The organism is Telluria sp. ZB4P34, assembly GCF_059686055.1.
On the sequence record NZ_JCASIF010000022.1, the window covers coordinates 1 to 56222 of the forward strand.

Sequence of the window (56222 nt, forward strand, 5' to 3'; positions counted from 1 at the left end):
TTCTGCGCTCGGCTACAAATCGCCGCGCATGTTTAGGAAAGAGCGACGCCGTCAGGCTCTGGAAACTGACGCTAAATAGGCATCGGGCTGTGTCTGGGAAAAGCGGGGCAAGATCAGTCACCCTTGCCCTGACGCTTGGTTGAGAAGCGGATGTACGAATATCCTCGGGGCAGCGCGACGATGACATCGGCGGGAGTCATCTCATTAGTGAATACATAGGTGTGGGCTTGCATGGCTTCGTTTCCTTAAGAGAGTAAGTAAGACGAAGCAGTGTTGCGACCAGATTTATCGCTTTTTGCGCCCGGGGCACACTTTTTCGTCATCTCTTAAGGTACTTACCGCCAAGCCGGCGGGCGTGCGCTGCGTGCAACTGGGCGAGGATAACCGCTGCCTGATCTTCGGCCGGCCCGAGCGGCCTGCTTTCTGTGGCGGCTTGCAGCCGTCGCTCGAGATGTGCGGTTCGGACCGCGAACAGGCGATCCGCTGGCTGGATGAACTGGAACGGGCCACGGCGCCGTAGGGGTGGTTCAGTCCAGTGGACTGGACCACGCTCTGCCGACCGCGCGTTCAGCCATCGTTTGCCGGACCGCGCCGCCTCTGTTCATGGACGATTTGAACGCGCGGTCGGCGAGCCGACCACCCTACGAACTCGCACCGGTCAGGTTTATTCCTTGCCCTTGGACTCATCGGGCATCACCAGCCCGAGACGCTTTTTCTTCTTCTTGATGATGGTCGCCTGCTCGACGGCCGGCTTGCTGGCCGGCGGCGGCGCCACGGGCAGCGGAAAGCCGAGGAAGGCCATCACGAAGAAGACCGGCAGCAGGATGTAGAACAGCGGCCGTCGCCAGTTCAGTTTCTCTTTGAGCATGGCCGGCACATGGCGCCGTACTTACTAAAAAGAAAGACCGAACCCTTACCCGCGCAGGGTAATCTGGATGGGCAGGCCTGGCCCGCTCAGGGCACGACGGTGTTGCCGCGCGCCGCCTGTACACGCTGGAACAGCCCGCCCAGCGTAAGCCCCTCGTGCCAGATCTCGTCGAGCATCAGGCCGTAGCGGTCGCGCAGCGCCTTCGCCAGCGTCTCGATTTCCTCGGCGTCCGGCAGCGAGCGGGTCGGATTGACCGCGCGATAGATGCCGAGTACTTCGTCGTCCGGACGGAAATGCAGCCGCTCGCTCTCGCGGAAGGAAAAGGAGGACACGAACACGGACAGGAAATCGCGGATGTCCTTGCGCGAGGCGGTGGGGAAGGTGCTGCGCCAGACCCGGCCCTGGCTGGGGCGGTAACGCAAGGCATTGGGCGCTTGCCAACCATGGAATGCCGCCCAGGCGAGCGCAGCAAGGATGAGAACAACAAAAATACTCATGCGATTGAGTGGAGAATACTCATGCGCTCGAGTGTAGCACGCGTTCGCGAGGGCGGCGCACGACAGAATTTCGCTGCCATGCGGACGAGCTGACCCTGGGGCAACGCGGGCGCGGTACAATCTTGTACCGGACGCAGCGGGCGATGCCGCCCGTTGCAAGCATGCTAAGCTTCGCTCCCGCCCTACCTTCCACCAAGCATCCTGCACGCACACGCCCGCAGCCGATTTTTACTTAACGCATACATGGACACACTTCTCGCGATCAAGGCAATTATCATGGGCCTGGTCGAAGGCTTCACTGAATTCCTTCCGATTTCCTCCACCGGCCATCTGATCCTCATGGGCAGCCTGCTCGACTTCACCGGGCCGAAGTCGGTCGTCTTCAAGATCGTGATCCAGGCCGGCGCCATGCTGGCGGTGGTCTGGGAGTACCGCGAGCGCATCGCCCGCGTGCTCAAGGGGCTGGGGTCCGACCCGGTGCAGCAGCGCTTCGCGCGCAACGTGGTCATCGCCTTCGTGCCGGCCGCGGTCGCCGGTGTGCTGTTCAGTTCGGCGATCACGGAGTTGCTGTTCCATCCGGTGCCGGTGGCGGTCGCCCTGGTCCTCGGCGGCATGCTGATCCTGTACGTAGAGCGCCGCAACCGCCTGCGCCCGGCGACGGCGCGCGTGGAGACGGTCGACGACATGAGCGCGCTCGATGCGCTGAAGGTCGGCCTGGCCCAGTCCTTCGCCCTGATCCCCGGCACCAGCCGGTCCGGCTCGACCATCATCGGCGGCATGCTGTTCGGCCTGTCGCGCAAGGCGGCCACCGAGTTCTCGTTCTTCCTGGCCATGCCGACCATGCTGGGAGCCACGGTGTACTCCGTGGTCAAGCAACGCGAACTGCTGTCGGCGGCCGACCTGCCCCTGTTCGGCCTGGGTTTCTTCGCCGCGTTCATCTCGGCCTTCCTGTGCGTGCGCTGGCTGCTGCGCTACATCAGTTCGCACGACTTCACGATCTTCGCCTGGTACCGTATCGTATTCGGTATCCTGGTCCTCGTGACCGCCCATTTCGGCCTGGTGACCTGGTCCGAATAAAGTAGAGCAAGCAAGAGCATGACTTCCGAGCCTCACGCATCCGAACTGCAGGCGCGCGCGCTGCACGTCCTCGAGACGGTGTTCGGCTATCCCGCCTTCCGCGGGCAGCAGGCCGAGATCGTCGAGCACGTGGCCGGCGGCGGCGACGCGCTCGTCCTGATGCCCACCGGCGGCGGCAAGTCGCTGTGCTACCAGATCCCGGCGCTGCTGCGCGACGGGGTCGGCGTGGTCGTCTCGCCGCTCATCGCGCTGATGCAGGACCAGGTCGATGCGCTCGAAGAAGTCGGCGTCCGCGCCGGCTTCCTCAATTCCACCCAAACCTTCGAGGAAACCTTGCGCATCGAGCGCCTGGTGCGCAGCGGCGAGATCGACCTCGTCTACGTAGCGCCCGAGCGCCTGCTGACGCAGCGCTGCCTGGAACTCTTCGACGCCTCGCCGATCTCGCTGTTCGCCATCGACGAGGCGCACTGCGTCTCGCAGTGGGGCCACGACTTCCGGCCGGAATACATCCGCCTGTCGGTCCTGCACGAGCGTTACCCTGGCATCCCACGCATCGCCCTCACCGCGACCGCCGACCAGCAGACCCGTGAAGAAATCGCGCACCGCCTGCAGCTGGACGACGCACGCAAGTTCGTCTCGTCCTTCGACCGCCCGAACATCCGCTATTCCATTGTCGAGAAGACCACTGGCCGCAAGCAACTGCTAGATTTCATCAGCAGCGAGCACCCGCAGGATTCCGGCATCGTCTATTGCCTGTCGCGCAAGAAGGTCGAAGAGACTGCCGACTTCCTGAACGAACACGGCATCCGCGCCCTGCCCTACCACGCCGGGATGGAGTACAGCGTGCGTGCGGCCAACCAGTCGCGTTTCCTACGTGAAGACAACATGACGATGGTGGCGACCATCGCCTTCGGCATGGGCATCGACAAGCCGGACGTGCGCTACGTCTGCCACCTCGACCTGCCCAAGAGCCTCGAGGGCTACTACCAGGAGACCGGCCGCGCCGGCCGCGACGGCGCGCCCGCCAGCGCCTGGATGGCCTACGGCCTGCAGGACGTGGTGCTGCAGCGCCGCATGATCGACGAATCCGAGGCCGACGAGACCTTCAAGCGCGTGCTGTCGATGAAGCTCGACGCCATGCTCGGCCTGTGCGAAACGCTGTCGTGCCGGCGCATGCGCCTGCTCGACTATTTCGGTGAACGCTCCGGCCCCTGCGGCAACTGCGACACCTGCCTGATCCCGCCGGTGCAGGTCGACGGCACGGTGCCCATGCAAAAGCTGCTGTCGGCCATCTATCGGGTCGATCAACGATTTGCGGCCGGCCACGTGATCGACGTGCTGCGCGGCGCCCAGACGGAACGCATCAGCCAGTGGCACCACGACAAGCTCACCGTCTACGGCGTCGGCGCCGACCGCTCCGAACAGGAGTGGCGCGCCATCGTGCGCCAGGCGATCGCGCTGGGCTTCGTCACGGTGGACCACGACGCCTACAGTTCCCTGAAACTGACCGACGCCGCGCGCCCGGTGCTCAAGGGCGAGCAGAAGGTGCAGCTGCGCCAGTACCAGAAACCGGTCAAGGCCAAGCGGCCGTCGTCGTCCCGGGGCGGCCAGGGCGGCAGCTACGAGGAACTGGAACTGTCGCGCTCCGAGCAGGCCATCTTCGACCGGCTGCGCTCCTGGCGCATGGGCACGGCGCGCGAGCACGGGGTGCCGGCCTACGTGGTGTTCCAGGACGCCACCCTGCGCGAGATCGCCAAGGTCAAGCCGTCTTCGCTCGACGCGCTGCGCGGCGTGTCCGGGGTCGGCGAGAAGAAGCTGGTGTCCTATGGCGATGAAATTGTCGCGATCATCAACGAGATGATGTAGTGTCATGGGTTGAGAACGTCTTTCCGTTCAACCCCACGACACGCATATGGCCATCCCTACTCCCACCAGCACTACCGCGTCGCCGTCCAAGGACGGGGCCGACGCCATCGTTCCCGAGAACGCAGCCAGCCTGCAAACCTTCGTGTTCGCCCTGTTCTTCGTCTTTGGCGGCATCACCAGCCTGAACGACGTCATCATCCCCAAGCTGAAGGACCTGTTCACCCTCAGCTACGCCCAGGCGATGCTGGTGCAGTCGGCCTTCTTCGCCGCCTACTTCTTCGTCTCGATCCCGGCGGCCGCCATCGTGCAGCGCCTCGGCTACATGCGCTCCGCCGTGGTCGGCCTGGCCACGATGGCGATCGGCTGCCTGCTGTTCATCCCGGCCTCGTACTCGGGCATGTTCGCCACTTTCCTGCTGGCGCTGTTCGTGCTGGCCTCGGGCATCACCATCGTGCAGGTGGTGGCCAATCCCCTGATCTCGATGCTGGGCAAGCCGCAGACGGCATCCAGCCGGCTGACCTTCGCCCAGGCCTTCAACTCGCTCGGCACCACGGTCTTCCCCTACGTGGGCGCGATCCTGATCCTGGGCTCGCTGGCCACCGTCGACGCCTCCACGCTCAGCGGCGCGGCGCTGGACGCCTTCCGCCAGGAAGAAACCCGGGTCGTGGTGAACACCTACATCGGCCTGGCGATCGCGCTGGCGCTGCTGGGCGGCGCTGTGTGGATCAACCGCCGCAAGCTGGTGGAGACACCGGCGCCATCGGAAAACATCCTGCACGCCCTCGACCTGCTCAAGCGCCCCCGCTTCGCGCTCGGCGCGCTGTGCATCTTCCTGTACGTCGGCGCGGAAGTGGCGATCGGCTCGATCATCGTGAACTACCTGATGGAGTCCAGCGTCATGGGCATGCTGGAGGAAGACGCGGGCAAGCACGTGGCCCTGTACTGGGGCGGCGCCATGGTGGGCCGCTTCATCGGCGCGGCCCTGCTGCGCATGTTCTCGCCCGGGAAGGTGCTGGCCTGCGCGGCAACGGTGACGATCGGGCTGCTGCTGCTGTCCGCCAATACCACCGGCGCCCTGTCCGGCTGGTCGCTGCTGGCTGTCGGCCTGTTCAACTCGATCATGTTCCCGACCATCTTCACGCTGGCCTGCGAAGGCCTGGGCAAGCGGACCGCGGAAGGCTCGGGGGTGATCTGCGTGGCGATCGTGGGCGGCGCGATCGTGCCGCTGCTGATGGGCGTCGCGGCGGATGCGGTGGGGCTGAAAATGTCGCTGATCGTGCCGTCCCTGTGCTATGCCGTGATCGTGTACTTCGGGCTATACGCGCGGCGCTCGCTCGCCGCGGCTTGATGCTTTTCGTAGGGTGGGCAGGTTTCCTGCCCACGCGCTCAACTACCGCCGGCACCTTCGCAGCCAAGTCTCTGGCAGCGATCACCGCGTGGGCGGAGAACCCGCCCACCCTACTGTGAACCTTACTTCTTGGTGAAGACGAGGTCCCACACCCCATGGCCCAGCTTGAGGCCGCGGTTCTCGAACTTGGTCAGCGGCCGGTACGCCGGCTGCGGCGCATAGCCTTCCGCCGTGTTCTCGAGCAGGGGCTCGTTGCCCAATACTTCCAGCATCTGCACTGCGTAGTCTTCCCAGTCGGTGGCGCAATGGAGGTAGCCCCCCGGCGCCAGCTTGTCGCACAAGTGCCTGACGAAAGGACCTTGGATGAGGCGGCGCTTGTTATGGCGCGCCTTGTGCCATGGATCCGGGAAGAACACGTGCACCCCGGCCAGGGAGCCATCGGCAATCATGTGGTTCAGTACCTCGACCACGTCGTGCTGGATCAGGCGCAGGTTCTCGATGCCCTGCTCGCCGATCTGCTTGAGCAGGCTGCCGACACCCGGCGTGTGCACCTCGACGCCGATGAAGTCCTTCTCGGGCATCAGGCGCGCGATGTGCGCGGTGGTGGCGCCCATGCCGAAACCGATCTCCAGGATCACCGGCGCCTTGCGCCCGAACGCGCCTTCCAGGTCGAGCATCTCCTTTTTGTATTCGATCAGGTAGGTGGGGCCGAGCTCCTCCAGCGCGCGCGCCTGCGCGGTCGAGAGCCGGCCGGCCCGCGTGACGAAGCTGCGGATGCGGTGTTCGGTCGGATCGTAAAGCATGGAGCGCGCCGGGCCGTTGGTGGGCTTTTCAGAAGACATGGGAAGGAGTGACGAGACGGGGTTGAAGACGGATTGGGGAAAAATCGGCTGTCATTATAGCTCACGCCACCCCGCAGCCATTGCCGGGCGGCGCCACGCAGCTCGTCATGCGGGCGTGCGGGGCTGCCGTGCGCAATCCTGCATAATCGGGCTTTACCCTTGCCGCGCCGCCGGAGCCCTGCCATGCATTCGACGAAACATCCGATCGCCACCGACGACAACGTCGCCACCCTGCACCTGACCTCGCACCACTACGGCAGGCCCGGCTCCGGCAAGAAAGTCTATATCCAGGCCTCGCTCCACGCCGACGAAGTGCCGGCCATGCTGGCCGCGCACCTGCTGCGCCAGCACCTGGAGCGCCTGGACGAAGAGGGGCGCATCAAGGGCGAGATCATCCTGGTGCCGGCAGCCAACCCGCTCGGGCTGTCGCAGGTGATCCACGGTGCTCCCTTCGGGCGTTACGACCTGTCGACCGGGACCAATTTCAATCGCGCCTACCGCCATGTGGCGGATGCGCTGAAAACGGCGCTCGAGGGCAGGCTCGGGCCGGACGCCGCCGCCAACGTGGTCCTCGTCCGCGAAGAGGCGCGCCGCTGCGTGGCCGCTTGGGAGCCGAAGGACAATGCGCAGACGCTCAAGAAAACCCTGCTGTCGATGGCGATCGACGCCGACATCGTGCTCGACCTGCACTGCGATAACGAAGCGGTGCTGCACATGTATGCGGGCACGCCGCTGGTCGAGCGGGTGATGCCGCTGGCCGCGCTGCTGGAGGCGCGCGTGCTGCTGGTGGCGAAGGAGTCGGGCGGCGAAGCCTTCGACGAGGCCTGCAGCCGCCTGTGGTGGGACCTCGCCGGGCACTTCCCGGACGCCGCCATCCCGCCCGCATGCGCCGCGGTCACCGTGGAGCTGCGCGGCGAGAACGACGTGCGCTACGATTATGCCGGCCAGGATGCGGCGGCGGTCCTGCAATACCTGGCCATCGAAGGCGTGCTCGACATGCCGGTGCCGCCCCTGCCCGACGCCCTGTGCGGCGCCACGCCGCTCGACGCGGTGGAGTCGCTGCACGCCCCGCATGCGGGCGTGCTGGTGTTCCACAAGAAGCTGGGCGAGCGGGTCGAAGCGGGCGAGCCGGTAGCGGACATCGTCAACCCGGTCAGCGGGAAGGTGACCACCCTGGCGGCGGAACGTGCGGGACTGCTGTTCGCGAGCACGGCGCATCGGCACCTGCTGCGGGGGATGCATGTGTGTAAGGTCGCGGGGACGGAATCGTTTCGGTCGGGCGATCTGCTCAGTGCCTGAACGGCCTTGATTCCCTGCAGCGGCATCCAGCTGATCGCTTCGGGTTGAAGATGCGCAATTTGCATTCGCGGTACTCGGTGAACAATCGACGTGTTCACAAGAGGCCAAACAATGGGAATCGACATAGTTCGCAGTTCATTTGCGCACCAACGCTCGCGCGCAAAGCCAAGGAAAATGCGCTCGTTGAGTCCGCCAAGCACTGGAAGCCGCCGGCGCCAAGACAACAGGGTCTCCTGTCTACGCCAAGGATTGGGGGACAACCTTGATCAAAATAGGTTTTCGACCTCTCTCTATTGAAAACCTGGAGCAATTTCAATTTCAAAAAGGGGACATTGTTGTCCTCCAACCGCATCAAGCTGGGAATCCGGCAGGGCACATTGCCGGTTTCGATGGCAAAAACTGGATCTCCGATTTTATTCAGCGGGATATCTGGTCCGGACCGGGGTATAGAAAGGAGAAACCAAGCTATGTCGTCTATCGTCCGTAATCGGTTGCTTGCATTTGCATTGTTTGCGGCGAGCTCTGCGGCATGCTTGGCAGCACCGCGTGCAAACGAAAATGCCGCCCCCACAGTCGTAGCAAAGCTATATAAAGATTTTGCGTGGCAGGCCCTCGGATCGATGCAAAATCTCTTTGGCAAGCCTATCCAACATCAGAGCAAATCGGTTCTTCAGCAGTATTTTGATCCCGACCTTGCCGCCTTGCTCGTCCAGGAACGTCAATGCGTCACTCGCAGGCGCGAAGTCTGCAACATGGATTTTGACCCCTTGTTCGCATCTCAGGACGCTGCGGTAACCGACTTCGCGATCCAGCGCGCGCAGATCGGCAAGGTGATAGTGACGTTCACCTACCCGTCGAGCGGGGAAAAGGTGCAGCTGGATTTCCTGGTCAAGCAAGTGGGAAAGCACTGGCGAATCAGTGATGTCGTTTACCCGGGGCTGCAGAACGCGTCACTTAAGAGACTCCTCGCTACGAAATTGCCGGATTGATGGCCCGAATGGCAGCCTATCGACGCGCTGCCTTCGTTTTCCCCATTGCCGAACTGCCGATTGCGACAAGCGCGCATACAGGTAGCAGCCACGCGTGAGATACCTTTAGCTCGCCCAGCGTTGCACTGCTCGCCGCACACCACAGCAGCGGAATCACCCACAGCGGCCATGGCGCGCGCCAGAACAACAGAGCGCCTAGCGTGAGCAAGGCGGTCGGATCGGGCGCGAAGGCGAACAGCTCCGCCTGCCCCCAGCCGCGTCCATCCAGGGGCGCCAGCAGCGGGTAGCCGGCCAGCGCGAGCAGCACGACAGGCAGCGCCATCCCCACTGCAGGCGTGAGGAGCGCCGGTTTCGGCGGCGCCTTCCACGCCATCCAGGCAAGCAGGCCGGCCTCCAGGCAGAAGCCCGCCGCGAAATATGGCGCGCCGGTGTTGATGTCGGCGTAGCGCTGCAAGTGATAGGCCCAGGCTACCCACAGCCAGGCCATGCCGAGCAGCCCGAACGCGATCCGTGCGCTGGCCAGCCGCGAGTAGAGGATGCCGCCCACGATGGCCGCACCTGCGCCGAGCGCGAGCAGCTGCAGCGGCCACCACTCGCGGTGCATGAGCTCGAACTGGCGGTAATAGGTCCGTGCCGAGAACATCAGGAAATCGGACAGCGAATAGCTCCACCACTCGCTCATGCCAGCCTTTCGACATCCTGGATGATGCGGCGGCGCAGCGCCTCGTCCGGCAGCGGCCCGGCCGCGGCCAGCATGTTCTCGCGCACGTGGGCGACGCGCGAGGTAGCCGGGATTGCGCAGGTGACGGCCGGGTGCGCGACGATGAACTTGAGCAGCGCCTGCGCCCAGCTGGTGCAGCCGATCTCCGCGGCCCAGCCGGGCAGGCGCTTGCCTGCCAGGGCCTGGGTAAGGTCGCCCTGCCGGAACGGCCGGTTGACGATCACGCCGATGCGCCGTTCGCGCGCCAGCGGCAGGATGCGCTGTTCGACTTCACGGTCGAGCACGTTGTACGAAACCTGCACGAAGTCGACCGGCTGGCTCGCCATGATTTTTTCGATCTCGCCATGGCGACGCCCTTCCGACGTCGTGATGCCGACGTAGCGCAGCCGCCCTTCCCGCTTCATGCGCAGCAGCATGGGCAGGTGGGCTTCCCAGGCGAGCAGGTTATGCACCTGCAGCAGGTCGAAGCGCGGCACCTGCCACAGGCGGCGCGAGGCCTCGGCCTGGATCGGTCCCTGCGCCGCCTCGCCGATCCACACCTTGTCGGCGGAGAACAGCCGGGCGGGCTTGAGCCTGGCCACGGCCTCGCCGATCACGGACTGCGCGGAGCCGTACATCGGTGAGGAATCGATGAGCCGGCCGCCGCTGGCGAAGAACTGGCGCATGACAGCAGCGCACTCGGCGCGCGCGTCGGGGTCGCGTCCGACATTGAAAGTGATCCAGCTGCCCAGGCCGATCAAGGGCAGTTGCTCGCCCGAGGATGGGATGGCCCTCATGAGAAGTGGCATTGCGGACGCAGGGCGTCCTTGGGCATAGGCCAGGACGGGAAGCGCCAGCAATGAAGCAAGCACCCGGCGGCGCGGTCTGGAAGCGGAATACATGCAGGCGCTCCTTGTCAAGAGGTCGGACAGAAGACGAGCATACCGCGCCAGCGTCTCATGCGGCGCATCGCCTGACACACGCACATATCGACCAGGCGGCGCTTGCCGACGCTGATGCTGTTCGACCGCTTCATTGATCCGTCCCAACTTGCCGTGAACCTATGTCTGCAACGATTTTCCTCTTTAAAACAGGAGGAAAAATGCTCAATCGACGACGGTGGAACTGCGGCGCATATAGTGTCCTAGGCACAGCTTACCTGCGCATGAAGTTCCGGACTGCACAGCGCGTGCTGCTCATGGCGACGGTGATTGCCACCGCAATACCAGCCGCTGCCCACACTTCCAGTATGCCGCCGCTGATGACCGGCGAGCGCTTGGTCAAACTCCTAGGGCACGTCGACCCCGCCACCGTCACCTGGGCTTCCGACAGCCCGTTTCGCTCTCGTGCGGTCGCCGCTGAATATCAGACATTGGCAAACGGACAGTTCGTCCACGGCTATATCCAGGCCGTACACGATGCCACTGAAGCCAGGCAATGGTGTCCGATGAATAGCGTTAAGCCTTTACCCCACGAACTGGAGAGCGATGCACGGCGTGCGCTACAACAGATGCCTGCTGCCCAGTTAAAGCAAAACGCGGCGGACTTGATTGTCGAGGTCTGGCGCGTAAAGTGGCCGTGTCCCACGGACCAGAGGAGAGCGCAATGAAAGTCCCATATAGCAGTCTCAGGATGCACTTTCCGGACACTGACAACGTCGGACGCGATGAGTTGTACCAGTGGATCGGGTATCCAGAAAATACAAGTAACCCAAATTTCTACAATACGTGTGCCATCCGGATGAGCCTTGCCCTGCTGGGGGCTGGTTTTCCGAACCCAGGGCACTGGCTGATCAAGGCCGGCAATACAAGGGACGTGCGATCGAAACGCGCCAACGCAGCTTGAGCAACTGGTTGATTCGACAGCTGGGCCAGCCCGAGAAGTTCAAGAGTGGCCCAGAGGCTGAGCGCGGGATCGGTGCGCGACGAGGAATCGTATCGTTCTTCAGCATTTATGGTGACAACAATCCACAGGGCCACATGCCATCGTGGCCAAGGATCGCTGGGGTATGTATCTCCGCTGTGGGAACGAGATTGATGGGATGGGTACCGGATGCTACTGGACCTCAAGAGAGGTCTGGTTCTGGCCGCTGAGATAGCCGAACCTTAGCCTGCTAGTGCGATTGGAGCGGGTGAAGGGAATCGAACCCTCGTCATAGGCTTGGGAAGCCTCAGCTCTACCATTGAGCTACACCCGCATCAGCCGCATTCTACGCGGGATCTGACGTGTTGACAAACTTCAAACACGGCAAGCGTGATGGAAAAAAGGTGGCCGCATCGGCTGAGGTGTGATGGCTTTCATAGCGCTAGTCATGGTAGTCCGGCCCGTCACATTGCGCCTCTTCACTTCGCTTCTTGCCATTTCTCCACTTCGGCACTGCTTAACCATTGTACCGAATCAAGATTCCACTCAGGAACCTATGGCATCTTCGCCCTGATGTCTATCGACGATATCGAGACGACACCTGACTAGGGACCGGTTGCGACTATCCCGATGTCAATGAAGGGCGGATTCCTTATGCCTAATGTCCTTGCAATGCAGAAACAGAGAGGAAATCAGATGAAGAAAGGTGCGGTGTATTCAAGGTTGCAGATAGGCCTGACCAGAGTCCTTGCCGCAAGCATCATGGGAGTGGGGTTTGCTGCGGACGTCACTGCGGCTGAGGAGTTAGCCAAGCCGATTTCTCTTCCAGACATCCAACACACCACGAGCTATTCCAAACGGGGTGTCAAGCTCGCCGTCCCTGGCAATTGGACGGTCACTCGCAACGAGACAGAGAGCAAGGTGGTCTTTGTTGAACTGCAGGCCAACAAGCCTGGTCTTGAAGGCATTGCCCTGAATACGCAGCTTCAGATTTATCCTCTTTCCATGGCCCCCTCGCTGCAGGACGCTGCTGAATTCCTGGCAAAGTTTGCGCGAGAAGGTTCGTTGTACTTGACGGAGACAAAATATCAACCACTTCCAATCTCCGGGGGAGAAGCGCTGAGTGCTAGGTACATCAACAACAACTTTAACGCAGGCTCGCCATATGCGAAACACTTCCACATTTACGCGAGGAAGGCCTGCGGAAAGGGTTTCGTGTGCATTGTCTACACCCAGACGCTGGAAGTTAACGAGCAAGCCGCACGACTGGGCCTCGATAAAGTTGTCTCGACCCTGAGTTATTCGCGGTAGTCACTCCGACTTTCCTGAATGAAGTGAGCGTGATGCGGAACGAGGAAGACACACGCCTCGGTGAACTGGTCGCCACCGGACGCACCTGTCCCCGAACCGGCTAATGGGAGTGCGCCGACAAGTGCAAGGCGGCCGCCGCCAGCGCTTCAAGATTGGTCAGCGTATGCCGCCCGCAGGGTGCTGCTCGGCGAGCGCAGCCTCTGGCAACGGCTGAGGGGTGAGTACCCGAGCCTCAAGATCGCGACCGTGTGGACGCTTGTCGAATACGACCCGCCACCGCAAAGCCCAGGGTCAGATCTCACTTCTTGTCCCCTTCGGTTTGTCTTCCTGGGGCTTTGTTGCGCAAATCAGGCCGGCCAGAACGCCAAGCCCTGGAAGGTGAACCGCTGTGGTGCAGATGCGCGTAACGATATCCTCCGGGCGACCAAAAGGGTAGGACGGGCAATATGGAAGAGATGGAGCGGTTACCACCAGCGCAGCCTTGTAGAAACCAAAATGCGCTGCTTCAAGCCGCTGGGCGAACGTGTCATGGCACGCGACTTTAACCGTCAGGTCGCCAAGCTACAAGTGCGGGCTGCCGTGCTGAACCGCTTTACTCGACTGGGTACGCCAGTCACGGTCCCAGTGTTATAAAAGCAGCTACAAATAGCGTCAGATCGGCCTTTGCTCGATTTGCTCAACAAAGCCGTATTCGAGTATCGCGACCTGACCGGACGCCTTGCCTTGCGTCAGCCGCGTACGGAATGGCCCGGCTTGCTATTCATGAAGACAACCATGGTCAATGCTTGCCATGGCTTCGGCGTGAGCGACCACCGCGAAGACGCCGATCGCCCCGCTTTCGCGCTGAGTCAATAGGCCCTTTCCCTATTCCGGCTGCTCGACCTTGTAGCCCTTCGCCGCCAGCATCGCCATCAGCCCCTTCGGATCGAGCAGGTCTTTCATCGCCAGAACGGCAAAGGTGGACGTATTCTTCGCCAGCGCGGCTTCTGCATTGGCGACCCACTTGGCGCGGTGGCGCTCCTCGGCTCCCTGGAAAGATGGATGGTCGCGCAGGACCGAGCTGTTGCGAATCACATTGCTGCAGGTTTCCTGCTCACTGAAATCCAGCTTGCGGATGACGTCGATATCGCCCTTGGCCCAGGCATTGGCGCGCACGCGCATCGCGTCGATGTCGGTTTCCAGGCGCTTCAGGGTGGAAGAGAAGCAGGCCACGTCGTCGAGCGGCGACTTCTTGAAATCCTTGATCAGCTGGCGCGGGTTATCCACCTTTACTTCACTGACCGTTCTGGTCACCTTGAGCTTCTTCTGGTCGACGATCTTCTCGACCTGCTTGCGTACATCGGTGCTGGTGGTCAGGCCGGCCTGCTTCATCGCAGCCTGGAACAGTTCGTTGGCCACGAAGATCGGCCGGTCGCGTTCCTTGTTCTTGGGTAGGTATTTTTCCTTGAGCGGCAGCCAGCGCGCGTACACCTCGGCGGGAAGCACGTCGCGCAGCGTGGCGTCGTCCGGGTTCTTGTTGACGCCGATGAGGCTGGGCAGCGCCAGCGCCATCTGGAAGTAGGACGCTTCCACTTTGGTGACCGGCGGCGCCAGGTACTCCTGCGAACGGCCGATGACGGCTTCGACCTCGTGCGAACGCCAGTCCATCTTGACCGGCAGCGGCGAGTAGGTGCCGAAGATCCACAGAACGTGCTCGTCCTTCGATACCTTCCACATGCCGGGGCCGGGTTTCTGGCCGACGACCAGGATCTGTTCCGGCGCCGCCGGCGGCGCCTCGGCCGTTTCCGAGGCCGGCGCCGCGTCGCTGGACTGGGCAAACGCTGTCGTGGTGAGGGCAAACTGGCAGAGCAAGGCCAGGCACAGGGCCGGGAGGATCGCGGGTTTCAGCATCGGACATCCTTGGTTGTTGGTTGTCCGTCAAGCTTAGCTCTGCAATATGAACGAAGACTTAAGGATGAGCAGTGAGCGCGATTTCATGCGCGCGGCATCGCGTATGCATGCGCTGCGCGGATTTCACTCCGGCTCAGGCAGGTCCGGCCGCTCGAGCAGTTCGTGCGCCAGTTTCAGGCCTTTCATCATGACCGACAAGGCTTCCTGCTTCGACGCTTCGTCGGGCACCCGCAGCACATAGGAGGGGTGGTAGATGGTGACCAGCCAGCAGCCGTCGATGCGGACCGGCTTGCCGAGGAAGTCCTTCAGCGCCACCGTCCCCTTGCGCATCACGGACTTCAGGGCCGTCGCGCCCATGGCCACGATCACCTTCGGCTGCACGGCCGCCAGCTCCTTCTCCAGCCAGTAGTGGCAGGCTTCGATCTCGCGCTGCACCGGCGTCTTGTGCAGGCGGCGATTGCCGCGCGGTTCCCACTTGAAGTGCTTGACCGCGTTCGTGAGGTAGATGGCCTTGCGGTCCACCCCGGCCTGGGCGAACACCTGGTCGAGCAGCTTGCCGGCCGGGCCGACGAAGGGCTGGCCGGCCAGGTCTTCCTGGTCGCCGGGCTGCTCGCCGACCACCATGATGGCGGCGTGCTTCGTCCCCTCTCCGGGCACGGCCTGGGTGGCGTACTGCCACAGCTCGCAGCGCCGGCATTCGTCCAGCTTCGAGGGCTGCTCGCGGTCCGGCTGGGCCGCCTCGGCGCTGATCGGGATCGTCGCGCCGCTCTTGCGCCCAACCGCCTGCACCTGCCCGATCTTGCGCGCGCCGAGTTCGGCCTGGCTCACCAGCGACGGGACGATCGCGCCTTCCGGCAGGTTCTTCCAGAAGCGCGACGGGATGTGGCTCTGCATCAGCTGGGCGTTGACGCGCGCCGGGTTGAAAATGCTGCGGTAGTAGGTGAGCCAGAGTGCTTCGCCGGCGTCATCCAGTTCGGCCGCGCTCGACATCAGGGGGCCGGCATTGTGCAGCATGTGGCCGTCCCATAGCACGCTGGCCTCGGGCGTCGCGATCATCCAGCTGACCTTGCCCATGCGGGCAACGAAGTGTTCGGCCACCTGGGGCAGCACGTCGTGGCGCGGCTCGAACCAGGCGACGAAGCGCGGGTCGCCTGCTTCAGGCGGACGCTCGCGGAAACGGATGTAGGCATGCATGTCGTGCTCCTCGCGGCGCACTGCCTTGACCATGCCGTGCAGGCGGCTGCCGTCCGGATCGGCGGGCGACTGCACGTCATGCTCGCCATGCGTCCAGCGCCACAGCACGCGGTAGAGAAAAGCCCAGCGGTCCGGGGCGCGGAAACAGGCCGCCTTCTGCAGCATGTCCATCAGCGCACGCGGGACGCGCAGGACGGGGCCTGGCGATGGCGCTTGTTGCGATGGGATGCCGCCATGAACGTCCTGCCCAGCCGCAGGGGGCGCACCCGAGAACAGGTTGCCACCTTCGAGTGTGACCAAGTTCGCCGTCTCGGGCGGCACCCCGGCCCGCAACAGTGCGCGCGCCGCCTCGCGCCATTCGGCGAAGCCGGTCACCTGCAGCGGCCGGCCGCCGGCGACGGCTGCTGCAGGTGAGGTACTCATGCCGCCTGCAATTCCGGCCACAGGTTCATCTGCTCGGGCGCGTCGGCCAGGTGGCGCCGCAGGATGTGGGAACTGGCCGCGCCTTGCACCGGCTTGTAGTCGGACGTGACGATGAAGGGCGCCAGCTTCTTCATGCTGCAGCGCAGGCGCGACAGGTCTTCCCAGCGGATGCGGCGGATGCGGCGTAGCTCCACGATGCGCCTGGCGTTGCGGAGGCCGATGCCCGGCACGCGCGCGATCATGGTTTCGTCGGCGCGGTTCAGGTCCATCGGAAAATGCTCGCGGTTGGACAGGGCCCAGCCCAGCTTGGGGTCGACGTCGAGCGCCAGGTTGCCGGACTGCGGCATCAGTTCCCCGGCAGTGAAGCCATAACCGCGCAGGAGGAAATCGGCCTGGTACAGGCGGTGCTCGCGCAGCAGCGGCGGGGGCGCCAGCGGCACGCTCTTCGGGCTCTGCGGGATCGGGCTGAAGGCCGAGTAGTACACGCGCTTGAGCTTGTAGCTGCCGTAGAGCGTCTCGGCGGTGTTGAGGATGGTGTGGTCGTCGCTGGCGTCAGCGCCGACGATCATCTGCGTGCTCTGGCCGGCCGGTGCGAAGCTGGGCGCCTTCGGTTCTTCGAGCTTTTCGTCGAGCTTGCGGCGAATGGAACCCATCGCCAGCTTGATGGTGTGGACGTTCTTTTCCGGCGCCAGGCGGGTCACGCTGTCGTGGGTGGGCAGCTCGATGTTCACCGACAGGCGATCGGCCCAGCGGCCCGCCTCCTCGATGAGGAGCGGGTCTGCGTCGGGAATGGTCTTGAGGTGGATGTAGCCGCGGAACTTGTGCACCTCGCGCAGCTGGCGCGCCACGGCCACGAGCTGCTCCATGGTGTAGTCGGCCGACTGGATGATGCCCGAGCTCAGGAACAGGCCGTCGATGTAGTTGCGGACGTAGAAATCATGGGTGAGCTTCACCACTTCCTCGACCGAGAAGCGGGCGCGCGGCACGTTCGAGCTGCGGCGGTTGATGCAGTACTGGCAGTCGTAGATGCAGAAGTTGGTGAGCAGGATCTTGAGCAGCGAGACGCAGCGGCCATCCGGGGTGTAGCTGTGGCAGATGCCCATGCCGGTGGTGGCGCCGAAGCCGTCCTTGTCCTCGGACGAACGCTTGGGCGCGCCACTGCTGGCGCAGGACGCATCGTATTTCGCGGCGTCGGCCAGGATTTCCAGTTTGTCGTTGAGTTCCATCGCACGCCTTGAACTGTATAGGCATACAGTATACTATCGCGCGCGTGGGTGCAGGCCGGAAGGGTCAAGCGTACGCGCCCGGGAGCGGTTCAAAGGTGGGACGACATGAAAAAAAGCCCGGTCAACGGACCGGGCTTTCCATTACCGCAACATCAGCGGGGGATCAACGCAAGGGCTTGCCGTCCGCATCCACCACGGTCACCTCGCCCCAACCGAGCGAGCGCACACCCGCCTCGATCTTGCGCAGGTCGCCGATCACCATCCACACCGCCTCGTCCGGCTTGATGAACTTGCTCGATGCGGCTGCCAGCTGCTCCGGAGTCAGGGCGCGCACGTTCGACGCGTACTTGCTCCAGTAATCGTCCGCCAGCCCCAGGTTCACGGTCTCCAGTCCGGCCGACTCCAGCGCCGCGAGGGTCGAGTAGCGGCCCGGCAGGCGCGCCGTCATACTGCGCATGATGCTCTCGTACTCCTTGCCGGCCAGCGGACGTTCGCCCGCCACGCCACGCAGCTCCTTCTGCACTTCGCGCATCGCCTCGATCGTCTTGTCGGTCTGTACCGGCGCGACGATGATGAAGGGTCGCTGGCCGCGCACTTCCGACAGGCGCGCGCTGGTGCCGTAGCTCCAGTGCTTGTCCAGGCGCAGGTTGCGGTTCAGGCGCGAAGTCGCCATGCCGCCGAAGTTGGTGATCACCGGCTCCATCGCCAGGTCTTCCGGCTGGCCGTAGGCCTGCGAGACGTGAGTCGCGACGATGGTCGACTGCGGCGCATCGGGCTTGTCGACCAGGATCACGCGCTTGCCGCGGGTGGCCGGCACGGTGGCCATCTGCTTGGCGGGAGCGGTGCCCTGCTGCCACTTGCCGAAGCTCGCTTCCAGCGCCGGCAGCAGCTTGTCCATGGTGGTGTCGCCGGCGACGACGATGGTGGCGCTGCCCGGCTTGAACCAGGTGCTGTGCCATGCCATCAGGTCGTCGCGGGTCAGGCCCTGCACGCTGCCTTCGAAGCCGGAGGCCGGCTTGCCATACGCGTGGTCGGCGCCGTACAGCACGGCCGGCACCAGGCGCAGGGCCAGGCTGTTCGGCTGGGCCTTTTCCTGGGCGATGCCGGCGATGCGGCGGCCCTTCGACAACGCGAACTGGTCTTGCGGGAAGCTCGGGTTCAGGGCGGCTTCGGCCATCAGGTTGAGCGACGGCGCCAGGTTGGCGCTGGTCGCCTGCAGGCGCACCAGTGACTGGTCCTGGCTCGTGCCGGTGTACAGGCGCGCACCCAGGTTTTCCAGGGCGTCGGACAGGGCGAAGGCGTCGCGCGTCCTGGTGCCCTTGTCCAGCAGGTCCAGCGCCAGCGAGGCGGCGCCGGCCTTGGCGGTGGTATCCGAGGCCGCGCCGGCGTCGACCGCCAGCGAGACATTGACGATCGGCGCCGTGTGGCGCTCGAGCAGCACGACCTTCAGGCCGTTCTTGAGCTGGGCGCGCTGCAGGGTCGGGAACTTGACGTCCGGCGCATCGCCGAGCGCGGGCAGCTTCTTGCGGTCGAGCGTCGACTTGGTGGCGGCCAGCTTGGCGGCCGGACGCACGGTCATCGTGTAGTGGTTGGCGCGCAGCCAGCGGTTGCTCGCCGCCTTGACGTCCGCCGGGGTGCTGGTGGCGAACAGCTCGAGGCGGTCGAGGTAGGCGTCCGGCTTGCCGCCGTAGGTCTCGCTCTCGGCCAGCACGTCGTTGCGGCCGCCCATCCCGCCCACGCGCTCCAGGCTGCGTGCGAAATCGGCCAGGTCGCGGGTCTTCACGCGCTTGAGCTCCGATTCAAGCGGACCTTTCTCGAGCAGCTCGGCCACCACGCGCTCCATCTCGCGTTCCACTTCCGCCGGATCGACGCCCGGCTTGACGGTGACGGACAGGTTGAAGGTGCCGCCCAGTTCCGCATCGTTCACGAAGGCCGAGACGCCGGTGGCCATGCCCTTGTCGTACACCAGGCGCTTGTCCAGGCGCGCGTTCTTCGAGCCGGCCAGCACGCCGGCCAGCAGGTTCAGGCGCTGGGTGTCGGCATCCTTCCACCCCGAGGTGTGCCAGCTGCGGTAGATGCGCACCTGCGGCACGTGGTCTTCCATCTCGTCGCGGATGTTGCGGTCCAGCTGGGGAATCCACTTCTCGGTGCGCGGCAGCGGCGGCCCCGGCGGGATCGCGCCGAAGTACTTGTTCACCAGCTCATAGGCGCGTTCCGGGGTGATGTCGCCGGCCAGCGAGATCACGGCATTGTTCGGGCCGTAGTAGGTGCGGTACCACTCCTTGATGTCGTCCAGCGAGGCGGCCTGCAGGTCTTCCATGCTGCCGATCGTCGACCATGAATACGGGTGCGAGTACGGGTACATCTTGCTCGACACTTCCATGCGCACGCGGCCGTACGGCTGGTTCTCGCCCTGGCGCTTCTCGTTCTGCACCACGCCGCGCTCGCGCTCCAGCATCTCTTTCGAGATGTAGTTGCCGAGGAAGCCCATGCGGTCCGATTCCAGGAACAGGGTGCGCTCGAGCGCCGATACCGGCACGTCTTCGAAGAAGTTGGTGCGGTCGACGTTGGTGGTGCCGTTGCGGTTGTTCGCGCCAAGGTCGTCCATCGCTTCGCGGAAGCCGTGCGGGTAGTTCTCGGAACCGTTGAAGAAGAAGTGCTCGAACAGGTGGGCGAAGCCGGTCTTGCCGCGCTTCTCGTTGCGCGAACCGACGTGGTACCACATGTTCACGCCGACCACCGGCACGCTGTGGTCGGTATGGACCAGCAGGGTCAGGCCGTTGGGCAGCACGAACTTCTTGTGGGCGATGGTGTAGGCCTTGCGGTCGAACTTGAACGGCGCGGCGGCGGATGCGGTGGTCGGTGCTGCGGCGTGGACCGGCAGCGCTGCTGCGGCTGCGAGACCGAGCAGGAGGGGCAGAGCGAGTTTTTTCATGGGCGTCTCGTGGACTGGTTGTTGTATGTATGCGTCCCGTCCGGTCATGCGCTGCTTGAACGCGTGGGCGGCACAGCCGCCCACCCTACAGGAATCGCCGAGCTAGCGCCAGAGGAAATGGATGCATACGTAGGGTGGGCGGGTCCCCCGCCCACGCGTTCAAACTACGTATGCACAGTGAACGGTTCAGGAAAAACCCTGCACCTGCGCCAGCAACTGCGGCTCCATGCGCGCCGCGATCTTCTTCAGGTAGCCTGCAGCCGCGTCCACACCTGCCCCGCCCGCCCGCTGCAGCCAAGCATACGCTTCCCCCAGATCGCGCTGCACCCCCTGCCCCGCCGAATACATCACGCCCAGGTTGAACTGCGCCCGCGCGTGGCCCTGGCGCGCCGCGCACAGGTACCAGAAATACGCTGCTTCATAGTCGCGCTCGACGCCCTTGCCGCAGTCGTGACGCAGGCCCAGCTCGAACTGGGCCAGCGCGTGGCCCTGGTCGGCGGCTTTATGAAACCAGTCGCTCGCCTCGCGCGGATCGGCATGCTCGGCGCGGTCGAGCAGCACGCCCACCATGTACTGCGCCGGCGCGTACTCCTGGGTAGCAGCGCGGCGGTACCACTCGAGCGCCTGCGCCTCGTCGCGCGCCACCCCGGTGCCGCCCTCATAGCGCAGGCCGAGGTCGAACTGGGCGCGCAGGTGGCCCTGCTCGGCCGCCTTGCGGTACCAGTGCACGGCCTGTTCGGGATCGCGCGCCAGGCCTCTGCCGGCATCGATCAGCTGGCCGAGGTGGTACTGGGCCGAGGGCATGCCCTGTTCGGCCGCCTGGCGGTACCAGTGCGCCGCCTGGGCGGGGTCCTGCGCCACGCCCTGCCCGTGCTCGTAGCGCACGCCGAGGTTGTCCTGGGCGCCGGCATGGCCCTGTTCGGCCGCGCGGCGGTACCAGTGCAGGGCCAGCGCTTCGTCGCGCGGCACGCCGTGGCCGCTGTCGTGGATCAGGGCCAGGTTGAACTGGGAACTGGCGTGGCCCTGTTCCGCGGCGCGGCCATACCACAGCACAGCAAGACCGCTGTCCTGCCCGACGTCCTGCCCTTTGTCGTAGCGCAGGCCGAGGTTGAACTGCGCCGGCGCATAGCCTTGCTCGGCCGCCTTCAGAAGCCAGTCGATGGCCTGGCTGCCGTTGCAGCGCAGCGCAAGGCTGAACTGCGAGCGCGCGTGGCCCTGGCTTGCTGCGCGGCGGTACCACTCGGTCGCCGCATCCTGGTCCTGGGGCACGCCCTTGCCGGTCTCGTACATCATGCCCAGGTTGTGCTGTGCGCCCGGCTCGCCCTGGCTTGCCGCCTGGCTGAACCAGTGCAGCGCACCCTGCACGTCATGCGGCACGCCCTGGCCCTTTGCATACAGCCAGCCCAGGTTGTACTGCGCCGGCGCGTAGCCCTGTTCGGCGGCGCGGCGGTACCAGTAGGCGGCCTGGCCGTAATCCTGGGCCACGCCTTGTCCCTTCTGGTACATCACGCCGAGGTTGTACTGGGCCAGCTCGAGGCCGGCGCTGGCCGCCATGCGGTACCAGGCCACGGCCAGCTCGTCGTTGCGGGGCACGCCCTGGCCGCTGGCATACATGAATCCCAGGCTGTGCTGGGCGGTGGGCACGCCGCGCTCGGCCATCCCTTTTACGCGCAGGAACTCCGCGCCGTAATGCGCTTCCGGAGCGCTGCCTGCGAGGCCGCCGTGTTGTGCAGCGATGTGTGCCGGATCGTCGAGCATGGTGGCGTGGGCCGGCTCAAGCCTGGATTGCGCGCAGGCCGAACAGCGTCGGCTGGGTGCGCAGCGACTTGATGAATTCGCCCAGCGGGATCGGGCGGTAGTACAGGTAGCCCTGCATGGTCATGCAACCGTTGGCGCGCAGGTAGCGCGCCTGCTCCTCGGTCTCCACGCCTTCCGCGATCAGGTTCAGGCCCAGGCCGCGCGCGATCGAGATGATCGCCAGGATCACCGGATAGTGGCCGCCCTCTTCGTGGATTTCCTTCACGAAGGACTGGTCGATCTTCACCGTGTGGATCGGGAACCGGTGCAGGTAGGACAGCGACGAGTAGCCGGTGCCGAAGTCGTCGATCGCGATCGACACGCCCAGCTGGCACAGCTTGTTCAGCTGCTCGATGGCGTACTGCGGATTGCGGATGCAGATGTTCTCGGTGATCTCGACCTCGATCTGGCTCGGGGCGATCCCGTAGCGCACCAGCGCGTTGCGCATCTTCTCGAAAAAGTCGCCGCGCTCGAGGTATTGCGGCGACAGGTTGAGCGACAGGCGCACGTGGTCGGTGCCGGTGGCGTTCCACTGCAGCATGTCGCGGCACAGCGCCCCGATCATCCAGTCCGAGATCGGCAGCATCAGGCCGCTCTCCTCCGCGAACGGCAGGAATTCGCCGGCCGACAGCAGGCCGCGGGTCGGGTGATTCCAGCGCATCAGCGCTTCGGCGCCGACGATGCGCCCGGTGAGCGCGTCGATCTGCGGCTGGTAGTACATCTCCAGTTCGTCCTGCTCGAGCGCGCGGCGCAGCGCCTGCTCGAGGGCGATCTTCTGGTGCGAGATGTCCAGCATCGAGGTGTGGTAGAAGCTGTGGCCGTTCTTGCCCTCGGCCTTCACCTGGTACATGGCGATGTCGGCATGGCGCAGCAGCTCGTCGATCGATTCGCCGTCCTTCGGGTAGATGGCGATGCCGATCGAGGCCGAGATGTGCACTTCGTGGCCGTCGAGGTCGAAGGGTTCCTGCAAGACCTCGAGGAACTTGTCGGCCACCATGCGCGCGTCGTCGCGGTCGCGCAGCTCCGGCAGCACGATGGTGAATTCGTCGCCGCCCTGGCGCGCCAGGGTGTCGCCCCTGCGCAGGCAGGTCTTCAGGCGGGTGGCGGCCTGCTGCAGCAGTTCGTCACCCTTCACGTGGCCCAGGGTGTCATTGACCAGCTTGAAGCGGTCGAGGTCGATGAACATCACCGCCAGCTCGGTCTTCTTGCGCTTGGCCTGGATCACGGCCAGCCCGAGGCGGTCCTTGAACAGGATGCGGTTCGGCAGGTCGGTGAGGATGTCGTGGTAGGCCTGGTAGGAGATGACCTCTTCCGCGCGCTTGCGGTCGGTGATGTCGCGCGCCACGCCGTAGGTGCCGAAGAATTCGAGCTTCTTCACTTCCTGATCGGGCACGTGCATGCCGATCGCGTTCAGCGAGATCGTCATCAAGGTGTTGTTGAAGGTGCGCTCGTTGCCATGGCCGCCGCTGCCGCCATTCCTGCACTTGAGCCGCAGTTCGACGTTGCGCGAGGCGCGTTCGTCGACGCGGCGCTCGTTGAAGACGTAGCGCGCACGCTCCAGGTCTTCTTCGTGCACCAGCACCGAATAGTGCTTGCCCAGCAGCTCGTCGCGCGCGTAGCCGAGCAGCTGGTAGGCGCGGTCGTTCACGAACGTGAAGCGGCCCTCGTGGTTCAGCGTGTAGATGATGTCCGGCGACGAGTCCACCAGGTAGCGGTACATCTTCTCCGAGTTTTCCAGCTGGTTGGCCATGCGCTGGTTCTCTAGCGCCAGGCGGCGGCCCTTCAGGGCGTTGGCGACGGTGGCCAGCAGTTCTTCCTTCGCATAAGGCTTGCGCAGGTAGTCGTAGGCGCCGCGCTTGAGCGCGCCGATCGCCGCGTCGATGCCCACTTCGCCGCTCATCACGATCACCTCGGCATTGATGCCCTTCTCGTTGATGAAGTCCATGATCTCGTGGCCGCCGATGTCGGGCAGGCGCAGGTCGAGCAGGACCAGGTCGAAGCGCAGGCGCGACAGGTGGGCCAGGGCCTCGCTTCCGGACGATGCGGTGGTGAGGGAGTAGCCGCGGTCGCGCAGCAGCTCGTACAGCGACGAGAGCAGGCGCGGCTCGTCGTCGACCAGCAGCAGGCGCGGCAGGCTGTCTGCCTCCAGGGTCGGGGAATAGGGAGCCGGTTCGCCGGGAAACATGGCGTTGTGCGCGTTCATCATGACGGGATTATGGGGATCCAAGCGTGGATCCAAGCGCGGCGCCCAGCGCGCGGGCCGGCAGCGCTACCGCGCTGCCCGCACCGGCGCCGGACCACGCCGGCAGGAGAATTTCGAATGCGGTGCCGGTGCGGCCGCTGCGGCAGGAAATGTGGCCGCCCAGCTTCCTGACCAGGCTGTGCACGATCGACAGGCCCAGGCCGTGGTGGGCGCCGTCCTTGGTGCTCTTCACCGGCGAGAACAGGTGGGCCAGCACCTCGCGCGACAGGCCGGGGCCGTTGTCGCTGACGACCAGCTCCAGGTAGAGCTGGCGCTCGCGGTTCACGTGGCCGCGGTTGATGATCTCGACCCGGCCCCCTATCGCGCCGAGCGCCTCGATGGCGTTCTTCACGAGGTTCACCAGGATTTGCTTGAGCACGTCGGCGTCGCCCTCGATGCGGGTGGCTTCGTCGTGCATGGTCACCAGGATTTCCACCGTGCCCGGAACGAAACCGGTGCTGCGGAACAGGCGCTGCACCTCGTCCACGACCTTGGCGACGTCGGTCGGATGCGGTCCCGTTTCGTTCGGCTTGAGGTCGGCCAGGCTGCTGACCAGCTGGCCGACGCGGTCGATCTCTTCGTTCAGGATCGACATCTCGGTGCTCACCGGCTCCTGGCGCGCCAGCTTGCTGTCGAGGACACTCAGGTAGTTCTTGATGATCGACAGCGGGTTGTTTACTTCGTGCACCACGCGGCGCGACGCCTCGCGGTATTCCTCGGCCACGTGCGCAAGCTGGCGGCGTGCGTGGCCGCGTTCAAGCAGCATGTTCTCCAGCGCCGTAGCAGCCTGCGTCCCGAAGGACTGCATGAAGCGCTCGCGCCGCTGGCAAGTCGGCACCTGCCAGGCGGCGATGCCGCCGATCAGAACGCCCAGGCAACGGGCGCCCGCCACCAGCGGCACGCACACCATGCTCTCGGTGCCCAGCATGCGCAGCAGCTGTTCTTCCGCCAAACCCAGCGTGCCGCCGTCCGCCGGTTCGCGTCCGATGAAGGCCGGCCGCCGCTCCAGTGCGCTCTTGGCGATCGCGCCGCCGCGCGCCAGCGGCACGGCGAATTCGGCGATGCGCTGGCTGCCCTGGGTGGGCGCGCCGACCAGCGCGTGGCCGGTCGGATTCTCGAGCAGCACGACGGCGTTGCCGAAGTCGAACAGGATGCGCGCCGAACGCGTCATCGCTTCCAGCAGCCCGCTCTCGCCCTGCTGGCGCGCGAAGCTCTGGCCTACCTCCGACACCAGCACCATGTTGCGCACTTCCTCGGACAGGCGCTGCTGCACCGGGTCGAGCATCGGCGGCGCATAGGCCGGCGGCATGGGGATGTCGTCGGCGCCGGCCAGGTCGATGCCAAGGTGGGCGGCGGCCTGCTCGACCTGGCGCGCAGCGCCCGCCAGCAGGTGCGCGGCTTCGCCGGCCTCGATGCCGCACAGGGTGGCGGCCTCCAGCACGGCGGCTTCATCGGCCGCATGGCTGGACAGCACGTGGGCCAGGCGCACGATGCGGATCAGGGGATGGGCCGACTCCAGGCGCTCGCTCGGCTCGTGGTGGTACAGCACGGCGTCGGCCAGGAAGGAGTCGAGCTGCCAGCGCTCGATCAGCCAGGCGCCGGCTTCGGCGTGGGTGATCTCCAGCGTGCGCTGCTCGACGGCGCACAGGTCCTCGTCGTCGCGCGCACTGAAGTTGTAGGCGTATTCCTTGGGCGCGGTGGCCAGCAGGGCCAGGCGGCCGACATTGTGCAGCAGGCCGGCCAGGTAGGCTTCTTCCAGGTGCGGGTACTCGACGGCGCGCGCGATCTCTTTCGCGATCACGGCCGCGCTCAGCGAATTCTTCCAGAACGCGCGCAGGTCGGTGCTGCCCGAATGGGGGAAGTTGTTAAAGGTCTGGAACACCGAGTCGCTGATGACCAGCGTCTTGATCATGTCGGTGCCGAGGGCAACCAGCGACTGTTCCAGGTTGACGCTGCGATGGTGGCGCTGGTAGGCCGAGCTGTTCGCGACCGCCAGCAGCTTGCCGGTCATGCCGGCATCCTTCGAGATCAGGGCCGCGAGCTCGGGCATGCCCAGGTCGTCGGCCTGCAGGTGTTCGATGAGACGCACGAGGATCTGCGGCATGGCCGGCAGACGGGCAATCAGCAGGCGATTGCGGATATCCTGATCCGATGGTTGCATGGTCTCAAACGTGGCCGCTTGTCGAGGGTTGGGCGAGACATCCCGGCCGGGATGCCACAAGGTCTTGTTCGTTGATCTAGCAAACAGAACAATGTTTCAGACTTTGTTCTGGGCACGAAAAACTTATCTTAGCATATAGATATTTCTGACCGGGAACAATACATTCCGAAAAAAGTGTTGCCGAGGTGTCGCTCTAAAGTAATACATTGGAAACACAGGAATGCTGATGAGTGAAATAATATTTCATATATGCATGCATATTTGAAATAGTATTTCATAAGTGGCTTTGCCGGGCGGCTGGCGCCCGGCCGGGGGCTCAGGGCATCGGGTGGCCGTCGCGGATCTTCTGTCGGCGGTAATGGCGGGCGGTCGCCCACAGCGCAATCGACAGCAGCGTGAAGCCGGCCTGGCCGAGCGCCAGCGACAGCACCGAATGCGACAGCATCGGCGAGATCACGCCGGCCACGATCGCGCCCGCCAGCGTGGTCACGAAGGACTGGCACGAGGCCACGGTACCGCGGATGTGGGGAAACAGGTCGAGCGCCATCAGCGTGGCGCCGGGCGCGATGATCGAGCTGCCGAAGGTGAAGAAGAACATGTGCGCCACGCTCCAGGGCAGCGAGGGCGGCAGGAAGCTATGGTAGGTCACGTTAAAGGTGACCGCGCCCAGCATGAAGAAGAAGCCGATGCGGATCTGGCGCGCGAATCCCAGCTTGCCCGCCATGCGGTTGGCCGCCAGTGCGCCCAGGAAGATGCCGCTCACGGTCGGCACGAACAGCCAGGCGAACTGCGAGGGGCCCAGGCCCAGGTGCTCGGGCAGCATCACCGGCGCCGACGCGATGTACAGGAACAGGCCGGCGAAGTTCAGCGCCACCACGCCCGACTTCATGTGGAACAGGAAGGAACTGAAGATGGCGCCGTAGCTCTGGGCCAGGAAGCGCGGGTTGAAGGGCTGGCGCTTCTCGCGCGGCACGGTTTCCGGCAGGTGCTTCCAGCAGAACCAGCCCAGGATGAGGGTATAGGCGCACAGCGCCAGGAAGATCGCGCGCCAGTCGGCCAGGGTCACGATCCAGCCGCCCAGCACCGGCGCGATGGCCGGCGCGATCGAGAAGATCATGGTCACCATCGACAGCAGGCGCGCCGCCGCGGCGTCCGAATACAGGTCGCGGATGATGGCGCGTCCCACCACCACGCCCGCCCCTGCCGACACCCCCTGCATGATGCGGAACACCCACAGGTAATGCACCGAGCTGGCCGCCGCACAGCCGAAGGTGCCGATCGCGAACACAACCAGCGCGCACAGGACCACGTTGCGCCGTCCGAAAGCATCGGACAGCGCACCATGCCACAGCACCATGCCGGCGAAGGCCAGCATGAAGGCGGTGAGCGTCTGCTGCACTTCCAGCGCCGAGGCATTCAACTCGGCGCGGATCTGCGGGAAAGCCGGCAGGTAGGCGTCGATCGAGAACGGCCCCAGCATCGACATCGCGGCCAGCAGCGTTGCCAGCCCGCCGGCCGACAGCATGGCGATTTTCAGGGGCGGGGGCAGCGGAACCGGCGTGACCGGATCCTTCGGCAAGTCGTCGGGGTCGGTCGGCGGCAGCATGGGGTCTTATTGCTCCTGTTTCGGCTTTGCGGGTTTCGCTTCCTCGCGTCGGTTGAAGCCGGCCACCATGTCGAAGCGGAACAGGCGGCATTCGAGCGCACCGTTGAAGAACGGGGTCTTGCGCGATTCCTTCAGGCGCAGCAGCTTGGGCAGCTGCAGGTCGGCCGTGAACAGGAAGACGGTCCAGCCGGCGAAGCGCTGCTTGAGCGTGGTGCCGAGCGCGGAGTAGAAGGACACCGCCATCTCGTCCTGCGGCACGGTGGAATCGCCGCGCACGCCGATGCGTTCGCCGTACGGCGGATTGGTCAGCATGACGCCAGGCTCGCTCGTCGGCGGCGACACGTGCTGGGCCTCGATCTGCTTCAAGGGCACGTCGAACAGGATGCCGGCGATCTTCAGGTTGTGGCGCGTCATCGCGACCATGTCGCCCGAGATGTCGGAACCGAAGATGGTCGGCTCGCCCGGCAGCGGGTTCGGCTTGATCTCCGCCTTCAGCGCGGCCCAGGCCTCGCGGTCGAAGTCGGCGAATTTCTCGAAAGCGAAGCGGCGCCGCGCGCCCGGGGGAATCCCCTGCAGCATCTGGGCCGCTTCGACCAGGATGGTGCCGGAACCGCACATCGGGTCGAACAGTGGCACGCCAGGCTTCCAGCCCGCCACCCGCAACATGCCTGCGGCCAGGTTTTCGCGTAGCGGCGCGTCACCGGTCTCTTCGCGCCAGCCGCGCTTGAACAGCGCTTCGCCCGAGGTGTCGAGGTAGATGATGAAGTTGCGCTGGTCGAGGAAGCCGACGATGCGCATGTCCGGCTCGCGGGTGTTCACCGAGGGACGCTTGTTGAACTGGTCGCGGAAGCGGTCGCAGACGGCGTCCTTGATCTTGAGCGTGGTGAACTCGAGGCTCTTCAGCGGGGATTTGACGGCGGTGACGTCGACGCGGATGGTGTGGTCAACGCCGAACCAGTCTTCCCAGGGCTGCTCGAGCACCAGGTCATAGATGTCGTTCTCGTTGTTGTAGCTGCGCTGGCCCATGCGCATGAGCACGCGCGAGGCGATGCGCGAATGCAGGTTGATGCGGTAGGCGTCGACCATCGAGCCGGAGCAGTGCACACCGCCAGGCACCTGGTTATGCACGCGCATCGTGGTGCTTTGCTGGGCGATTTCACCCAGTTCTTCGGCAAGCGCCGCTTCCATGCCGCGCGGGCATGGGCAGAAATATGAGGCCATGAGGGGTACCCTTTGTCCGTTGATAAAAAATGATTCAGGCGCCGCCGGTCCGCACCGGCGGCTTCACTATGGGGTGATGCTGTTCAAAATGGCTTCACGACGACCAGGATCACGATCGCCAGCAACAGCAGCACCGGCACTTCATTGAAGTAGCGATACCACTTGTGGCTGCGCACATTCGCCCCGCGCTCGAACTTCTTCAGCAGCGACCCGCAGGCATGATGGTAGCCGATCGTCACGACTACCAGCGCCAGTTTCGCATGCAGCCAGCCGCCCCGGATGCCGTAGCCCAGCCACAGCCAAAGGCCCAGCACCAGCGCGGGCAGCGCGAGGATCGTGGTGAAGCGGTACAGACGGCGTCCCATGCCCAGCAGGCGATCCAGCGCAGCCGGGTTGGTTTCCTGCGCCAGGTTCACGAAGATGCGCGGCAGGTAGAACAGTCCGGCGAACCACGAGGCGATGAAGACGATGTGCAGGGCCTTGATCCAGAGATACATGCTGGTCCTTTTAGTTAATGACGCACTTCGCCGTGCCCGAACACGACATACTTGAGCGAGGTCAGGCCCTCCAGCCCGACCGGTCCGCGCGCGTGCAGCTTGTCGTTCGAGATGCCGATCTCCGCGCCCAGCCCGTATTCGAAGCCGTCCGCGAAACGGGTCGAGGCGTTCACCATCACCGAGGCCGAGTCCACCTCGCGCAGGAAACGCAGCGCGGCGCTGTAGTCCTCGGTGATGATGGCTTCAGTATGCTTCGACGACCAGGTGTTGATGTGGTCGATCGCGCCATCCAGCCCTTCCACCACGCGGATCGCCAGGATCGGCGCCAGGTATTCGGTGCTCCAGTCCTGCTCGGTCGCACGCGCCAGCCAGGGGTAGCCGGCCAGGATCGCATGTGCCTCGGCGTCGGCGCGCAGCTCGACTTCCTTCGTCTTGTACAACTCTGCCAGCTGCGGCAGCACGGACGGCGCGATGGCGCGCGCCACCAGGAGGGTTTCCATCGTGTTGCAGGTGCCGTAGCGGTGGCACTTGGCGTTGAAGGCTACCGGCAGCGCCTTGGCGATGTCGGCCTTGTCGTCGATATAGACGTGGCAGATGCCGTCCAGGTGCTTGATCATCGGGACCGTGGACTCTGCCATCAGGCGTGCGATCAGTCCCTTGCCGCCGCGCGGGACGATCACGTCCACATACTGCGGCATGGTAATCAAGGCGCCCACGGCTGCGCGGTCGACCGTGTCGACCACTTGCACCGCATCCAGCGGCAGGCCGGCGCTGGTCAAGCCTTCGCTCACCAGTTTCGCCAGCGCGCGGTTGCAGTGGATCGCTTCCGAGCCGCCGCGCAGGATGGCCGCGTTGCCGCTCTTGATGCACAGGCCGGCCGCGTCCACCGTGACGTTCGGGCGCGCCTCGTAGATGATGCCGATGACGCCCAGCGGCACGCGCATCTGTCCCACCTGGATGCCGCTCGGCCGCGACTTCATGTTGGTGATCTCGCCCACCGGATCGGGCAGCGTGACGATCTGGCGCAGGCCCTCGACCATGGTCTTGATGGCGCCGTCGGACAGCGCGAGGCGGTCGAGCAGCGCCGGTTCCAGGCCGCCGGCACGGGCGGCGTCCATGTCCTGCGCATTGGCCGCGCGCAGCACGGCGGCGTCGCGCTCGATGGCGTCGGCGATCAGGAGCAGCGCGCGGTTGCGGGTGGCGCCGTCGGCGCGGGCCATGGCGCGCGAGGCGTCGCGCGCCTTGCGGCCCATCGAGTGCATGTGTTCGGTGATGTCCATCGCAATGTCCCGTATTGGTTGTACGTAGGGTGGTCGGCTTCGCCGACCGCGCGTTCAGCCAGTGCAGGAATGGCCGAGCCGCGTCAATTCACGGTACGGTTGAACGCGCGTTCGGCGGAGCCGAACCCCCTACCTGGCAACCCTGAGGGCCAGCTGCAGCATGGCGTCCCACGCATCCCCCGCAAACGCCTTCGCGCGCAAACCCTTGACCATCCGGTCCACCTGCGCCGCCTCCTGCAGCGCCGCTTCCAGCGTCGCCAGCGACACGCGCCGCAGCGCCGGCTCCATCATCCGCTCGCGCGGACCCCAGATGCGGGATTCCTTCAGCAGCGCGCCCAGCGGGCGGCCCTGCGCCATCCCGGATTTCAATTTTAGCAGCGTGCGGATTTCTTCACTGACGGCCCACAAAACCAGCGGCAGCGCCTCGCCCTCGCCCTTCAATCCGTCGAGCATGCGCGCCAGGCGCGCCGCATCGCCCGCCAGCATCGCCTCGGACAGCTTGAACACGTCGTAGCGCGCCACGTTGAGCACGGCGTCCTGCACCTGTTCGAAACTGAGCTTGCCCGGCTCGTACAGCAAGCCGAGCTTCTGGATTTCCTGGTGCGCCGCCAGCAGGTTGCCCTCCACGCGGTCGGCGATGAAGTCCAGGCTCTGGCGCTCGGCGCTCTGTCCCTGGCTTGACAAGCGCATGCCGATCCAGCCCGGCAACTGCGGACGTTCGACGATCGGGATCTCGATGTAGACCGCGGCCTGCTGCAGCGCCGTCACCCACGAGGCCTTGGCGGTCTGCCAGTCCAGCTTGGGCAGGGTGATGAGGGTCAGGTTGTCGGGGCCGAGGTCCTTCGCGTAGGCCTGCAGGGCGGCGCTGCCGTCCTTGCCCGGCTTGCCGCCCGGGATGCGCAGCTCGATCAGCTTCTTGTCGCCGAACAGGGACATGGCCTGGTTCGCCGCCAGCAGTTCGCCCCACTTGAAGGTGCGCTCGACCGTGAGCACGTCGCGCTCGGTGTAGCCCTGCGCGCGTGCGGTCTTGCGGATGCGGTCGGCCGCCTCCAGCGCGAGCAGGTGCTCGTCGCTGGTGATCACGTACAAGGGCGCAAGGCCCTTGGCCAGGTGACCCTCGAGGGCCTCAGGCCGCAGTTGCATGCTTCGGTTCCAGGTCAGACAGGTTTGATGGCGGCCAGGCGGCGCAGGATCTGCTGCACCAGGTCGGTCTGCATGTCGCGGTACAGCAGCACCTCTTCCGATTCCTTGGCCAGCACCTGCGATTCGTCGAAGGCGATGTTGCGGCGCAGGGTGATCTCGGTCGGGCCCAACAGTTCCCTGTTGTTCGCGTCGCGCACGCGGAACACCAGCGTGTAGCTCAGCGAATATTCGCGCACCCGGCCCAGGCTGTTCAGCGACAGGATCGATTTGCCGCGCGATTCCGACAGCACGTCGAACACGGCCTGCGCACGCGAGGCGTCGTTCTCGATGCGCACGGCGTCGCCCGCGCGCAGGTTGCGCTTGAGCTCCGTGCCCAGCGGCGAAGTCTCGGGGAAGGCCAGGTAGATGCTCTGGAAGGGCATGTTGTACTGGCCGTTCGAGCCGCGCAGCTGGAAGCCGCAACCGGCAACGCTTGCAAGCAGCAGGAGTACAGCGAGAGTGCGCACCACGATGGTCTTCATCGCTTACACCACGATGTTGACGAGTTTGCCCGGCACGACGATGACCTTCTTCGGCGTGCCTTCGATGAACTTCTGCACCGATTCCTCGGCCAGCGCGGCCGCTTCGATCGACGCCTTGTCGGCATCCTTCGCCACCTTGACCGAACCGCGCAGCTTGCCGTTCACCTGGATCATCAGTTCGATCTCGGACTGTTCCAGCGCGGCCGGGTCCACTTCCGGCCACTGCACATTGAGGATGTCGCCGTAGACGGCGGCATAGCCCAGGTCCTGCCACAGCGCGTGGGTGATGTGCGGCGCCACCGGGTTCAGCAGGCGCAGGAAGATCGAGAAGCCTTCCGCGATCACCGCGCCGGACGCCACACCTTCGGCGAGCTTGCTGGACTCCAGGGTGTTGAGCATCTTCATGCAGGCCGAAACGACCGTGTTGTACTGGATGCGCTTCAGGTCGTAGTCGGCCTGCTGCAGCACCTTGTGCACTTCGCGGCGCAGGGTCTTCTGCGCATCATCGAGCGAACCTTGCTGCTGGCCGGCCAACGCCGCGGCAATGCGCTCGCGCTGCGCGTAGCCGTAGGCCCAGACGCGGCGCAGGAAGCGGCTCGCGCCTTCCACGCCGCTGTTCGACCACTCCAGGGTCTGCTCCGGCGGCGAGGCGAACATGGTGAACAGGCGCGCGGTGTCGGCGCCGTACTGCTCGATCTGCGCCTGCGGGTCGATGCCGTTGTTCTTCGACTTCGACATCTTCTCGGTGCCGCCGATGTTCACGGGCTGGCCGTCCGACTTCAGCGTCGCGCTCTGCGGGCGGCCCTTGTCGTCGAAGGTCAGTTCGACGTCGGCCGGGTTGAACCAGGTCTTCTTGCCGGATGCGTCTTCACGGTAGTAGGTCTCGTTCAGCACCATGCCCTGGGTCAGCAGGTTGACGAAAGGCTCGTCGAACTTGAGCAGGCCGAAGTCGCGCATCACCTTGGTCCAGAAGCGCGCGTACAGCAGGTGCATGACGGCGTGCTCGATGCCGCCGATGTACTGGTCCATCGGCATCCAGTAATCGTTGCGGGCGTCGACCATGGCCTCGTTCGAGCCCGGCGAGGTATAGCGCATGTAGTACCAGGATGAGTCGATGAAGGTATCCATCGTGTCGGTCTCGCGGCGCGCAGGCTTGCCGCACTTGGGGCAGGAGCAGGCCAGGAAGGCTTCGTCCTTGTTGAGCGGGTTGCCGGTGCCGTCCGGGACCAGGTGTTCCGGCAGCACGACCGGCAGGTCCTGCTCGGGCACCGGCACGGCGCCGCAGTCGCCGCAGTGGATCATCGGGATCGGGGTGCCCCAGTAGCGCTGGCGCGAGATGCCCCAGTCGCGCAGGCGGAAGGTGACCTTCTTGTCGCCCAGGCCCTGGGTTGCGAGATCACCCGCCACGGCATTGACGGCGGCGATGTAGTCGAGGCCGTCGTACTTGCCCGAATTAATCAGCTTGCCGCCCGCCGTGCCGGCGTGCTCCTTATCGCCGTACCACTCCTGCCAGCCCTCTAACGAGAACGCCTGGCCTTCGACCGCCACCACCTGCTTGATCGGCAGATTGTATTTCGTGGCGAAGCCGAAGTCGCGTTCGTCGTGGCCCGGCACGCCCATCACGGCGCCGTCGCCGTAGGTCATCAGGACGTAGTTGCCGACCCAGACCGGCAGCTGCTCGCCCGTGACCGGGTGGGTGACGGTGAGGCCGGTCGGCATGCCCTTCTTTTCCATCGTCGCCATGTCGGCTTCGATGACGGAGCCCAGCTTGCATTCGGCGATGAAGGCCTGCAGTTCCGGATTGTTCTTCGCTGCGTGCTGGGCCAGCGGATGCTCGGCCGCCACGGCGCAGAAGGTCACGCCCATGATGGTGTCGGCGCGGGTGGTGAAGACGTACAGCTTGCCCTCGTTGATGAGGGCGCCCGATTCGTCCTTGATCTCGTGCGGGAAGGCGAAGCGCACCCCGGTCGACTTGCCGATCCAGTTGGCCTGCATGATGCGCACGCGCTCCGGCCAGCCCGGCAGCTTGTTGTCCACGTAGTCCAGCAGCTCGTCCGCGTACTCGGTGATGCGCACGTAGTACATCGGGATCTCGCGCTTCTCGATCAGCGCGCCCGAGCGCCAGCCGCGGCCGTCCACCACCTGCTCGTTCGCCAGCACGGTCTGGTCCACCGGGTCCCAGTTCACGGTGCCGGTCTTCTGGTAGATGATCCCTTTTTCCAGCATCTTGAGGAACATCCACTGGTTCCACTTGTAGTATTCCGGCTTGCAGGCGGTCATCTCGCGCGACCAGTCGATGGCCAGGCCCATCGATTCCATCTGCCCGCGCATGTGGGCGATGTTCGAGTAGGTCCACTCGGCGGGCGGCACGTTGTTCGCCATCGCCGCGTTCTCGGCCGGCATGCCGAAGGCGTCCCAGCCCATCGGCATCAGCACGTTGTAGCCGTTCATCCGCAGGTAGCGGTACATCACGTCATTGATCGTATAGTTGCGCACGTGACCCATGTGCAGCTTGCCCGACGGGTAAGGCAGCATCGAGCAGGCGTAATACTTGCCCTTCGGGAAACGCGGGTCGTTCTCGACGGCTTTGTAGGCGTCGATCGACTTCCAGTAGGCTTGGGCGGCCTGTTCTACTTCGGCTGGACTATATTTTTCTTGCATGATTTCTGCAGACGTAATGAGGGGTGGAACCGGACATTATACTGGTTCGTATTGCACTGCGGCGAAAGGCTGAGGCCATGAAAAAACCGCCATGCCCGCCGGAGCAGGGATGACGGTTAAGTTGGTTTGCTCTCAAGTAGGGTGTTCGGCTATGCCGAACGCGCGTTCAGCCGGAGCATGAACAGCCGCACGTCAAAGCGGAGGGGAGTTGAACGCGCGGTCGGCGGAGCCGACCACCCTACCGTAGCGTCAGCTTCAGCGCCGGCTTCTCGCCGTAATCCTCATAGCGCTCGTTGATGCCGCCCACGCAAAAGGCGATCTCCTCCAGCAGATCTGGCACGGCCGCCTTCATCTTGTCGGAGTCAAGGACGACAATCTCCAGCACCTCGTTCGGCTTCAGCCGGAAGCTGGTCATGTTCTCGTCATCGCGCAGGTAGCTCATGCAGTCCACCCAGGCATCGATCGACTCGGCGTACGACGCGGGAAAGCCGAATGCGCGCCGCGATTCCTGGTGAAAGGCGGCCTCGTCGACGATGGCGGCGCCGCTCAGTTCGACGACGGCCATGCTCAGCCCTTCAGCCCGAGCACGTCGTCCATGCCGAACAGGCCATGCGGCTTGCCCGCCAGGAAGCGGGCCGCACGCAGGGCGCCGTGCGCGTAGGTGACGCGGCTGCTCGACTTGTGGCTGATCTCGATGCGCTCGCCCGTGCCGAGGAACATGACGGTATGGTCGCCCACCACGTCGCCGCCGCGCACGGTGGCGAAGCCGATGGTCGAGGGGTCGCGCTCGCCGGTCACGCCTTCGCGGCCGTAGACGGCGCATTCCTGCAGGTCGCGTCCCAGGGCGCCGGCGATCACTTCGCCCATCTTCAGCGCGGTGCCGCTCGGTGCGTCGACCTTGTGGCGGTGGTGCGCCTCGACGATCTCGATGTCATAGCCTTCGCTGAAGCTCTTCGCCGCCATTTCCAGCAGCTTGAGCGTCACGTTCACGCCCACGCTCATGTTGGGAGCGAACACGATGCCGACCTGCTCGCCGGCCGCGCGGATCGCGGCCTTCCCGGCCTCGTCGAAACCGGTGGTGCCGATCACCAGCTGCACCCCGTTGGCCGCGCAGTAGGCCAGGTGCTGCAGCGTGCCTTCCGGACGGGTGAAGTCGATCAGCACGTCGGCGTCCTTCAGCGCGGCAGCCAGGTCCGACTGGATGGTCACGCCGGTCAGCTGGCCGGCAAAGGCGCCGGCGTCCTGGCCGATATGGGGCGAACCCGCGACGTCCAGCGCGCCCGCCAGCTCGGCGTCGGGCGCGGCCCCGATCGCTTCGACCAGCATGCGGCCCATGCGGCCGCTGGCGCCGGCGACAGCGACTTTCAACTTCCTGGTCATGGCTGGACGACCGGGGCGCCGCCGACCTTGGGCGCCTCGACCGGACGGGTTTCCTGCTTGGCCTTGTTGCTTACCTTGGCCGGGCCGGCGATGCGGTCGATGTATTCGCGCTCGGTCGGCAGGTTGCCGCCTTCGAAGCGCTCGACCTTGTCGTCCTTGAAGAACACGGAAACGCGGCTGGTGGTCAGCTCGCCGTTGCCGCGCGCGAGGTAGAACGGGAAATCCCAGCGGTCGTCGTGGAACACGCTGGTGAGCAGCGGGCCGCCGAGGATGAAGCGGACCTGGTCGCGGGTCTGGCCGACCTTCAGCTGGGCCAGCATTTCGGCCGAGACGAAGTTACCCTGCTGGATATCGGGACGGTAGGGCGAGAAGACCCACATGAACTTCTGCAGCTTGGTGGCCTGGACGGTCTGGGCGCCGGCGTTGGCCGTGGCAGCCGATTTCTGTGCGTCGGCAACGATGGAAGCCGGGTCCGTCTCCACCGGGGCAGCCGGACGCGTCTGGTTGCGCCAGGACGCGCAGCCGGACAGCACCAGGGTGCAGGCGATACCCGCCGCGAGTGCTGCGCGGGCAGCGAATCGATTGAAATCGCGATGGAAAACGGCTTGTTTGACGCGCATAGGTAACCTCAAAACGTTTGAGCGGGAGCTCCAAAACGCTATATCATAAAGCACTATGCCAAACTACGAGCAAGAAACGTGAGCGTCCTCCATGAGTAACAACCCCTCCGACCTCAAGGCCAGCGGACTGAAGGCAACCCTGCCGCGCCTGAAAATCCTGGAAATCTTCCAGAACAGCTCCGTGCGGCACCTGACGGCGGAAGATGTCTACAAAATCTTGCTTGCCGACAACATGGACGTCGGCCTGGCCACCGTCTACCGCGTGCTGACACAGTTCGAGCAGGCCGGCCTGCTGAACCGCAACCACTTCGAGACCGGCAAGGCCATCTACGAGCTCAACGCCGGCTCGCACCATGACCACCTCGTCTGCCTGGACTGCGGCCACGTGGAAGAGTTCTTCGATGAAGAGATCGAGTCGCGCCAGCACAAGATCGCGGTGGAGCGCGGGTTCAAGATTGCCGAGCATTCGCTGGCGATTTATGGCAACTGCGTAAAAGTGGGCTGTCCGCGCAAGGGCTGACGCCACATCACCGTAGGGTGTGCGGCTACACCCGGCACCGTGCCCAATCTGCGGCCGCCAAAGCCGCACACGCGTTCGACCAGCCCACGAACAGCCGTTCTGCCTGATCAAAAGGGATTTGAACGCGCGGGCGGCAGACACGATTGCGGCTGAACCTGTCTCCCGGTGGAGCCGCCCACCCTACAAATACCCGGCCTGTTCGGCATTTTTACGGCTGGCTCAGGGCATTCGACAACAGCTTCGCCGTGATATCCACGATCGGAATCACCCGCTCGTACGCCATGCGCGTCGGCCCGATCACGCCCAGGGTGCCGACGATGCGGCCATTCACCTCGTAGGGCGCCGTCACCACGCTCATTTCGTCCATCGGCACCAGCTTCGACTCGCCGCCGATGAAGATCTGCACCCCGCCCGCCTTGCTCGACACGTCCAGCAGCTGCATCAGCCCGGTCTTCTGCTCGAACATCTCGAACATCTGGCGCAGCGAGCTCATGTTGGAGGACAGGTCCGAGACCGACAGCAGGTTGCGTTCGCCCGAGATCACCATGTCGTCGCCCTCGGCCATCGCCTCGCTGCCCGCCTCCACCGCCACCTGCATCAGCTTGCCCATGTCGTCGCGCAGCTGGCGCAGCTCGCCGCCCAGGCGCTTGCGCACCTCGTCGAAGGTCAGGCCGGCGTAGGTCTGGTTCAGGTAGTTGGCCGACTGGATCAGCTGCGCCGGCGTGTAGTCGACGTCGGTCAGCAGCAGGCGGTTCTGCACGTCGCCGCGCGGATCGACGATCACCAGCAGGATGCGCTTTTCGGACAAGCGGAGGAATTCGATCTGCTGGAACACGGACTCGCGCCGCGGGCTCTGCACCACGCCGGCGAACTGCGACAGCGAAGACAGCATCTGTGCCGCGTTGGCGATGAGCTTTTGCGGATGCTGGCTCGGCAGGCGCATGCTCTGGGCGCCGACCGCGTGCTCGTCGAGGTGTTGCACGGTGAGCAGCGTATCGACGAACAGGCGGTAGCCGCGCGGCGTCGGAATGCGGCCGGCCGAGGTGTGCGGGCTGGCCACGTAGCCCATTTCCTCGAGGTCGGCCATGATGTTGCGGATCGTGGCCGGCGACAGGTCGAGGCCGGAAATCTTCGACAGCGCGCGTGATCCGACCGGCTGGCCGTCGGCGATGTAGCGTTCGACGAGGGCTTTGAGCAGGGTCTGGGCGCGAGGTTCGAGTTGCATGGGTTGGGGAAAGCGGGAGGTCAACTCATATTATGCACGTTCGGCCGGGCGCGGCGCCAGTCAGGCGTGCTCGCGCCCGAGCCAGTCCAGCAGGCCGTCCAGGCTGCTCACCTCGGCGTCCGGACGAACCTGCTCCGGCGCCTCGTTGAGCTTGCCTACCCGGTTCATCCACACCGCGCGCATGCCGGCGCCCTGGGCGCCCGCGACGTCGAGCAGCAGGTCGTCGCCCACGTACACCGCTTCCTGCGGCGCCACCCCGAGCAGACGGCAGGCTTCCAGGAAGATGCGCGGGTCGGGCTTGGCCAGGCCGAAGCCGGGGGCGGCCACCGAGGCGTCGAAATGGCGCGCCAGGCCGATCGTCTGCAGGTCGGCGTTGCCATTGGTGACGGAGCCGAGCCGCACCCGCCCCTTCAGGCGCAGCAGGCCGGGCAGCACGTCGTCGTAGGGAATCACCGCATTGCGGGCCGCGAAGAACTCGGTCATCGCCAGTTCCACCTTGCCCGCGTCCTCGCCGGCCTGCTCGAAAGCGGCAATCAGGCCGGCGCGGCGCAGGGCGCCGAGGTCGAGCTGGAATTCCGGCCGGCGCGCCAGCAGCTCGAGCCGGGCCTGGCGCAGCGTCTCGATCGTGAATTGCTGCGCCACCCGCGGCGCATGCTCGCGCAGCCAGGCGAACAGGATCTGCTCGGCCTCCAGGATGACCGGGGCGATCGGCCACAGGGTGTCGTCGAGGTCGAACAATACGGCTTTGGGCCAGGCGCGGCGTTGGATCATGATTGGTCGGCGAAAGATGAATGCTCGAGCCAAGGATAGCGAGCACGCCGGTAGAAATCAATCCGGCGCCGCTTTGACGAATCGGCATCCGCCGAGGTAGGCACTACCGGCGGTTACACCGTGATACAAAGGCAAACCGTCCAGCTGCTTGCCAAATGGACTAAAATGTCGGGCGATAGAGTGTGGGCGACGATCGCCCAGCCGCGTGTCCTCTTGTCATTAGCACACGCATGCACGTCCACCAGTGAGATTTTTTGGAGAAATTATGAAGAGTTCGTACCTGCGTGCCGGTGCTGCACTGGCATGCGCGCTGGTGCTGTCCGCCTGCGGCGGCAGCGATGGCGACCTGCTCATCAGCGGGGAGTTCAGCGGCGTGACCAAGCCGGGCCTGGTTCTGCAAAACAATGGCGGCGCGGACCTGGCGATTGCCCCGACCAATGGCGGTTTCGGTGGCTTCCGCTTCCCGGAACTGGCGGAATCCGATTCCAGCTACAACGTCACCGTCAAGACGCCCCCGAGCAACGCATCGGGCTGCGACGTGATCAACGGCGCGGGCAAGGTGGCCTTCCACGTCACCAACATCGTCGTCAACTGCAAGATCCGCCAGCACGCGCTGAAGGGCACGATCACCGGCCTGACCGGCAACAACCTGGTGCTGGTCAACGGCCCGGACCGCGTACCGGTTCCTGCCGGCGCCACCGGCTTCACGATGGCCACCGTCAGCGAAGACGCGCCCTATGGCGTCACCATCCTGACCCAGCCCGACAACCAGACCTGCACGATCGCCCACGCCGCCGGCACCGTGGGCCAGGCCGACATCACCAACGTGGCCGTGACCTGCGGTCCGCGCACTTAATCCTGGAGCAAGCTGAATGAAGTCTTACCTGATCCGTCCGGCCGGCGTGCTGGCAATGGCGCTGGGCCTCGCTTCCTGCGGGGGCGGTGGCGACGATGATAACTATACGGTGGCAGGCTCGGTCGAGGGCCTGGTGTACCCGGGCCTGGTGCTGACCAACAACGGCGCCGACCTGCCCGTCGCGCCGCCGGCCAAGGCCGGCGATCCGGTGTCCTTCGTCTTCCCGAACAAGCTCGAGTACGGCGACGAGTTCAGGATCACCGTCAAGACCCCGCCGGCGCACCAGACCTGCGGCGCGCCGGAAGAAACCGGCTATCTCCGTACTACCTACGGCACGGCCGGCCAGCTGGCGCAGATCAATGCGCGCTTCATCTGCTCGGTCAATGCCTACGCCATCGGCGGCAAGGTGACTGGCCTGACCAAGGACAACAAGGGCCTGGTGCTGGCCAACGGCAGCACCACCGGCTCCACCGCGCTGATCGCAGCCGAGACGAATACCACCGGCGCGGCCTTCGACTACCAGATGCTGCTGTCGGTGCCCTACGGCCAGACCTATGGCGTGTTCGTGGTGACCCAGCCGACCGGCCGCTTCTGCACCGTCGAGAACCCGGCCGGCACGATGGGCGATGCTGCGGTGACGAACATCAACGTCGTCTGCGTCCCGCGCTGAGAGATATGCGATAAACGAATGTCACGTATTTGAAAGGGAAATTGGACTTATATGCTGTGACGCAGCATAATCGCTCCTGTCTCCTCCAACTCTCCTCAGAAAAGAATTGGATTCAAGCCCGCCTCACCGCGGGCTTTTTTTTCGCCCGTGCACGACGGGCAGCCCGCGGCGATCAGGCCGGGCGCTTGGCGCTGACCTTCACGACGGCGACCTGCTGGGCGCCGACCGACACCTGGGCATTGTAGGCGTCGGCCGCGCGGCTGGTGGCGGCTTCCGCGTAGGTGCTGATGCCGGCGAGGACCAGGGTGGCGATGAAGATGGCTTCCATGTTCTTGAGGACGTTCATTTGTGTGCTCCTTCAGGTAGTTTGGCTGGCCGCCCGGGATGTCCTGCGGCTGTCGATGGATGCACTTTATCGAATGGGCCCGGTGGGCTCCAGCGGACTGCGACGAACTGCAGGAAAGGGCGTCTGAAGGGACGAAATGCGCGATGCGCGGTCGTTGTGCGGTGCAATGTAGCAGCTTGCGGGGACAGGCAGGGAGGAACGAGACTGTCTCTGCGCTGCAGGGAGTTGGACGCGCGGGCGGCGTTCAGGGGAAGCGTTGTGCAGGCTATAGGGTGGAGCCACCCACCCTACGATCGATGGCGGCTGGGCTCAGAGCAGGTTGGCGAGTGCCACGTACTGCTCCAGGCCCACCGCTTCCGGACGCACGCCCGGGTCGATGCCGGCTTCCACCAGCTGGGCTTCGGTGAACATCCCCGCCACGCAGTTGCGGATCACCTTGCGGCGCTGGGAAAAGGCCTTGGCCACCACCTTTTCCAGCGTGGCGCCATCCACCTCGAGCTTTTCGCGCTTCGGGATCATGCGCACGATCGCCGACTCCACCTGCGGCGGCGGGTCGAAGGCAGTGGGCGGCACGATGAACAGCAGGTCCATGTCATAGCGCCACTGCAGCATCACCGACAGGCGGCTGTAGGCCTTGGTGCCCGGCTCGGCCACCATGCGCTCGACCACTTCCTTTTGCAGCATGAAGTGCTGGTCCTCGACCAGCGGCGCGAACTCGGCCAGGTGGAACAGCAGCGGGCTCGAGATGTTGTACGGCAGGTTGCCGACCACCCGCAGCTTCTGCCCTTCCGGCACGGGAATCGATCCGAAATCGAACTTCAGCGCGTCGCCCGAATGCACGGTGAGCTTCTCGCGCGGATAGGCTTTTTCCAGGCGCGCCACCAGGTCGCGGTCCAGTTCCACCACGTGCATGTGGTCGAGGCTTTTCAGCAGCAGCGCCGTCATGGCGGCCAGGCCGGGGCCGATCTCGACCATCGTTTCGCCGCGGCGCGGGTCGATGGCGTCGATGATGTTGTCCAGGACGAGTTTATCGGTCAGGAAGTTCTGGCCGAAGCGCTTGCGTGCGACGTGTTTCATGTGTGCTTTCTTGTTGCTTGTTTTTTCAAGTCTTGCGAGCCAGGGCCATGTGCATGGCGGCGCGGATCGCTTCCATCATGCTGCCGCAATCGGCCAGGCCCAGTCCGCGGGCCGCCAGGTCGAGCGCGGTGCCGTGGTCGACCGAGGTGCGCACGATGGGCAGGCCGAGCGTGACATTGATGCCGCGTCCGAAAGTGGCGTACTTCAGAACCGGCAAACCCTGGTCGTGGTACATCGCCAGCACGCAGTCGGCCTCGCCGAGGTATTTGGGCTGGAACAGGGTGTCGGCCGGGTACGGGCCGCGCACGTCGATGCCGCGCGCCCTCGCCTCTTCCAGCGCCGGCGTGATGACCTCGATCTCTTCGCGCCCCAGGTAGCCGTTCTCGCCCGCGTGCGGGTTCAGGCCGGTGACCAGGATGCGCGGCGCGGCGACGCCGAACTTGCCCTTCAGGTCGCGGTCGATGATATCGATGACTTCGGCCAGGTTCTCGCGGGTGAGTGCGGACTGGACGTCCTTGAGCGGTAGATGGGTGGTGGCGAGCGCCACCCGCAGGTAAGGCTGGTCGCCCGCGGGCCGCCCTGCCAGCATCATCACCACCTTGGGCGTGCCGGTCTTCTCGGCCAGGTATTCGGTGTGGCCGGAAAACGCCACCCCGGCCTCGTTGATCGTGCTTTTCTGGAGCGGCGCGGTGACGATGCCGTCGAACCAGCCGGCCTGCGCACCCTCGATTGCGAGGTCCAGGGTGGCCAGTACGGCGCGGCCGTTGTTCGCGTCCAGCGTGCCGGGAATGACGTGGGCGGCGAGCGGCACGTCGATGACGGCCAGCCGGTCCTTGCCGAAGTGCGGCAGGCCGCCGTTGCGCAGCGCCTGGATCGACAGGGCCGACAGGCGGATGTCAGGGTCGATCAGGCTGGCGGTGAGCGCCAGGAAGGCGGCGTCGCCGACCAGCACGCAGTTGGCCGAATCGCGCAGCGCCCAGGCCGCGCGGATCGAGATTTCCGGACCGATGCCGGCCGGCTCGCCGACCGTCACCGCAAGGGTGGGGCGGCTTGCCTGCGGCATGGACATGGCTTACTGCTCCTCGCGGAACTCGACGTAGGCGCGGTCGCGCACCTGGCGCATCCAGTCTTCCAGCGCTTCCTGCATCTTGCGCTCGCGCAGCACCTGGCGCGCCTCGTTGCGCTGCTTCTGGGCGCTCTGGTCTTCGCTCTTGCGCTCGACGACGCGCAGGATGTGGAAGCCGAACGGCGACTCGATGACGTCCGAGATTTCGCCCGGCTTCAGGGTGGAGAGCGCCTGGTCGAATTCCGGACCGGCGTCGCCCGGCTCCAGCCAGCCCAGGTCGCCGCCCTTGGCCGCGCTGCCCGGTTCCATGCTGTTCTGGCGCGCCAGCTCTTCGAAGGTGGCGGCCTTGCTCAGGACCTTTTCCTTCAGTTCGACCAGCTTCTTCTTGACCTCGTCCGCCGTCATGGTCGGCGTCGGCTTCATGAGGATGTGGCTGACGCGGGTGCTCTGCACCACGTTGCTCTCGGCCGCCGCAGCCTCGGCCAGGTTGCGCTTGTCCGCCATCCGCAGGATGTGGAAGCCGACGTTGGTCTTGATGATCGGCGTGACCTGGCCCTTGTTCAGCTTGCGCAGCTGGGTGGCGAAGACTTCCGGCAGGCGGTCCGGGTCGCGCCAGCCGATGTCGCCGCCCTTCAGCGCGTCAGGTGCGTCGGAATAGGTGGCGGCCATCTTGCTGAAGTCGGCGCCGGTGCGCAGCTGGCGCGCCACTTCCTCGGCGCGTGCGCGGCGCGCGGCGATCTGCTCGGGCGATGCATTCTCGGGCACGGCCACCAGGATCTGCGCCAGGTTCATCTCGACGCGCTCGGCGGCCATCGCCTTGGAGGCAGCCAGGTAGGTGTCGATTTCTGCTTCCGAGATCTGGATCTTGGAGTCGACTTCGTGCTCGCGCAACTGCTGCAGCATGATCTCGTTGCGGATGTCTTCCCGGAACTGGCCAAAGGCCAGGCCTTCCTTTTCCATCTGGTTGCGCATCTCCTGCACCGACATCTTCTGGTTCTCGGCGATGCGGCCGATGGTGGCGTCGAGCCTGCGATCGTCGACGCGCACGCCCATTTCCTTGGCCAGCTGGAGCTGCGCGCGCTCGACGATCATCGACTCGACCACCTGGCGCTCCAGGGTCGCCGTGTCCGGCAGCTGCACGTTGCGCGCCTTCAGGTTCTGCATGGTCTGGGCCACGCGGTTGCGGACCTCGTTCTTGGTGATCACTTCGTCATTGATGACGACATGGATCGAATCGATCACCGTGGCGCTGCTCGATGCCGGGGGCAGGAAGCCGCTGCCCGGCTTGGCGGCCGGCGTTGCCGCCGGCGTCGCCGGATCGCCGGACCGCTGGGCCAGCACCTGGCCCGCAGTCAGCGCGCACAGCAGGACTGCGGCGAGCTTGGTAGTGTGCAAACGGGTGGAACGCGTCATCTCAAAAGCACTCATTCAGGTGAATAATCATTCAGTTCAGCCCAGGAGTGTATACCCCGGCCGTTAAGGCGTCCTTAAAAATCAACGACGCCCGACATTCGTGTTCAGCTGCGTATAGCCCGGGACGCTCTTGTTGAACGTTTCGAGCGGGTTGCTGCCCAGGCCCAGGCGCGACAGGCCGTTGAGCTCGAGCTGGAAGAAGATCGGCGTCGAGGTGGTCTGGGCCGCGGTCACGAAACGCTGCGCGCCAAAACGGAACACCCAGCAGTCGGCCTTGTACTCGAGACCGACGAGGCTCTCGAGCAGCTTGCCCCGCCCCGGCGTCGCGTTGCCCACGGTGTAGGAACGCAGCGCATAGCTGACCCGTCCCACGCCGTACCAGCGCGCCGACAGCGGCCACTGCGCCGAGAAATCGACGTTGCGGAAGCTGCCGCGTTGATAACGGTACTCGGCGTTCAGGACCTTCATCCGGGCCGGCTGCCACTGCATGCTCAGGTTCGAGCTGTACAGGTTGCTGCCGGTCGCGTCATATTGTACGCCGCTATCGAAGCTCCAGGTCTCGGAAATGCGGCCCGATGCCGCCACCAGCACGTCGGAACGGCTCTGGTGCACCGGCTCGCCCGGCAGGCGCACGCGCGGCTCGTCGAAGTAGATGCGCTGGCCGAAGGCCATGCGCAGGCGCTCGGCGCCGTCGGCCTGGATATAGCGCGACACCACGGCGGCGGTCAGCTGGTTGGCGTCGGACACGCGGTCCGGGCCGACGTAGCGGTTTTCGCTGAACAGCTGGGCGTAGTTGAAGCCCGCGCGGCCGGTGTCGAAGACCGGGAAGCTGCTCTGGTCCTGGTACGGGGTGCGCACGTAGAACAGGCGCGGCTCCAGCGTCTGGGTGACGGCGCGGCCGAACAGCGTGGCCTCGCGCTCGAACACCATGCCGCTGTCGAGCGAGAAGGTGTGCAGGTTGCGGGTCAGCTTGCGCTGGGTGACCGAAGGATGCGGATCCAGGTCGTACTTGCTGTGGTGCGAAATGAACTTCGGCGTGATGAAGTAGCCGGGACGCACCCAGGGATAGCTGACCTGGGCCACCGCCACGGCGCGGTTGCCGCGCACCAGGTCCGGGTGCCAGAAGCTGACCGCCTCGGCGTCCACGGCCCAGTCGAAGCCGGCCACGTCGTAGCGGCCGGAATGGAAGTTAATCTGCGGCAGGCGGTCGTAGGGGCGCGGCACCGTCAGGCTCGGGTTGGTGGCCGCGGCCGGGTCCTGCAGCACCTGGTAGTTCTGGGCGCGCGCGGAGATGCTCCAGTACTGGCCGCTGTAGTCGGTGCGCAGCTCGCGCAGCAGCTGGCGCTCGGCGCTGACCGCCACCGTGCGCGAGAAGTCGCTCGGGTATTCGTCGTCGGAGGCCGCGTGCAGGTTCCAGCCGTAGGACCAGCCCGGACCCAGGGCCTGGGTGTGGACCGAGTCGACGCGCCAACGGTCTTCGCCGGTCTCGCGGTCCTTGCGCAGGCCCTCGATATGGGTCTCGCCGTTGTAGGCGCCGCGTTCGGTCACGCCCAGGTAGCGCCCGGTGGCGCCGAGCTGCAGGCCGCGGTCGAACATCATGCGCGGGTACACCGTCAGGTCGCGGTTGGGGGCGATGTTGAAGTAATACGGGACCATCACCTCGGCCTTGCCCTTGGAGCCGAAGCCCGCCGTGGGCGCCAGCCAGCCGGAGCGGCGCGCGCCCGACAGCGAGAACGACAGGGCCGGGGTGCCGAGGATCGGCACGTCCTTGAAATAGATGACGGTCTTGCCGGCCAGGCCGACGTCGCGGCCGCTGTCCAGGCGCAGCGTGCTGGACTTGAGGTACCAGTCCGGGTCCGGCCCTTCGCAGGTGCTGTAGGTGCCGTCGCGCACCAGCGCCACGTCTTCGCCCAGGAAGTCGATGCGCGAGGCATTGCCCTGGGCGTTATTCAGCTGCAAACGGTATTCGGGACGCAGCACGTAGCCCTTGCCCGTTTCCATATTCAGCTGCAGCTCGTCGCCCTTGTAGCGGTCGCCGAAGCGCCACATGTTGACGTTGCCGACCGCCGTGACCTGGTCTTCGATGCGCAGGTAGCAGGCGCTGTCGGCCGTCAGGCGGGTCTGGCCGCGTGTCAGTTCGACATTGCGCTCGAGATTGATCTGGCGGTCCGGGCGGCCGCTGATGTCCTCGGCGCGGATCGTGATCGGCAGGTCCTGTTCATCGGAGTGCGACGCGAGCTGTGGTACGGGGGGTACAGTCTGGGCATCGGTTTGGGCAAATACGGGCGCCGATGCGGCGGCGATGGCGCCTGCCAATACATACAGTACACGTGCTTGTCGCGGGGGAAATGGGTGGGCCGAAAACCAGCTCATGGAGAATCTGCAAGCGCCATAAAGGGCGGTATTTTTGGAATGAATCCCTTATTATATGGGAACTTACTCAACCAACCGGATTCACCAGGCCGCTTCATGTCTTCTTTGTATCAAAATTCCTCCACTTCCGACGGCCAGGACGCGCGCCTGCAAGCTTTGACCGAATGGCTGGCCTCCACCGGCCTGGTGGAAGTGGAAACCGGCCGCCCGGCATCCGCGGATGCCAGTTTCCGGCGCTATTTCCGCTACGACGTTGTCCCGACGATGCGCGAGAAGCTGGGGGCGACCCTGGTGGCCATGGATGCGCCGCCGGAGCGCGAAAACGTGCCGGCCTTTATCCACGTGCAGGGCCTGCTGATGGATGCAGGCGTCACGGCGCCGGCGATCGTCGCGCGCAAGGTCGACAGCGGCTTCCTGCTGCTGTCCGACCTCGGCGTGACCACCTACCTGCAGCGCCTGGATTCGGACAATGCCGCCTTCATGTATTCGGACGCGCTCGACGCCCTGCTCAAGTTCCAGCTCGCCAGCCAGCCCGGCAAGCTGCCGGAGTTCGACCGCGCCTTCGTGCTGCGCGAGATGAACCTGTTCCCCGAGTGGTTCATCAACCGCCACCTGGGCGTGACGCTCGACGCGAAGCAGCAGGAACAGCTCGACAAGGTATTTGAGGCGATCACCGCCAACGTGCTGGCGCAGCAGCAGGTCTACATGCACCGCGATTTCCATTCGCGTAACCTGATGTGGCTGGAAACGGGCAACCCGGGCGTGCTCGATTTCCAGGACGCCGTCTACGGCCCCATCACCTACGACCTCGCCTCGCTGCTGCGCGACGCCTACATCCAGTGGGACGAAGAGATCGTGCTGGACTGGGTGGTGCGCTACTGGCAGAGCGCCAAGCAGGTGGGCCTGCCGGTGAACCCGGACATCGACGCCTTCTACCGCGACTTCGAATTCATGGCCCTGCAGCGCCACCTGAAGATCCTCGGTATCTTCTGCCGCCTGAACTACCGCGACAACAAGCCGAACTACCTGGGCGACCTGCCGACGGTGATGGCGTACGTGCGCCGCACCGCCGGCCGCTACACCGAACTCAAGCCGCTGATCCGCCTGCTCGACGCGCTCGAGGACAAGGCGCCCGCGGTCGGCTACACCTTCTGACGACGGGTTCATCTCATGAAAGCCATGATTTTCGCCGCCGGCCGCGGCGAGCGCATGCGTCCGCTCACGGACGCCTGTCCCAAACCCCTGCTGAAGGTGCGCGGGCGGCCGATGATCACCTACCACGTGCTGAATCTGGTGCGCGCCGGGATCCTTGATATCGTCATCAACCACTCGCACCTCGGCCACATGATCGAGGAAGAGCTGGGCGACGGCAGCAAGTACGGCGCGCGCATCGTGTACTCGCACGAGCCGACCCCGCTCGAGACGGCGGGCGGCATCGCCAACGCCCTGCACCTGCTTGGGGACGAACCGTTCCTGGCCGTGTCGGGCGACATCTACGCGCCCTACTTCGATTTTTCGCAGGTGGTCGACGTCCTGAAGGACAAGGACATGCTGGGCATCCCCTACCCGCCGGACAAGCGCGACATCGCCTGGCTGTGGCTGACCCCGAACCCCTGGCACAATCCGGACGGCGACTTCGCGCTCGACATGTACACCCTGCGCAATGACGGCCCGGCCAAGTGGAACTTCGCCGGCATCGGCGTGTACCGTCCCGAGATGTTCGAGGGCATCAAGGCGGGTGAATTCGTGAAGTTCGGCCCCCTGATGCGCAAGTTCATCGAGCAGGGCCGCGTCGGCGGAGAGCTGTACGAAGGCATGTGGGTCAACGTCGGCACCGCGCAGCAGCTGGAAGAACTGAACGCGCCGCTGGGGGCGGCCAAGACCGGCTCATGACGGCCGACGTCGGCAGTGCCCCCTGGGCCGAGCGGCGCGCGCGCCTGGTCGCGCAGATGCAGCCGGGCGCGGTCGCGGTCCTGGCCACTGCCCCGGAAGTGCTGCGCAACGGCGACAGCGACTATCCCTACCGGCACGACAGCTATTTCTATTACCTGACCGGCTTCACCGAGCCGGAAAGCGCGCTGGTGCTGCTTGCTCCGCGCGCCGATACGCCGGCGCGCTCGATCCTGTTCTGCCGCGAGAAGAACCCGGAGCGCGAGATCTGGGACGGCTACCGCCATGGTCCCGAAGCGGCGCGCAATGCCTTCGGCTTCGACGACGCGTATCCGATCGGCGAGCTCGATACGCAGATGGGCAAGCTGCTGGCCGATGCACCGGCGCTGTACTACGCGCTCGGCCACAGCGCCGCGCTCGATGCGCAGGTTGCCAGCTGGCTCAAGGCCGTGCGCGCGCAGGGCCGCAGCGGCATCGCGGCGCCCGGCACGACCCACCACCTGCTCGGCATGCTCGACGAGATGCGCCTGCTGAAGGATGCGGGCGAGCAGGCGCTGATGGGGCGCGCGGCCGCCATTGCCGCCGCGGCCCACGCGCGCGCGATGCGGTTTACCCGTCCCGGCGTGTTCGAGTACGAGATCGAAGCCGAGCTGCTGCACGAGTTCCGCCGCAACGGCGCCCGGTTTCCCGCCTATACCCCGATCGTTGCTTCCGGCGCGAACGCCTGCGTGCTGCACTACAACCAGAACGACCGGCAGTGCCGCGAGGGCGAACTGGTGCTGGTCGATGCCGGCTGCGAGCTGGACGGCTACGCCTCGGACATCACGCGCACCTGGCCGGTGAGCGGGCGTTTCAGCGCGCCGCAACGACGCCTGTATGAGCTCGTGCTACGGGCGCAGGAGGCGGTTCTCTCCGCCATCGCGCCGGGACGGCCCTACAGCGTCATGCACGAAGCGGCAGTGCGGGTGCTGGCCGAGGGCATGCTGGATCTCGGCCTGCTCGACCGCGCCAGGTACGGCTCGGCCGAGGACGTAGTCGCCGACAAGGCGCACCAGCAGTTCTACATGCACGGCACCGGACACTGGCTCGGCATGGACGTGCACGACGTCGGGCCCTACCGCGACCTGGCGCTGGCGGAGAGGCCCTCGCGCGCCCTGCTGCCGGGCATGGCGCTCACGGTGGAGCCGGGCATCTACGTGCGCCCGGCCGAGGGCGTGCCCGAAGAGTATTGGCACATCGGCATCCGGATCGAGGACGACGTGATCGTCACGGAGGAAGGCTGCCGCGTGCTGTCCGGGGATGCGCCGAAAGGCGTGGCCGAGATAGAGCTGTTGATGCGCGAAGCATGGATGAAGGAAAGCTGATGGCGGACGAAGGACTGGATGTCGATGTGGCGATCTGCGGCGCCGGCCCGGTGGGCCTGGCGCTGGCCGCCTTCCTGGTACGGCGCGGCGTGGCTGGCGAGCGCATCGCGCTCATCGACGGCAAGTCCCTGGGGCAGGCCATCACCGACCCGCGTTCGATCGCGCTGTCCTGGGGCAGCGTGCAGCTGCTCGAAGAAGTGCGCGCCTGGCCGCTGCCGGCCACGCCGATCCACGAGATCCACGTCTCGCGCCGCGGCCAGCTGGGCCGCAGCCTGATGGACCGCGCCGAGCACAAGCTGCCGGCGCTGGGCTATGTGGCGCGCTATGGCGACGTGGTGGATGCGCTGGCGCGCGCCTGCGACCGTGCCGGCGTTCGGACGCTGCGCCCTGCACGTGTCGACACCTTCAGTGAAGAACACGATGGCGTGACGCTGCGGCTGGACGATGGCCGCAGCGTGCTCGCGCAGGTGGCGGTGCAGGCGGAGGGTGGCGTATTCGGCCAGCAGGACAGCCGGGCGCAGCAACGCGAATACGGGCAGACGGCCCTGATCGCGCGCGTCAGCGTGAGCGAGCCGATCGCACACCGCGCCTTCGAGCGCTTTACGGACGAAGGCCCGCTGGCGCTGCTGCCGCAGGATGGCGGCGATGGCCACCAGTACGCGCTGGTATGGTGCATGCGCCCGGAGCGCGCGACCGACGTCCAGCTGCTCGACGACGCCGGCTTCCTGTCCCAACTGGGCGAGGCCTTCGGCGCCCGCCTCGGAACATTCACCGCGGCCTCGCCCCGTGTCGCCTTCCCGCTCGGCCTGAACGCCGAAGCCCGCGCCACCGCACGGACGGTCGCGATCGGCAATGCCGCCCAGACCCTGCATCCGGTCGCCGGCCAAGGCCTGAACCTGGGCCTGCGCGACGCCGCCGTGCTGGCGCGCCAGCTGGCGCGCGGCGCCACGCCCGCCGCAGTCGACGGCTTCATGAAGGAGCGCGCCCAGGACCGCCGTCTCACGATCTCCCTGACCGACACCATGGCCCGCGCCTTCACCATCGGCGGCCCGCTGCAACCCCTGCTCGGCCTGTCGCTGGCCGCGCTGGACGTCATCAAACCCGCCCGCGTGCTGCTGGCCGAGCTGATGATGTTCGGCCGCCGCTAACCCCAATTGGGGTAACCCCAATTGGGGTAACCCCAGTTGGGGTCAGAGTCGAATTATTCGCCAAGATCCCAGGTCTACTTGGCCCTGCACTATTGATAGTAATTGCGATCAACTGATCCGGAGAAGGTGCCGAATAATTCGACTCTGACCCTCATTTTATTGGCCTGCCACCGTGGGAAACCTAATGAGGGTCAGAGTCAAATTAATAGCCAAGATCTCTCGAACAGCTGACCTCATGCCATGTTTCGTAGTTGTAGGACAGATCGTTGAATCAATTGGAGATTAATTTGACTCTGACCCTAATTATAGGGAAGGCGTTCGACGGTGTTGCGCCGCGGCGTGGCATCTTCATGGAACAGGTCGGCCAGGTATTCCGCTAGCCCGTCCTCGGTGATATCGGGAGGTATGACGAAATCGGCCAGCCGGCGAGTTCCGTCATTCCCAGCATAGAATGCCTGCCAGGCTCCAGGCTTGCCGCTGATGGCAATCAGTTTGCCAAAGACATTGAAGCGGAGCGTATTCATCGATGAGGAATTAGGGTCAGAGTCGAATTATTCGCCAAAAGTCTCTGGTCAGTTGAGGAGGCGCCATGTTTGATGAAGGCGCGACTGATCGCAGGATCACTTGGAAAATAATTCAACTCTGACCCTAATTGGTTTACTCGACGGCCTTGACCATGGATTCGATCACCTTCTTGGCGTCGCCGAATACCATCATCGTGTTCGGCTGGTAGAACAGGTCGTTGTCCAGGCCCGCATAGCCGGACGCCATCGAGCGTTTATTCACGATGATGCTCTTGGCCTTGTAGGCTTCGAGGATCGGCATGCCGGCGATCGGTGACTTCGGGTCCTTGGCCGCCGGGTTCACCACGTCGTTCGCGCCCAGTACCAGCACCACGTCGGTCTGGCCGAACTCGCCGTTGATGTCTTCCATCTCGACCACCTGGTCGTAAGGCACTTCGGCCTCGGCCAGCAGCACGTTCATGTGGCCCGGCATGCGGCCCGCCACCGGGTGGATCGCGTAGCGCACCTGCACGCCGTGCTCGATCAGCTTGTCGACCAGTTCCTTCACCGAGTGCTGGGCGCGCGCCACCGCCAGGCCATAGCCAGGGACGATGATAACCGATTCCGCATTCTGCAGGATGAAGGCGGCATCGTCGGCCGAGCCGGATTTCACCGGCCGCTGTTCCTTGGTGCCGCCGTCGTCCACAACGGCCTCGCCGCCAAAGCCGCCCAGGATCACGTTGAAGAAGGAGCGGTTCATCGCCTTGCACATGATGTACGAGAGGATCGCGCCGCTCGATCCCACCAGCGAACCGGCGATGATCAGCATCGAGTTGTTCAGCGAGAAGCCGATGCCCGCCGCCGCCCAGCCCGAATAGGAGTTCAGCATCGACACCACCACCGGCATGTCGGCGCCGCCGATCGGGATGATGATCAGGACGCCCAGCACGAAGGACAGCGCGGCCATGAGGATGAACGGGGTCCAGGCCGGCGCCACGTTGTCGTCGAAGCAGAACACCAGCCCCAGCGCGATGACTGCGATCGCCAGCACCAGGTTCAGGATGTGCTGTCCGGCGAAGCGCACCGGCGCGCCCTGGAACAGGCGGAACTTGTACTTGCCCGACAGCTTGCCGAAGGCGATCACCGAGCCCGAGAAGGTCACGGCGCCCACGAAGGTGCCGATGAACAGTTCCAGGCGGTTGCCGAAGGGGAGCGGGGTGTCGCGGGTGGCGATGTTGAAGGCCCAGGGCTCGGACACGGCGGCGATCGCGATGCACACCGCGGCCAGGCCGATCAGCGAGTGCATCGCCGCCACCAGTTCCGGCATCTTGGTCATCTCGACCTTCTTCGCGGCCACCGCGCCGATGGCGCCGCCGACGACCACACCCAGCAGCACCAGCGAGAAGCCCATACCGCCGCCCCCTTCGCCGGACACCTGCAACTGGTCCTGCAGCTTGAGCATCAGGGCGATGGTGGTCACCACGGCGATCGCCATGCCGGCCATACCGAAGGTATTGCCGAGGCGCGCCGTGGAGGGCGAGGACAGGCCCTTCAAGGCCTGGATGAAGCACACCGACGCCACCAGGTAGAGCAGCGTCACGACGTCCATGCTGATGAAATTCATGCCCGTTCCTCCGCTGCAGCAGGTTTGGCGACCTTCTCCTTCTTCCTGAACATCTCGAGCATGCGCCGGGTGACCATGAAGCCGCCGAACACGTTGACGGCGGCCAGCGCCACCGCCAGCGTGCCGGCGACCTGCCCGGTCAGCCCTTCGGTGAGACCGGCAGCCAGCATCGCGCCAACGATGATGATGGCCGAGATCGCGTTGGTCACCGCCATCAGCGGCGTGTGCAGCGCAGGGGTGACGTTCCAGACCACGTGGTAGCCGACGTAGATGGCCAGCACGAAGATGATCAGGTTGATGATGGTGTGGCTGATGTCCATGCTTCGCTCCTCGTATCCTGTTCTTAAGGTCGCAACACTGCGCCGTCCGCACACACCAGCGTGGCGCGCACGATCTCGTCCTCGCGGTCGATCACGAACTTGTCGTCCTTGTCGATGACCAGCTTGAGGAAGTCCAGCACGTTCCGGGCATACAGGGCGGAAGCATCGGCCGCCACCAGGGAAGCCAGGTTCGGCTCACCGATGATGTGCACGCCATGCCTGGTCACGGTGCGGCCCAGCTCCGTCAGCGGGCAGTTGCCGCCCTGCTCGATCGCCATGTCGACGATCACCGAGCCGGGCTTCATGGCCTGCACGGTGTCCTCGGAAATCAGGATGGGCGCCTTGCGGCCCGGGATCAGGGCGGTGGTGATGATGATGTCGGCTTGTCTTGCGCGCTCGTGCACCAGCGCCGCCTGGCGCTGCATCCAGCCCGGCGGCATCGGCCGGGCGTAGCCGCCCACGCCCTTGGCGATCTCGCGTTCCTCGTCGGTCTCGTAGGGCACGTCGATGAACTTGGCGCCGAGCGACTCCACCTGCTCCTTCACCGGCGGGCGCACGTCGGACGCTTCGATCACGGCGCCGAGGCGCTTGGCGGTGGCGATCGCCTGCAGGCCGGCCACGCCCACGCCCATGATCAGGACCCGCGCCGCCTTCACGGTGCCGGCCGCCGTCATCAGCATCGGCATGAAGCGCCCGTAGGTGTTCGCGGCCAGCAGCACCGCCTTGTAGCCGGCGATGTTGGCTTGACTGGACAGCACGTCCATCGACTGGGCGCGCGTGATGCGCGGCGCGGCCTCGAGTGCGAATGCAGTCAGGCCGGCGCCGGCGAGCAGCGCCAGGTTCTCGTTGTCGAAGGGGTTGAGCATGCCGACCAGTACGCTGCCGTGGCGCATCCGGGCGCGCTCGGCGGCGTCCGGACTGCGCACCTTGAGCACCATGTCGGCGCCGAAGGCGGTCGCCGCATCGACGATGGCGGCGCCGGCGGCCTCATAGGCGGCGTCGGGAATCGACGCCCGCACCCCGGCGCCGGTTTCCACCAGCACCTGGTGCTTCGCAGCCAGCTTCTTGACGGTTTCGGGAGTTGCAGCAACGCGGGTCTCGCCCGGCCTGGTCTCGGCCGGAATGCCAATTCTCATGAATCCCTCCGTAATGGACACATCTGTCCACAATCTAACATGTAATTACATCAATTGCTCAACAACAAATACTAAAAAACCAATAGTCGATTGTCTCCAAGACCCGAAAAAGGAACCACTGTCATGGACCGGATGTTTGCAATGGATCAAGGCCATTTAACGACAGGCAAGCGCACCGTAGAGTGGCAGATGAGCAAAGATGCCGCCTGTCAAGGTAGAATACCGGCTCATTTTCAAGGACGCGCATGACCGATATCTTCAAACCATCCGTGACCGTCGCCGCGATCATTGAACGCGATGGGCGCTTCCTGCTGATCGAGGAAGAGACGAGCGAAGGCGTGAAGCTGAACCAGCCGGCCGGCCACCTCGACCCGCACGAGTCGCTCGAGCAGGCGGTGGTGCGCGAGGCACTGGAGGAAACTGCGCACGAATTCATCCCGACCGCACTGGTGGGCATGTACAT

50 protein-coding genes, 1 tRNA gene and 2 pseudogenes (1 of these 53 running past the window's edge) are annotated in these 56222 nt (G+C 65.1%); 19 read left to right on the forward strand and 34 right to left on the reverse strand.

Annotation, left to right across the window (positions count from 1 at the left end; all coding sequences use genetic code 11):
* Positions 1 to 343: 343 nt before the first annotated feature.
* A pseudogene (locus AC56KL_RS21680) lies at positions 344 to 520 on the forward strand (YkgJ family cysteine cluster protein); the annotation flags it as partial.
* 144 nt (positions 521 to 664) lie between these two features.
* On the opposite strand, the gene AC56KL_RS21685 reads toward AC56KL_RS21680, so the two are convergent.
* Positions 665 to 868, reverse strand: a complete 204-nt coding sequence (locus tag AC56KL_RS21685) for a hypothetical protein (protein WP_497182250.1) — start codon at positions 866 to 868, stop codon at positions 665 to 667.
* Between the two features lie 86 nt (positions 869 to 954).
* Entirely contained in the window at positions 955 to 1365 is a 411-nt protein-coding gene (locus AC56KL_RS21690) for a hypothetical protein (protein WP_497182251.1), read from the reverse strand.
* A 243-nt stretch (positions 1366 to 1608) separates the two neighbouring features.
* On the opposite strand from AC56KL_RS21690, the gene AC56KL_RS21695 reads away from it, so the two are divergent.
* From AC56KL_RS21695 to AC56KL_RS21705, 3 genes are read left to right on the forward strand one after another with little or no spacing between them, the layout of a single operon-like run.
* A complete protein-coding gene (locus AC56KL_RS21695) occupies positions 1609 to 2442 on the forward strand; it encodes an undecaprenyl-diphosphate phosphatase (protein ID WP_497182252.1) in 834 nt (277 codons plus the stop codon).
* 18 nt (positions 2443 to 2460) lie between these two features.
* Positions 2461 to 4308, forward strand: a complete 1848-nt coding sequence (gene recQ, locus AC56KL_RS21700) for a DNA helicase RecQ (protein WP_497182253.1) — start codon at positions 2461 to 2463, stop codon at positions 4306 to 4308.
* 46 nt (positions 4309 to 4354) lie between these two features.
* On the forward strand, positions 4355 to 5656 hold the full coding sequence (locus AC56KL_RS21705; RefSeq protein ID WP_497182254.1) for a sugar MFS transporter: 1302 nt from the start codon (positions 4355 to 4357) through the stop codon (positions 5654 to 5656).
* Positions 5657 to 5778: 122 nt separating this feature from the next.
* Here AC56KL_RS21705 and trmB read toward each other — a convergent pair whose 3' ends face one another.
* Complete coding sequence (trmB, locus tag AC56KL_RS21710; protein ID WP_497182297.1) at positions 5779 to 6459, reverse strand: tRNA (guanosine(46)-N7)-methyltransferase TrmB; 681 nt, start codon at positions 6457 to 6459, stop codon at positions 5779 to 5781.
* Positions 6460 to 6681: 222 nt separating this feature from the next.
* On the opposite strand from trmB, the gene AC56KL_RS21715 reads away from it, so the two are divergent.
* Positions 6682 to 7797, forward strand: a complete 1116-nt coding sequence (locus AC56KL_RS21715) for a succinylglutamate desuccinylase/aspartoacylase family protein (RefSeq protein ID WP_497182255.1) — start codon at positions 6682 to 6684, stop codon at positions 7795 to 7797.
* Between the two features lie 293 nt (positions 7798 to 8090).
* The gene (locus AC56KL_RS21720) at positions 8091 to 8786 is read left to right on the forward strand and encodes a DUF3828 domain-containing protein (RefSeq protein WP_497182256.1); all 696 of its coding nucleotides are present in this window, start codon (positions 8091 to 8093) and stop codon (positions 8784 to 8786) included.
* Positions 8787 to 8802: 16 nt separating this feature from the next.
* Here the strand turns inward: AC56KL_RS21720 and AC56KL_RS21725 are convergent, their stop codons facing one another.
* Positions 8803 to 9468, reverse strand: coding sequence for a DUF6064 family protein (locus AC56KL_RS21725; protein ID WP_497182257.1), 666 nt, complete (start codon positions 9466 to 9468; stop codon positions 8803 to 8805).
* Positions 9465 to 10283, reverse strand: a complete 819-nt coding sequence (locus AC56KL_RS21730) for an aldo/keto reductase (RefSeq protein ID WP_497182258.1) — start codon at positions 10281 to 10283, stop codon at positions 9465 to 9467. The genes AC56KL_RS21725 and AC56KL_RS21730 overlap by 4 nt, the downstream gene beginning before the upstream one ends.
* A 266-nt stretch (positions 10284 to 10549) precedes the next feature.
* Here AC56KL_RS21730 and AC56KL_RS21735 point away from each other — a divergent pair, with 266 nt between their 5' ends.
* Positions 10550 to 11095 (forward strand): Rap1a/Tai family immunity protein, encoded by a 546-nt coding sequence (locus AC56KL_RS21735; RefSeq protein WP_497182259.1) that lies wholly within the window; start codon positions 10550 to 10552, stop codon positions 11093 to 11095.
* Positions 11092 to 11331, forward strand: coding sequence for a hypothetical protein (locus tag AC56KL_RS21740; protein ID WP_497182260.1), 240 nt, complete (start codon positions 11092 to 11094; stop codon positions 11329 to 11331). The genes AC56KL_RS21735 and AC56KL_RS21740 overlap by 4 nt, the downstream gene beginning before the upstream one ends.
* A 278-nt stretch (positions 11332 to 11609) precedes the next feature.
* Here AC56KL_RS21740 and AC56KL_RS21745 read toward each other — a convergent pair.
* Positions 11610 to 11683: transfer RNA gene (locus AC56KL_RS21745), tRNA-Gly, on the reverse strand.
* 362 nt (positions 11684 to 12045) lie between these two features.
* Between AC56KL_RS21745 and AC56KL_RS21750 the strand changes: the two genes are divergently transcribed.
* The 3 genes and pseudogenes from AC56KL_RS21750 to AC56KL_RS21760 all read left to right on the forward strand — a co-directional run bounded on the left by AC56KL_RS21750 (position 12046) and on the right by AC56KL_RS21760 (position 13515).
* Positions 12046 to 12660, forward strand: a complete 615-nt coding sequence (locus AC56KL_RS21750) for a hypothetical protein (RefSeq protein ID WP_497182261.1) — start codon at positions 12046 to 12048, stop codon at positions 12658 to 12660.
* Positions 12661 to 13017: 357 nt separating this feature from the next.
* Positions 13018 to 13293: pseudogene (locus tag AC56KL_RS21755) on the forward strand (IS5/IS1182 family transposase); the annotation flags it as partial.
* A 30-nt stretch (positions 13294 to 13323) separates the two neighbouring features.
* Positions 13324 to 13515, forward strand: a complete 192-nt coding sequence (locus tag AC56KL_RS21760) for a hypothetical protein (RefSeq protein WP_497182262.1) — start codon at positions 13324 to 13326, stop codon at positions 13513 to 13515.
* A 9-nt stretch (positions 13516 to 13524) separates the two neighbouring features.
* Here the strand turns inward: AC56KL_RS21760 and AC56KL_RS21765 are convergent, their stop codons facing one another.
* The 17 genes from AC56KL_RS21765 to AC56KL_RS21845 all read right to left on the reverse strand — a co-directional run bounded on the left by AC56KL_RS21765 (position 13525) and on the right by AC56KL_RS21845 (position 37457).
* A complete protein-coding gene (locus tag AC56KL_RS21765) occupies positions 13525 to 14550 on the reverse strand; it encodes a TraB/GumN family protein (RefSeq protein WP_497182263.1) in 1026 nt (341 codons plus the stop codon).
* 123 nt (positions 14551 to 14673) lie between these two features.
* Positions 14674 to 16167 (reverse strand): UdgX family uracil-DNA binding protein, encoded by a 1494-nt coding sequence (locus AC56KL_RS21770; RefSeq protein WP_497182264.1) that lies wholly within the window; start codon positions 16165 to 16167, stop codon positions 14674 to 14676.
* A complete protein-coding gene (locus AC56KL_RS21775; protein WP_497182265.1) occupies positions 16164 to 17393 on the reverse strand; it encodes a putative DNA modification/repair radical SAM protein in 1230 nt (409 codons plus the stop codon). Before AC56KL_RS21775 ends, AC56KL_RS21770 begins: the two co-directional genes overlap by 4 nt.
* Positions 17394 to 17556: 163 nt before the next feature.
* Positions 17557 to 20328 carry a M16 family metallopeptidase gene (locus tag AC56KL_RS21780; RefSeq protein WP_497182266.1) on the reverse strand — a complete coding sequence of 924 codons (2772 nt, stop codon included), beginning with the start codon at positions 20326 to 20328 and terminating at the stop codon, positions 17557 to 17559.
* Positions 20329 to 20514: 186 nt separating this feature from the next.
* Positions 20515 to 22086, reverse strand: coding sequence for an SEL1-like repeat protein (locus AC56KL_RS21785; RefSeq protein ID WP_497182267.1), 1572 nt, complete (start codon positions 22084 to 22086; stop codon positions 20515 to 20517).
* Positions 22087 to 22102: 16 nt separating this feature from the next.
* Positions 22103 to 24310, reverse strand: coding sequence for a putative bifunctional diguanylate cyclase/phosphodiesterase (locus tag AC56KL_RS21790; protein WP_497182298.1), 2208 nt, complete (start codon positions 24308 to 24310; stop codon positions 22103 to 22105).
* Positions 24311 to 24338: 28 nt separating this feature from the next.
* The gene (locus AC56KL_RS21795) at positions 24339 to 26528 is read right to left on the reverse strand and encodes an HDOD domain-containing protein (protein ID WP_497182268.1); all 2190 of its coding nucleotides are present in this window, start codon (positions 26526 to 26528) and stop codon (positions 24339 to 24341) included.
* A 316-nt stretch (positions 26529 to 26844) separates the two neighbouring features.
* Positions 26845 to 28134: a multidrug effflux MFS transporter gene (locus AC56KL_RS21800; RefSeq protein ID WP_497182269.1), complete on the reverse strand. Its 1290-nt coding sequence runs from the start codon at positions 28132 to 28134 to the stop codon at positions 26845 to 26847.
* A 6-nt stretch (positions 28135 to 28140) separates the two neighbouring features.
* On the reverse strand, positions 28141 to 29355 hold the full coding sequence (locus tag AC56KL_RS21805) for a THUMP domain-containing class I SAM-dependent RNA methyltransferase (protein WP_497182270.1): 1215 nt from the start codon (positions 29353 to 29355) through the stop codon (positions 28141 to 28143).
* Between the two features lie 83 nt (positions 29356 to 29438).
* Positions 29439 to 29852 (reverse strand): CopD family protein, encoded by a 414-nt coding sequence (locus tag AC56KL_RS21810; RefSeq protein WP_497182271.1) that lies wholly within the window; start codon positions 29850 to 29852, stop codon positions 29439 to 29441.
* 14 nt (positions 29853 to 29866) lie between these two features.
* The gene (locus tag AC56KL_RS21815) at positions 29867 to 31138 is read right to left on the reverse strand and encodes a glutamate-5-semialdehyde dehydrogenase (RefSeq protein WP_497182299.1); all 1272 of its coding nucleotides are present in this window, start codon (positions 31136 to 31138) and stop codon (positions 29867 to 29869) included.
* A 123-nt stretch (positions 31139 to 31261) separates the two neighbouring features.
* Positions 31262 to 32275: a DNA polymerase III subunit delta gene (holA, locus tag AC56KL_RS21820; RefSeq protein WP_497182272.1), complete on the reverse strand. Its 1014-nt coding sequence runs from the start codon at positions 32273 to 32275 to the stop codon at positions 31262 to 31264.
* Between the two features lie 14 nt (positions 32276 to 32289).
* The gene (locus AC56KL_RS21825; protein WP_497182273.1) at positions 32290 to 32796 is read right to left on the reverse strand and encodes an LPS-assembly lipoprotein LptE; all 507 of its coding nucleotides are present in this window, start codon (positions 32794 to 32796) and stop codon (positions 32290 to 32292) included.
* Between the two features lie 3 nt (positions 32797 to 32799).
* Positions 32800 to 35457 (reverse strand): leucine--tRNA ligase, encoded by a 2658-nt coding sequence (leuS, locus tag AC56KL_RS21830; RefSeq protein ID WP_497182274.1) that lies wholly within the window; start codon positions 35455 to 35457, stop codon positions 32800 to 32802.
* Positions 35458 to 35695: 238 nt separating this feature from the next.
* On the reverse strand, positions 35696 to 36022 hold the full coding sequence (locus AC56KL_RS21835) for a barstar family protein (protein WP_497182275.1): 327 nt from the start codon (positions 36020 to 36022) through the stop codon (positions 35696 to 35698).
* A gap of 2 nt (positions 36023 to 36024) precedes the next feature.
* On the reverse strand, positions 36025 to 36837 hold the full coding sequence (dapB, locus tag AC56KL_RS21840) for a 4-hydroxy-tetrahydrodipicolinate reductase (RefSeq protein WP_497182276.1): 813 nt from the start codon (positions 36835 to 36837) through the stop codon (positions 36025 to 36027).
* Positions 36834 to 37457 carry an outer membrane protein assembly factor BamE gene (locus tag AC56KL_RS21845; protein ID WP_497182277.1) on the reverse strand — a complete coding sequence of 208 codons (624 nt, stop codon included), beginning with the start codon at positions 37455 to 37457 and terminating at the stop codon, positions 36834 to 36836. The genes dapB and AC56KL_RS21845 overlap by 4 nt, the downstream gene beginning before the upstream one ends.
* Before the next feature lie 91 nt (positions 37458 to 37548).
* Here AC56KL_RS21845 and fur point away from each other — a divergent pair, with 91 nt between their 5' ends.
* Positions 37549 to 37977, forward strand: coding sequence for a ferric iron uptake transcriptional regulator (gene fur / locus AC56KL_RS21850; RefSeq protein WP_497182278.1), 429 nt, complete (start codon positions 37549 to 37551; stop codon positions 37975 to 37977).
* Between the two features lie 208 nt (positions 37978 to 38185).
* On the opposite strand, the gene hrcA is transcribed toward fur, so the two are convergent.
* Complete coding sequence (hrcA, locus tag AC56KL_RS21855) at positions 38186 to 39202, reverse strand: heat-inducible transcriptional repressor HrcA (RefSeq protein ID WP_497182279.1); 1017 nt, start codon at positions 39200 to 39202, stop codon at positions 38186 to 38188.
* Positions 39203 to 39262: 60 nt separating this feature from the next.
* Positions 39263 to 39973 carry an HAD family hydrolase gene (locus tag AC56KL_RS21860; protein ID WP_497182280.1) on the reverse strand — a complete coding sequence of 237 codons (711 nt, stop codon included), beginning with the start codon at positions 39971 to 39973 and terminating at the stop codon, positions 39263 to 39265.
* Between the two features lie 265 nt (positions 39974 to 40238).
* On the opposite strand from AC56KL_RS21860, the gene AC56KL_RS21865 reads away from it, so the two are divergent.
* Positions 40239 to 40829, forward strand: coding sequence for a hypothetical protein (locus AC56KL_RS21865; RefSeq protein ID WP_497182281.1), 591 nt, complete (start codon positions 40239 to 40241; stop codon positions 40827 to 40829).
* Positions 40830 to 40845: 16 nt separating this feature from the next.
* Positions 40846 to 41499 (forward strand): hypothetical protein, encoded by a 654-nt coding sequence (locus tag AC56KL_RS21870; RefSeq protein WP_497182282.1) that lies wholly within the window; start codon positions 40846 to 40848, stop codon positions 41497 to 41499.
* A 172-nt stretch (positions 41500 to 41671) separates the two neighbouring features.
* Here the strand turns inward: AC56KL_RS21870 and AC56KL_RS21875 are convergent, their stop codons facing one another.
* The 5 genes from AC56KL_RS21875 to AC56KL_RS21895 form a co-directional block, all read right to left on the reverse strand.
* Positions 41672 to 41845, reverse strand: a complete 174-nt coding sequence (locus tag AC56KL_RS21875) for a hypothetical protein (protein WP_497182283.1) — start codon at positions 41843 to 41845, stop codon at positions 41672 to 41674.
* Between the two features lie 309 nt (positions 41846 to 42154).
* Positions 42155 to 42922, reverse strand: a complete 768-nt coding sequence (gene rsmA / locus AC56KL_RS21880) for a 16S rRNA (adenine(1518)-N(6)/adenine(1519)-N(6))-dimethyltransferase RsmA (RefSeq protein ID WP_497182284.1) — start codon at positions 42920 to 42922, stop codon at positions 42155 to 42157.
* Between the two features lie 25 nt (positions 42923 to 42947).
* Complete coding sequence (gene pdxA, locus AC56KL_RS21885; protein ID WP_497182300.1) at positions 42948 to 43985, reverse strand: 4-hydroxythreonine-4-phosphate dehydrogenase PdxA; 1038 nt, start codon at positions 43983 to 43985, stop codon at positions 42948 to 42950.
* 9 nt (positions 43986 to 43994) lie between these two features.
* Entirely contained in the window at positions 43995 to 45401 is a 1407-nt protein-coding gene (locus tag AC56KL_RS21890) for a peptidylprolyl isomerase (protein ID WP_497182285.1), read from the reverse strand.
* 81 nt (positions 45402 to 45482) lie between these two features.
* Positions 45483 to 47774: an LPS-assembly protein LptD gene (locus tag AC56KL_RS21895; protein ID WP_497182286.1), complete on the reverse strand. Its 2292-nt coding sequence runs from the start codon at positions 47772 to 47774 to the stop codon at positions 45483 to 45485.
* Between the two features lie 96 nt (positions 47775 to 47870).
* Between AC56KL_RS21895 and AC56KL_RS21900 the strand changes: the two genes are divergently transcribed.
* Genes AC56KL_RS21900 through AC56KL_RS21915 form a run of 4 tightly spaced genes read left to right on the forward strand, consistent with a single transcriptional unit; the run spans position 47871 to position 52176 of the window.
* Complete coding sequence (locus tag AC56KL_RS21900) at positions 47871 to 48929, forward strand: aminoglycoside phosphotransferase family protein (protein ID WP_497182287.1); 1059 nt, start codon at positions 47871 to 47873, stop codon at positions 48927 to 48929.
* A gap of 15 nt (positions 48930 to 48944) precedes the next feature.
* Positions 48945 to 49667 (forward strand): N-acetylmuramate alpha-1-phosphate uridylyltransferase MurU, encoded by a 723-nt coding sequence (gene murU, locus AC56KL_RS21905; protein WP_497182288.1) that lies wholly within the window; start codon positions 48945 to 48947, stop codon positions 49665 to 49667.
* Positions 49664 to 51028, forward strand: coding sequence for a Xaa-Pro aminopeptidase (gene pepP / locus AC56KL_RS21910; RefSeq protein ID WP_497182289.1), 1365 nt, complete (start codon positions 49664 to 49666; stop codon positions 51026 to 51028). The genes murU and pepP overlap by 4 nt, the downstream gene beginning before the upstream one ends.
* Positions 51028 to 52176, forward strand: coding sequence for a UbiH/UbiF/VisC/COQ6 family ubiquinone biosynthesis hydroxylase (locus AC56KL_RS21915; RefSeq protein ID WP_497182290.1), 1149 nt, complete (start codon positions 51028 to 51030; stop codon positions 52174 to 52176). The genes pepP and AC56KL_RS21915 overlap by 1 nt, the downstream gene beginning before the upstream one ends.
* 299 nt (positions 52177 to 52475) lie before the next feature.
* Here the strand turns inward: AC56KL_RS21915 and AC56KL_RS21920 are convergent, their stop codons facing one another.
* From AC56KL_RS21920 to AC56KL_RS21935, 4 genes are all read right to left on the reverse strand, one after another.
* The gene (locus AC56KL_RS21920) at positions 52476 to 52700 is read right to left on the reverse strand and encodes a DUF7661 family protein (protein WP_497182291.1); all 225 of its coding nucleotides are present in this window, start codon (positions 52698 to 52700) and stop codon (positions 52476 to 52478) included.
* Between the two features lie 133 nt (positions 52701 to 52833).
* A complete protein-coding gene (locus AC56KL_RS21925; RefSeq protein WP_497182292.1) occupies positions 52834 to 54303 on the reverse strand; it encodes an NAD(P)(+) transhydrogenase (Re/Si-specific) subunit beta in 1470 nt (489 codons plus the stop codon).
* Complete coding sequence (locus AC56KL_RS21930; protein WP_497182293.1) at positions 54300 to 54623, reverse strand: NAD(P) transhydrogenase subunit alpha part 2; 324 nt, start codon at positions 54621 to 54623, stop codon at positions 54300 to 54302. Before AC56KL_RS21930 ends, AC56KL_RS21925 begins: the two co-directional genes overlap by 4 nt.
* Before the next feature lie 23 nt (positions 54624 to 54646).
* Positions 54647 to 55759: a Re/Si-specific NAD(P)(+) transhydrogenase subunit alpha gene (locus tag AC56KL_RS21935; protein WP_497182294.1), complete on the reverse strand. Its 1113-nt coding sequence runs from the start codon at positions 55757 to 55759 to the stop codon at positions 54647 to 54649.
* Between the two features lie 245 nt (positions 55760 to 56004).
* Here AC56KL_RS21935 and AC56KL_RS21940 point away from each other — a divergent pair, with 245 nt between their 5' ends.
* Positions 56005 to 56222, forward strand: the 5' end (the start) of a protein-coding gene (locus AC56KL_RS21940) for an NUDIX hydrolase (protein ID WP_497182295.1). 265 nt of this gene lie beyond the right edge of the window; 218 of the gene's 483 nt are visible here — the first part of the coding sequence; its start codon is at positions 56005 to 56007; its stop codon lies off the right edge, out of view.

What these genes read in the sequence shown, in the direction of transcription:
- AC56KL_RS21685 (WP_497182250.1), bottom strand. Translation starts at nt 868, where the DNA reads ATGCTCAAAGAGAAACTGAACTGGCGACGGCCGCTGTTCTACATCCTG.
- AC56KL_RS21690 (WP_497182251.1), bottom strand. Translation starts at nt 1,365, where the DNA reads ATGAGTATTTTTGTTGTTCTCATCCTTGCTGCGCTCGCCTGGGCGGCA.
- AC56KL_RS21695 (WP_497182252.1), top strand. Translation starts at nt 1,609, where the DNA reads ATGGACACACTTCTCGCGATCAAGGCAATTATCATGGGCCTGGTCGAA.
- recQ (WP_497182253.1), top strand. Translation starts at nt 2,461, where the DNA reads ATGACTTCCGAGCCTCACGCATCCGAACTGCAGGCGCGCGCGCTGCAC.
- AC56KL_RS21705 (WP_497182254.1), top strand. Translation starts at nt 4,355, where the DNA reads ATGGCCATCCCTACTCCCACCAGCACTACCGCGTCGCCGTCCAAGGAC.
- trmB (WP_497182297.1), bottom strand. Translation starts at nt 6,459, where the DNA reads ATGCTTTACGATCCGACCGAACACCGCATCCGCAGCTTCGTCACGCGG.
- AC56KL_RS21715 (WP_497182255.1), top strand. Translation starts at nt 6,682, where the DNA reads ATGCATTCGACGAAACATCCGATCGCCACCGACGACAACGTCGCCACC.
- AC56KL_RS21725 (WP_497182257.1), bottom strand. Translation starts at nt 9,468, where the DNA reads ATGAGCGAGTGGTGGAGCTATTCGCTGTCCGATTTCCTGATGTTCTCG.
- AC56KL_RS21730 (WP_497182258.1), bottom strand. Translation starts at nt 10,283, where the DNA reads ATGAGGGCCATCCCATCCTCGGGCGAGCAACTGCCCTTGATCGGCCTG.
- AC56KL_RS21735 (WP_497182259.1), top strand. Translation starts at nt 10,550, where the DNA reads ATGTCTGCAACGATTTTCCTCTTTAAAACAGGAGGAAAAATGCTCAAT.
- AC56KL_RS21740 (WP_497182260.1), top strand. Translation starts at nt 11,092, where the DNA reads ATGAAAGTCCCATATAGCAGTCTCAGGATGCACTTTCCGGACACTGAC.
- AC56KL_RS21750 (WP_497182261.1), top strand. Translation starts at nt 12,046, where the DNA reads ATGAAGAAAGGTGCGGTGTATTCAAGGTTGCAGATAGGCCTGACCAGA.
- AC56KL_RS21765 (WP_497182263.1), bottom strand. Translation starts at nt 14,550, where the DNA reads ATGCTGAAACCCGCGATCCTCCCGGCCCTGTGCCTGGCCTTGCTCTGC.
- AC56KL_RS21770 (WP_497182264.1), bottom strand. Translation starts at nt 16,167, where the DNA reads ATGAGTACCTCACCTGCAGCAGCCGTCGCCGGCGGCCGGCCGCTGCAG.
- AC56KL_RS21775 (WP_497182265.1), bottom strand. Translation starts at nt 17,393, where the DNA reads ATGGAACTCAACGACAAACTGGAAATCCTGGCCGACGCCGCGAAATAC.
- AC56KL_RS21780 (WP_497182266.1), bottom strand. Translation starts at nt 20,328, where the DNA reads ATGAAAAAACTCGCTCTGCCCCTCCTGCTCGGTCTCGCAGCCGCAGCA.
- AC56KL_RS21785 (WP_497182267.1), bottom strand. Translation starts at nt 22,086, where the DNA reads ATGCTCGACGATCCGGCACACATCGCTGCACAACACGGCGGCCTCGCA.
- AC56KL_RS21790 (WP_497182298.1), bottom strand. Translation starts at nt 24,310, where the DNA reads ATGTTTCCCGGCGAACCGGCTCCCTATTCCCCGACCCTGGAGGCAGAC.
- AC56KL_RS21795 (WP_497182268.1), bottom strand. Translation starts at nt 26,528, where the DNA reads ATGCAACCATCGGATCAGGATATCCGCAATCGCCTGCTGATTGCCCGT.
- AC56KL_RS21800 (WP_497182269.1), bottom strand. Translation starts at nt 28,134, where the DNA reads ATGCTGCCGCCGACCGACCCCGACGACTTGCCGAAGGATCCGGTCACG.
- AC56KL_RS21805 (WP_497182270.1), bottom strand. Translation starts at nt 29,355, where the DNA reads ATGGCCTCATATTTCTGCCCATGCCCGCGCGGCATGGAAGCGGCGCTT.
- AC56KL_RS21810 (WP_497182271.1), bottom strand. Translation starts at nt 29,852, where the DNA reads ATGTATCTCTGGATCAAGGCCCTGCACATCGTCTTCATCGCCTCGTGG.
- holA (WP_497182272.1), bottom strand. Translation starts at nt 32,275, where the DNA reads ATGCAACTGCGGCCTGAGGCCCTCGAGGGTCACCTGGCCAAGGGCCTT.
- AC56KL_RS21825 (WP_497182273.1), bottom strand. Translation starts at nt 32,796, where the DNA reads ATGAAGACCATCGTGGTGCGCACTCTCGCTGTACTCCTGCTGCTTGCA.
- leuS (WP_497182274.1), bottom strand. Translation starts at nt 35,457, where the DNA reads ATGCAAGAAAAATATAGTCCAGCCGAAGTAGAACAGGCCGCCCAAGCC.
- AC56KL_RS21835 (WP_497182275.1), bottom strand. Translation starts at nt 36,022, where the DNA reads ATGGCCGTCGTCGAACTGAGCGGCGCCGCCATCGTCGACGAGGCCGCC.
- dapB (WP_497182276.1), bottom strand. Translation starts at nt 36,837, where the DNA reads ATGACCAGGAAGTTGAAAGTCGCTGTCGCCGGCGCCAGCGGCCGCATG.
- AC56KL_RS21845 (WP_497182277.1), bottom strand. Translation starts at nt 37,457, where the DNA reads ATGCGCGTCAAACAAGCCGTTTTCCATCGCGATTTCAATCGATTCGCT.
- fur (WP_497182278.1), top strand. Translation starts at nt 37,549, where the DNA reads ATGAGTAACAACCCCTCCGACCTCAAGGCCAGCGGACTGAAGGCAACC.
- hrcA (WP_497182279.1), bottom strand. Translation starts at nt 39,202, where the DNA reads ATGCAACTCGAACCTCGCGCCCAGACCCTGCTCAAAGCCCTCGTCGAA.
- AC56KL_RS21860 (WP_497182280.1), bottom strand. Translation starts at nt 39,973, where the DNA reads ATGATCCAACGCCGCGCCTGGCCCAAAGCCGTATTGTTCGACCTCGAC.
- AC56KL_RS21865 (WP_497182281.1), top strand. Translation starts at nt 40,239, where the DNA reads ATGAAGAGTTCGTACCTGCGTGCCGGTGCTGCACTGGCATGCGCGCTG.
- AC56KL_RS21870 (WP_497182282.1), top strand. Translation starts at nt 40,846, where the DNA reads ATGAAGTCTTACCTGATCCGTCCGGCCGGCGTGCTGGCAATGGCGCTG.
- AC56KL_RS21875 (WP_497182283.1), bottom strand. Translation starts at nt 41,845, where the DNA reads ATGAACGTCCTCAAGAACATGGAAGCCATCTTCATCGCCACCCTGGTC.
- rsmA (WP_497182284.1), bottom strand. Translation starts at nt 42,922, where the DNA reads ATGAAACACGTCGCACGCAAGCGCTTCGGCCAGAACTTCCTGACCGAT.
- pdxA (WP_497182300.1), bottom strand. Translation starts at nt 43,985, where the DNA reads ATGCCGCAGGCAAGCCGCCCCACCCTTGCGGTGACGGTCGGCGAGCCG.
- AC56KL_RS21890 (WP_497182285.1), bottom strand. Translation starts at nt 45,401, where the DNA reads ATGACGCGTTCCACCCGTTTGCACACTACCAAGCTCGCCGCAGTCCTG.
- AC56KL_RS21895 (WP_497182286.1), bottom strand. Translation starts at nt 47,774, where the DNA reads ATGAGCTGGTTTTCGGCCCACCCATTTCCCCCGCGACAAGCACGTGTA.
- AC56KL_RS21900 (WP_497182287.1), top strand. Translation starts at nt 47,871, where the DNA reads ATGTCTTCTTTGTATCAAAATTCCTCCACTTCCGACGGCCAGGACGCG.
- murU (WP_497182288.1), top strand. Translation starts at nt 48,945, where the DNA reads ATGAAAGCCATGATTTTCGCCGCCGGCCGCGGCGAGCGCATGCGTCCG.
- pepP (WP_497182289.1), top strand. Translation starts at nt 49,664, where the DNA reads ATGACGGCCGACGTCGGCAGTGCCCCCTGGGCCGAGCGGCGCGCGCGC.
- AC56KL_RS21915 (WP_497182290.1), top strand. Translation starts at nt 51,028, where the DNA reads ATGGCGGACGAAGGACTGGATGTCGATGTGGCGATCTGCGGCGCCGGC.
- AC56KL_RS21920 (WP_497182291.1), bottom strand. Translation starts at nt 52,700, where the DNA reads ATGAATACGCTCCGCTTCAATGTCTTTGGCAAACTGATTGCCATCAGC.
- AC56KL_RS21925 (WP_497182292.1), bottom strand. Translation starts at nt 54,303, where the DNA reads ATGAATTTCATCAGCATGGACGTCGTGACGCTGCTCTACCTGGTGGCG.
- AC56KL_RS21930 (WP_497182293.1), bottom strand. Translation starts at nt 54,623, where the DNA reads ATGGACATCAGCCACACCATCATCAACCTGATCATCTTCGTGCTGGCC.
- AC56KL_RS21935 (WP_497182294.1), bottom strand. Translation starts at nt 55,759, where the DNA reads ATGAGAATTGGCATTCCGGCCGAGACCAGGCCGGGCGAGACCCGCGTT.